Consider the following 57,501-nt stretch of genomic DNA (forward strand, 5'->3'; position numbering starts at 1 on the left):
ATTCCGCTCACCAGCCGCCTACGCCATGCACACCGGCACCGCACCCATCCCCGTCTGGTCCAGCAACAAACCCCACTACCGCCTCAACCGCGGCGGCAACCGACAACTCAACACCTGCATCCACCGCGTCGCCATCACCCAACTCGCCCACCACCCACCAGCCCGCCACTACCGCGACACCTGGACCAACAACCACCCCCACGCCACCACCAAAGCCGCACTCCGAGCACTCAAACGACACCTCGCCAACACCATCTACCAAGCACTCAAAACAGACTTGACATAGAAGCTTCTTTCGAGACATCTGACGTCCCGAAAGTGGCTTTCGCGACACCGGGCCCGCCGTCCTCGGTCAGGCGACCCGACGCATACGAGCCTCAGCCGCGCGATGCGCGGCCACGAGTTCAGCGACCACTCGCTTCGGTTCCGTTCGCAGTCGACTGGGCAGGGTTTGGAGAACCGCGATTCCCGCGGCCGCGTATCTGGCGTTTCTAGCCACTGTCGCGGCGTACTGCTGCTTGCCGAAATGGAAGTCGTACGAATCGATCTCCCAGGCCAGTCCCACCGCCACGAAGTAGCCATCGGGGGTCGCGATGTATTCGCCGTTCTCGTCCCGTAGCTCGTGATTCCACTGCGGCTCCGGCAAACCGCTCATTCGCCATACCTTCATGGCATCGACCTCCGCCGCCGACCGAGCCCCGTCGGCGATCCGATGCAGCGCTTCGCGGGGGATCGCCGTGCCCCGACTGCTCCCGGCGTCGAGTTCGGCGAACAGTTCCGGAATGCTCAGGCCGCGCTGTACCGCCTCGGACAGCAGAGCCGAAACCTCCTGTCGTGAGCCAAGCCGACGGCATTCGTCGAGAACCGACCGGACCAGAGGTGCCAGCGGCACTCCGTCAAGCACGATCGCCTGCGGCAGCCGGGTCGTGCGTTCGATGATCGTGTGCCCGGAACTGCCGATCTTGTGTTCAAGAGGAACGAGGATGTGGACGCGGAAAGGATGCTCCGGGACCATCCGTAACCCCTGCCTGCGGCACGCGGCCGCCCCGGTCACCACCGCGTCCGGCCCGGCGTACAGGAGAGCGGCGTCGACCAGCTGCCGACGCGTCGGCTCGCCGGAATTGAGCAGCAAGACTCCCGGCAGCAGCCTTCGCCACTGCTTTCCCGGACGGCACCGGCGATAGCACGTCCTCGAAGGAACACCGAGTTCCGCCAATCGGGCGACGGTGATCACGCCACCACGACTGTGCTGGTAGAGCCGCTCGGGATCACGGGCCCAATCTCCAGGTTTCACCCCGTGATGGTCGGTCCTCCCGCACTCGGCCACCAGCACCTTCCTCCCGGCCTGTGGACAACTCGCCACATCAGCCCCACTGTGGACAACTCCGGGGACGTCGCGAAAGCCACTTTCGGGACATCAGACGTCCCGAAAGTGGCTTTCGCGACACCGGGGCCGCCTACCGCGACCAGGCCGGATGAGGGGTCACGACTAGGCTGAGCGGTGATGAGACGCAAGCTCCGCCCGCCGCTCCCGCCCCGTCACGGGCTCGATCCCGCGAGGCTCAAGATGCCCGCCGAGGGGCCGTGGACGACGTTGCGGGAACACCTCGTCGAGCGTCTCCCCCGGGTCGCGCCCGAGCGGATCGAGGAGATGCTCCGCGAGGAGCGCATCGTCGGACTGGACGGGCCGCTCGACGTCGATTCACCGTTCGTGCCGGACTCGTTCATCTGGTTCCATCGCGATCTGCCCGACGAGGTCGAAGTCCCGTTCGAGGTCTCCGTCGTGCACCGCGACGAGCATTTCCTGGTCGCCGACAAACCGCATTTCCTCGCGACGATCCCGCGCGGGCGGCACATTCTGCAGACCGCGCTGGTCCGCCTCCGCCGCGAACTCGACCTCCCGATGCTCAGCCCCGCGCACCGGCTCGACCGGGTCACCGCGGGACTCATCCTGTTCGTGATCACCCCCGAGGTTCGCGGCAAGTACCAGACGATGTTCCGGGATCGCTTGGTACACAAGGAATACGAGGCCATCGCCCGCTACGATCCGTCGGTCTCGATGCCTCGCGAGATCAGCAGCCGCATCGTCAAGGAACGCGGGGTCATCGCGGCGCAGGAAGTCGACGGGCCACCCAACGCCGAAACCCGCGTCGAACTCATCGAGCACCGCGACGGTCTCGGCCGCTACCGCCTGCTCCCCGCGACCGGCCGCACCCACCAGCTCAGGCTCCACATGAGCGGGCTCGGATTGCCGATTCTCGGCGACGACTTCTACCCGGACCTGACCGAAACCCCGCTCGACGACTTCACCGAACCCTTGCAACTGCTGGCGAAGGTCCTCGAGTTCACAGATCCGCTCACCCGCGAACGCCGCCGGTTCGAGAGCAGGCAGACCCTCGAAGCGTGGACGGACCTCGACGGGTGGCGCCGCGGTCCGTGAGCGGCGCGAAACGCGTCGGTACAGGTGGGTTCTGGTGGACCCGTATTGGCCTACCTACGTGTGACCAGGGTGAAGGTGCGGTAGTCGAATCGCTCCGGTCTCGGAGCTCGATGACACCGGAACCTCACCGCGGCAGGTTCGAGCGTGGAAGATTCGGGACGCTCAACGTCATAAATCCTCCACACTCGGTTCACACGACCACCTGGCCTGCACGAGGGTGGCGGCTCAGCGTGTGCCGGTGTTGACGATGAAGGAATCGGGACGTTGAGTGTCCCGATTCCTTCATCGTCGAGGCGGGTGTTCCGTTCTCGGAGCTTGATCAACGGAGGATCGGGGACACTCAACGTCCCAAATCCTCCCCACTCACCCACATCGCCGTCCAGAACAAGTGGGTAGGCAAATCCGGGTCCACCAGAACCCGAAACGCCACTCACGACCAACCCACCGAAGCCCCACCGGACGGCGCTACGCCTCACTTACGCCAGAACTTGATCCCGCTCCAGGTCACTTTCACCGGACCGGCGCCACTGGCCGTCCGGTAGGCGCCGAACTTGTCGTAGTAGCTGCCGCTGCTGCTGCTCACGGTCTGCTTCAGCGAGCCGTTGATGTACACCTTGTGCGTGCTCCCGACCTGGTGCACGGTGTTGACCCGCACCGACGTCCCGACGGTCGCCCCGCTGCCCAGCGTCTCCCCGCCGTGGACCGCGTAGAGCCGCCCGCCGCGTTCGACCGCGAGCATGAAGTACGGTCCGGCCGTCGGCGCGTCACGGAAGGTCTGTTTCAGGCTGATCCGGGTGCCCGCCATGCTGGTGATCCGGAACGAGCCCTCGAACTGCCGGGTCCCGCCGGTGTAGGTCACGTAGCGCCGTTCGGCCCGCTGGTCACCGCTCCCGGTCGAGCAGGTCAGTTCGAAGTTGAGCCCGTCCACGTTGCCGCAGCCGCGTTCCTGGACGTTGAACGAGGGGTTCTCCGCCGTCCACGGTCCGGTTCCGACCTGGGCGTTCGCCGGCATCGCCGACGCCACCAGGCCGAGAGCGGCCACCGCGACCACCCCGGCGGTCCGAAGTCGTCTCCGCATCCTGCCTCCTGCACATTCAGGGCGGCGGTGGTCCAGACCAGGACCAGGCTGCGACTGTACGAGCACGAACCGTCATCGGACAAGATGTTGACGCTCAGCCGTCCCGCTGATTGGGTAACGACGGTGATCCTCTCCATGACGGTCCTCGAAGGACTCGCGGCCGGGACGATCGACCTGGCGTTCCGGCGCTGGTCGAAACAGAACGTCCACCCCGGTGACGTCATGCGCTTCGAAGCCGGGGTGATCGAGGTCGACTCGGTCGAGATCGTCGATCCGGCCACCATCACCGACGCCGACGCCCGCCGTTCTGGGGCGGACTCGGCGAACGCGGTCCGCGGGACCCTGCGCGGCCCCGCGGACGCCCCGGTCTACCGCATCCGCTTGCGCTATCTCGGCCCCGATCCGCGGCGCGCGCTCAGCGCGGAGACCGAACTGTCCGAAAAGGACGCCGAGGCCATCGGCAAACGACTGGCCAAGATGGACAGGCGCCGCTCATGGACCCGCGAAACCCTGCGGCTCATCAACGACAACCCCGGGCGCCGGGCCCAGGAACTCGCCGACCTCCTCGGCCGTGAGAAGGAAGCGTTGAAGGTCGACATCCGCAAACTCAAGGACCTCGGCCTGACGCTCAGCCTCGAAGTCGGCTACCGGATCTCCCCTCGCGGCGCGGCCTACCTGCGGTTCACCGAGGATCGCGGTAGAACGCGCTGAGTTCCGGGACGAGCCGCTCCGGCGGGACACTGTGGAACTCGCCGTCCAGTTCCACCTGCCTCGCTCCGGGGATCGCTTTCGTGACGGCGAGAGCGGCGGCCTTCAGCCAGTCCGTGCTGCCGTTGCTGTTCACCACGAGGACCGGTGCCGTGACCGACTCCAGCCCGCCCGGCACCTTCGAATCGCCCATCACCCGGGCGTCGTGGACCAGCGTCGGCGCGAACGACCGGAGCTCGGCCCACATCGGTGTCGCCTTGGCCTCGGCGACGGCCTCCGCCGGCGAGCCCACCGCGGAGGTCATGAACAGCGCGACGGCGTCGTCCCACCGGTCCGCCGCGACCAGGTCGCGCATCTCGTCGGCGTATCCCTCGGGGACTTCTTCCGCTTCGCCGCGATACGGCGGCTCGAAGACCGAAAGCCGTGCCATCCGCACTCCCGCCGCGGCGGCGAGGAAGGCTAGCGCGCCCCCGGAAGAGATGCCGTGCACGATCACCGGCTCACCGAGCGAAGCGACCACCGCGGCGAGGTCTTCGATCTCGCGCTCGACCGCGTACGGTTCGTTGTTCCCGCTGTCGCCCCGGCCCCGCCGGTCGTAGGTCACCACGGAGTACTCGGCCGTCAGCTCCGCGACCAGTGGCTCGTCGCCGTGACGATCGTTGGCCGCGCCTGCCACGACGACGACCGGCGGACCCGCCCCGCGCCGTTCGAGCGCGATCGGCGTTCCATCCGCGGACGTGACTGTGTCGATCATGGGGACCATCGTGCCCCGCCTTCCCGGCGGGCGCAGGTCAGTTTTTCCCGGCCGGGTCCTTTTGTGCCGCGACGCTCCGGGCCTGCCCTTCGTGGATGTCGCTCACCCACTCCCAGCCGGGCTCGGCAGAGGAGCCGATACGCGGGTCATCGGGTGTCCGGGCTTCTCGCAGGGCGTGCACGTACGCCCGGTCCAGCTCGATCCGCGCGCGTACCTGGTCACCCCTGCCGACGGATCCGTGACCGGGGACGACGACATCGACGTCGTCCGCCACACCTTCGAGCGATCGCAGCCCGACGAGGTACTCCTCGATCGGATCATTGCCGCTCTTGAAGTTGTCGAGCATCGGGACGAAGACATCGGAGAGCATGTCGCCGGCGGCGAGAACCCTGTGCTCCCCGATCAGCAGCGCCGCGTGACCCGGGGAATGCGCCGGATGCTCGACGATCCGGATTTCCGGGCCGTCCCAGGGAATCAGCGCGGTTCCGGCGGGCAGGCCGGTGATGAGACCGAACAGGTCCAGCGGTGTTTCCCCGGCGATTTCCGGCGGCAACCCTTCGGCGGCGCGAGACTTCCAGTCCGCGTCCGACCGCAGATCGCGCATGTCAGCTGCGCAGCGAGCCGTACCGTAACGAGGCACATCTCCGAGTTCGGCATGCCAGAGCACGTGGTCCCAATCGGGATGCGTCGAGAAACCCGCCACGACGGGCTGGCCCGACTCACGAAGATCATTCGCCAGACAGTGCATTTCATCGCCGGTTATCCCGGCATCGACGAGCAATACGCCACGCTCGCCCTGCACGACAATGGTGTTGTTCCGGAGCAGCTCGCTCTGGTGGACCAGCACGCCGTCCGCGACCCGCTCAAGCATGGACTCCCCCGTTCGTGATCGGAGGCCGGAGCCTAGCGTATTCACACGGCTGTCAACCGGCGAAAGACGGTGGCGTGCCGTGAATCCTCGTTGCAAACTGTCGCGGCGAGGTGAGCCATGACCGGAAACGACGAATTCGCCGAGGCTCTGCGGATCGGGCCCTTTTGCCGCGCGTTGTCGATGGCGGCGCAGGCCCGAGGCCTCAGCCTCCGGCAGCTGACCTACCGCCTCCGAGCCCGAGGCTCCTCGGTGAGCGCGATGACGCTGAGCCATTGGCAGAGCGGCCGGAGCGTGCCGGAACGGGAGGAATCGCTTCGAGCGGTGGAAATCCTGGAAGAAGTGCTCGTGTTGCCAGCGGGCTCCTTGCGCGGGCTGGTCGGTTCCCGCCGACCACGAGGTCGCGGTGTGCGATCCGCGGTACCGCTCCATCGACGGCATCGGGCATGGGGACATCCGGCCTTTCTGCCGCCCTTGCTCGAAGAATTCCGGGACAGCCTGATGAAGCCGGTCCGCAAGATCGAATTGCACGAGACGTTCCATGTGCGGCCGGATCGCTGCACCGGCCGCCTCGTGGTGCGGGAGCTCGTCGAGGCCAGACAGGATCGGACACGCACGATGATCTTCGCGGCCAGAAGCATGCCGGGCGTTGCGCCGCCTCTGGTGGTCGAGGGCAGCGGTTGCCGTCCCGGTACGGTCCTCACGCTCGACGAAGAGGGCTTCTCGCTGACGGAATTGGTGCTGGACAGGACTTTGCGGCGCGGTGAGCGGCTGGCCATCGGCTTCGTCCAGGAGTATCCGCAGCCGATCGTCGCCGAGAACCACCACCGCAGGATCGCGGAATCCGTGGGTACTACCACGGTGAAGTCGTCTTCGCCCCTGGAGCGGAGCCGGTCGCATGCCGGACTTGGCGGACCCGCACGCCCGAAAACCGGACCACCGGGTGGACCACCGTGCGGCCAGACGCCAGTCGCACCGTCCACGTGTCACGGCGGAACGCGGCACCCGGAATCCACGGTCTCCACTGGACCTGGGAATAGCGTTTCTCTGTTTACGGATTCTTTCGCCGAGGGTTTCCCATATAGAGCCATCTCGTTATGTTCGAGACGCACAGTTCTTGTGCCACAGGAAAACCGCGACGAAAGAAGGTCCACAGTGAACAGCAGAGCCACCCGTATCCTGGCTGTCGCCGCCCTCACCGGCGCGGCGTTCGGCATCGCGGCTCCGAACGCTTCCGCGAGCGCGGTACCGAGCTACCGGACCTGGCTGTCCGACGTGCACACGGCGATGCAGGGCGGCACGACCTACCTCGACCAGCGGATCGCCAAGGGTGGCTCGAAACTGGCCGTCGTCACCGACATCGACAACACCGCGCTCGAGACCTACTACAACCCCGGCGAGCCGACCGCGGACGTGCTCGCTTTCATCAAGCACGCCAAGGAAAAGGGTGTCTCGGTACTGGTGGCCAGCTACCGCTCCAGCGCGAGCGGCGCGAAGGAGGCGCTCACCGACGCCGGATACCCGGTGGACCGCGTCTGCGTGCGCAAGAGCTCGGAGTCCCACGCGACCGACACGAAACAGCGCTGCCGCAAGGAGTACGCCGCCGCCGGGTACACCATCATCGCCAACGTCGGGAACCGTCCCGGCGACTTCACCGGCGGCAACTACGAAAAGGGCTTCAAGCTGCCTGACTACAACGAGCAGCTTTCCTAGCTCGGTCGACGATCGGCGTGAGGGCCCTCACGCCGATCGAACAGGCGTTCGACAAATACCGGAAGCCGGGGTAGGTTCGGTTGCCATGACCCCCGCGCTTCAAGCCTCGCTCTTCGACGAGTGCGCCGCCCTCGGACTCGGCTCGCTCGACGGTCTCCGGCGCACCGAACTGACCCGGGGTGCCTGGATCGACGTGCTCCCGGGCTGGCTCACCGGCGCGGACGAACTGTTCACCCGGCTCGCCGAAGACGTGCCGTGGCACGCCGAACGACGGCAGATGTACGACCGTGTCGTCGCCGTTCCCCGGCTGCTGAGCCACTACCGCGAGGGCATGCCGCTCCCCCACCCGATCCTCACCGAAGCGCGAGAGACGCTCTCGGCGCACTACGCGGACGAGCTCGGCGAGCCGTTCGTGACCTCCGGTCTGTGCTTCTACCGGGACGGGCGTGACAGCGTCGCCTGGCACGGCGACGACACCGGCCGCTCCCGCACCGAGGACACCATGATCGCGATCGTCTCGGTCGGCGCCGCCCGGCAGCTGGCGCTGCGCCCGCGTGGCGGGGGCGAGACCGTCCGGCACGCCCTCGGCCACGGCGATCTGATCGTCATGGGCGGCAGTTGCCAGCGGACCTGGGAACACGCCGTCCCCAAGACCGCCAGACCGGTCGGGCCGAGGATCAGCGTCCAGTTCCGCCCGAGAGGGGTCGCCTGAGACTCAATCCAGCAGCACGGGCAGCGCGTCGACGCCGTAGACGATCGAGACCTTCCGGAAGCCCACCTCGTCCGGTTCGATCGCCAGCCGCATCTCCGGGAACCGGCGGATCAGCGCGGGATACGCGGTGCGCAGTTCCATCCTGGCCAGTTCGGCACCGATGCACCGGTGGATGCCCCAACCGAAGGCGAGGTGCGTCGTCGGCTCGCGGGTCGCGTCGAACTTCTCCATGTCCTCGCCGAGGACACCGTCACGGTTCGCGACGCTGAGCGACACCAGCACGATGTCGCCCTTCGCGATCCGGACGCCCGCGATCTCCATGTCCTCCTTGGCGAACCGCGGGAAGGCCATCTGCACGACGGTCAGGTACCGCAGCAGTTCCTCGACGAACTTGTGGACGGCCTCGTCGTCGCCGCGCACGGTCTCGAAGAGCGATCGGTCCTTCAGCAGCACGAGCGCGCCGAGCGCGAGCATGCTCGCCGTGGTCTCCAGGCCGCCGGTGAGCACACCGTCGGCGAGGCCCGCGAGTTCGCGGTCGTCGATCTCGTCGCCGTGCTCCTTGATGAGCATGCCGAGCAAGCCGTCGCCCGGGTTCTCGCGCTGCTTCTTGACGATGTCGTCCAGATAGGACAGCGACTCGGTCATCGCGCCGAGTGACGCGCCCGCCCCGCCGAAGAGGTCGAACCGCGCGGTGCTCAGCCGCTGGAACTCGTCGCGGTCCTCGTACGGGACGCCCAGCAGCTCGCAGATCGTCAGCGACGGGATCGGCAGCGCGAAGGCCTCCCACAGGTCGACAGGACCGTCCGCCTTCTCCATCGCGTCGAGCTGGTCGGCGACGATCTCGTCGATCCGCGGCGTCAGCCGCGAAAGCCGCCGCATGGTGAACTCCGGCGTGAGCAGACGCCTCAGCCTGGTGTGCACCGGCGGATCGGCGAACCCGAGCCCGCCGGGGTTCTGGTCCTCGGTCACCCCCGCGCTGCCGACCAGGTTCGTGAAGTCACTGCTGAACTCGGTCACCTTGCCGAGGACGGCCTTCGCCTCGTCGTAACCGGTGACCAGCCAGCCGCTCATCCCGAACGGCAGGTCCAGCCTGCTGATCGGTTCCTCCGCGCGGGTCCGGCCCAACTCGGCCACCGGGTCGAGACCGTCACGTTTCAGCGGCGTCAGGAGGTTGTCCGGGATGATCGACATCTTGGACAGGTCGAAACCGTTCTTCTGCTGGCGCGCGAGGTAGCGACGGCCGATCCATGCCAGCACGCGCGAGCGAATGCTCCCCATACTCCGCACCCTACTCCAGCCGCCGACCACCTGACCTGGCACAACAGGCCGCCTCCGGCCGGCGGGACAGGAATTCCGACGGCCGTTCACCCGTCGTCCCACTCGATTCGTCACGTCCAGAAGGTCGGATTCGGGCCGGGCACGGTTCCCAGCGGGTGGGAGACCTCGGTCACCGTCGGTCACGACGAACACGGGGTAACGCCTGACAAGCGGCCGGCGTCGTGAAATTGTCGGACCTTACTGGGAGGATTCGGACATGCCAGCCTCGCTCATCGGACGCGACCATCCCGCGGGTGTGCTCCGCGCGGAGATAGCCCGTGCCGCCGAAAGCCACGGCGGCCTGGTGCTGGTCACCGGCGAGGCCGGGATCGGCAAGACCACGCTCGTCACCGGCGCCGCCGAAGAGGCGAAACGACTCGGCGCCCTGGTGCTCAACGGGTCGTGCTGGGACTCGGCCAGCGCGCCGGGCTACTGGCCGTGGACGCAGGTGGTCCGCGGGCTGCGGCGCTCGGTCGAGCCGGGCCGGTGGGCCGCGATGGCGGACAGTGAACTGGACGTCCTGCTCGGCGAGGCCCGCGGCGACGGCGCGGCCGACGGCTTCCGCCTCTACGACGCGGTGACGAGCGCGCTGGTGGCCGCGTCCCAGGAACGCCCGGTCGTGGTGGTGCTCGACGATCTGCACTGGGCCGACCCGGCGTCGCTGCGGCTGCTCGAGTTCGCCGCGCAGCACACCTGGTTCGAACGGCTGCTGCTGATCGGCACGTACCGCGACGTCGAGGTCGAGACGACCGATCACCCGCTCCGCTCGCTCATGCTGCCGTTGCTCGCGAAGGCCACTTCGGTGACGCTCACCGGTCTCGAACCGGACGAGGTCAGCGCGCTCATGGCCAGGACGGCGGGCACGGAACCGGACGACGCGCTGGTTTCCGAGGTCCATCGCCGCACCGGCGGCAACCCGTTCTTCGTCGAGCAGACGGCGCGGCTGTGGCACAGCGGCGGCTCCGCCGAGACGATCGCGCCCGGCGTCGCCGACGCCCTGCAGAGACGGCTTTCCCTGCTCCCCCGGCCGGTTCTCGATCTGCTGACCACCGCGTCCGTACTCGGCAGGGAGTTCCACCGCAAGCTGCTCGCCGGGGTGGCGTCCGCGCCCGTTCCCCAGGTGGACCGGCTGCTCGACCAGGCCGTCGCGGCGCGGCTGGCCGTGGTGCAGGGGCAGGGCCGGTTCGCGTTCGCCCACGACCTCGTCCGCGAGACGCTGTACGCGAACCTGCCCGAAGCGGAGCGCCGGAAGCAGCACGCCGCGGTCGTCGCGGCGGTCCGCGAGATGCCGAGGTCACCGGACCGGATCTTCCCCGCGGACCTGGCCCGGCACGCGCTGCTCGCCGGCCGGGAGCTCGATCCGAACCTGGCCGTCGAACTGTTGCTGGCCGCGGCGATCGACGCCACCGGCCGGATGGCGGCCGAGGAGGCGGCCACGCACTACCGGCGGGCGATGGAGGTCGCCGAGGATCGGCGGCGACAGGCGGTCATCGCACTCGAACTGGGCGCGCATCTGACCCGTCACCACGAAACCGACGAGGGCAGGCATGTTCTCGACGAGGTCTCCGCGCTCATCCACGAACTCGACGACGACGATCTCCTCGCCCGGCTGGCGCTGACCCTGATCCGCGCCGACCACAAGGGACTGCGGGTCGACGAGACCATCCTGGTGCTCACCGAAGCGCACAAGCGACTCTGCGTCCGCGAGCCCGGTCAGGAATTCACCGTCCAGGAAATGACGCAGGATCTGACCGCGCACATCATGATGACCGCCCGCGACGATCAGGACGATTCCGCGCTGCTGTTCGGTTTGTGGGCCCGCCACGACGCGATCTGGGGGCCGGGAAGCGCCGCGGAACGGGAACGGCTCACCGACGAACTGGTCGTGGTCGGCCGCCGGACGTCGAACCCGGAACTGGAGCACTACGCGGCGTCGTTCAAATGGGTGGCGCTGCTCGAACGCGGCGATCCCCGGTATTTCGAGCAGTACCAGGAGTTCGTCGCCTTGGCGAGCACCGGCCGGGCACCGAGTTCGCAGTTGGCCTCCCGGATCGACCAGAGCATCATCGCCACGCTCCAAGGCCGGTTCGCCGAAGCCGAGGCGTTGATCCAGCAGGTGATCTCCTGTCACGAAGGAGACGAGCATCCCCATTTCGGCGATCTGAACCAGTTGCAGCGGTGGACGCGATGGTGTCTCGAGGGCCGCTTCGACGATCTCGCCGGATTGCACCGCGAGATCCACGACAACGGATACGCCTACGGCCGGCTGCTGGAGGCGATCACCGCCGCCCACCGGGGTGACGCCGCGGAAGCCGTGCGGCTCACCGATCTCGCCGCCGACACGAAACCGTACCCCCGCGATCTGGAAGCGCTGTGGTTGCGCTGCCAGGCGCAAACGGCGGCGGTCTCACGCGACCCCGAACGGTGTGAAGCGGCGCGCGTGCTTCTCGAGCCCTACAGCGGGGAATGGCTGGTTTCCCTGTACGGCTGCGAAATCTCCGGCCCGGTCGACCTCTGGCTCGGCAGGCTGGACCTGGCGCAGGAACGCTGGGCCGACGCGGTGGCCAGGCTGCGCGACGCCACGCTCTCCGCGGACCGGCTGAGGACCACGGTCTGGGCGATCGAGGCCAAGTCCTGGCTGGCGATGGCCTTGCTCGGCCGCAATCACGAAGGGGACGCGATCACCGCGGCCACCCTGCTGTCCGAAGTGGACAGAGAGGCCACCGCGATCGGCATGCGGCAGGTCGTGGCCAGGGCCGCCGAACTGCGGGACAGCACGCGGGTCCCGGCCGCCCCGCTCGCCGAGTTCCGTCGCGACGAAGCCGTGTGGACCTTGCACTTCGACGGCGTCACCGCGCATCTTCCGGATTCGAAAGGCTTGCGGGACCTGCATTTCCTGCTCGGCAGGCCGGGTTCGGAAGTGGCGGCCGTCCGGCTGCTCGATCCCGAGGGCGGCGAGGTGGTCGTCGCCGCCAAGAGCCTCGGCGGGGACGCCGTCCTGGATGACGAGGCCAAGGCCCGGTATCGCGCCCGGCTGGACGAACTCGACGACCTGATCGACACCGCGACCGGACTGGGGCAAGACGCCCGCGCCGCCGCTTGGGACCGCGAGCGGGACGCGCTGCTGGCGGAGCTGCGGTCCGCCGCGGGGCTCGGCGGCCGCACCCGGCGGCTCGGCGACGAGGCCGAACGCGCCCGCAAGACGGTGACCGCCCGGATCCGGGACACCCTGCGCAAACTCGACGAACAGCATCCGGCACTGGCCGCGCACCTGCGCGCGTCGGTCACCACGGGGTCTTCTTGCCGCTACGCACCGGACGGCAAGGTCCCCTGGCGGCTGTGAGCCGCCAGGGGACCTTGTCACCCCCAGTTCACTTACGGTTGTAGAGGCGCATCGTCAGCGTTCCGAAGATCGCGAGGATGACTCCGCCCGCGATCAGCACCCAGGTGATCTCGCCGCCGTCCCAGTTGCCGTCCATCATCGAGCGGACCGCCGCGACCACGTGGGTCACCGGGTTGACGTTGACGAAGGCCTGCAGCCAGCCCGGCATCGTCTCCGGGTTGACGTAGATGTTGCTGAGGAAGGTCAGCGGGAACAGCACCATCATGCTGACCCCCATCACCGACTTCTCACTGCGCAGCAGCAGGCCGAACATCGTCCAGATCCACGAGAACGCGAACGAGAACGCCAGCAGCAGGAGGATCGCGGCGGCCACGCCACCGACCCCGCCGCCGGGACGGAAGCCCATGATCAGTCCGACGCCGAGGATCACCACCGACGCGATGAGATAGCGCAGCATGTCGCCGAGGAGGTATCCGACCATCGCCGCCGGCCGCCAGATCGGCAGCGTGCGGAACCGGTCGAACACGCCCTTCTCGATGTCGGTGTTCACCGAGATGCCGGTGTACATGGTGATCATCAGGATGCTGCTCGCCATGATGCCCGGCAGCACGAACTGCAGGTACTCCGTCGGCGAGCCGGACAGCGCGCCGCCGAACAGATACGTGAACATCAGCGTCATCATGATCGGGAATGCGGTGACGTCGAACAGCTGCTCCGGCACGTGCTTGATCTTCAACATCGCACGCCACCCGAAGGTGACCGAAGCCGACAGTGCGGTGGGGCGCTGCGGGCGGTTCTTCGCGATCAGGACGGCGGCGAGATCCTCCGCCTTCGGTGCCGCGAGAACGGGTTCGTTTTCTTTGACTGCTGTGGTGCTCAAGCTGCACTCTCCTCAGGCGTGGCGGTGCGGTCGGTGAGGGCCAGGAAGACCTCGTCGAGGCTCGGCTGGCCGAGGGAGAAGGTGTCGACGACGATCCCCGCGCGGGCGAGTTCGGCCAGTGCGCGGGCGGCGTGTTCGGCGGCGCCCTGTTCGGTGCTGTCACCCGAAAGGCGGGCCGTCAGCGCGAGCGGGTCCGATTCGAGCTGGACCTGCGCCTCCAGGATGCGGACGAGCAGCGCTTCGGCCTCCGGGCGCTGATCGGCTTCGCGCAGCCGGACGTGGACAGCGCCCGCGCCGACCGATGCCTTCAGCTGGCCCTTGGTGCCTTCGGCGATGACCTTGCCGCGGTCGATGACCGCGATCCGGGAGGCCAGCTGATCGGCCTCGTCGAGGTACTGCGTGGTCAGCAGGACGGTGGTGCCGTGCTGCACGATCGCGCGCACGATGTCCCAGACCTGGTTGCGGCTGCGGGGATCGAGCCCGGTCGTCGGCTCGTCGAGGAAGAGCACGTCCGGGGTGTTGAGGATGCTCGCGGCGATGTCGATCCGCCGTCGCATCCCGCCGGAGTAGTTCTTCACCTGCCGCCCCGCCGCCTCGGACAGGCCGAACGCGGCCAGCAGCTCCTCCGCGCGGGCACGAGCCGCCGGTTTGCGATGCCCGGTCAGCCTGCCGATCAGCACCAGGTTCTCGGTCCCGGTCAGATCCTCGTCGACCGAGGCGTACTGCCCGGTCAGGCTCACCATGGACCGGACAGCGTCCGCCTCGCGGACGACGTCCTTGCCGAAGATGCGAGCCTCGCCGCCGTTGGGGCGGAGCAGGGTCGCGAGCATCTTCACCGCGGTGGTCTTGCCGGCGCCGTTGGGCCCGAGAACGCCGTACACGGTGCCCGCGGGGACCTTCAGGTCGATCCCGTCGACCGCCCGGTTCTCCCCGAACACCTTGACCAGCCCCGAGGCTTCGATGGCCAGTTCACTCATTTTCCTTGTTCCTTTCAGAAGCTTTCAGCAGACGTAGGGACGGGCGGTGCGTGCTTCGCGCAGGGCGAGGCCCCACCAGACGAGCTCGTCGAGCAAGGTGGTCACGGCCTGCCCTTGCCCGTCGTCGTCGATGGGGGTGCCATCGCGGGCGAAGGTGCCGTCGAGGAGGTTGAAGGCGACCGTGTCCCGCATGGTCACGGTGTGCAGCTCGGTGAAGATCGAGCGAAGCTGCTCCACCGCGTAAAGGCCCTGCGAGCGGTAGCCGTACGAAACGAAGCCGACCGGCTTCGCGCGCCACTCGTCGTAAGCACAGTCGATCGCCTGCTTGAGCGACGCCGGGAAGCTGCGGTTGTACTCCGGGGTGACGACGACGAACGCCTCCGCGTCGTCGATCCGCGCGATGAACCGCTTCATCTCCGGGGTCGCCTGCTCCGGCAGCCCGGCGGGCAGGCCGAAGTCGATCAGGTCGAGGACGTCGAGAACGAGGTCGTCCCGATCTTCCGCGCGACCGGTGAACCATTTGGCGACGGCATCCCCCACCCGTCCTTCCCGGGTACTGCCGATGATCACCGCGACCCGCAGCGGGCTGCAGTTCATGACCGACCTCCTCTCGCCTCACCCCCTGGGCGCGAGAAAGCCGCCGGGCTTTCGCTAGATCGGATCTAGCGAAAGCCCGGCGGCTTCGGTCGGTGATCTCGCTACGCGTCCAGCGCGATCGCGATCGCGCCCAGCAGGGACGCGTCCTGGTCGAACTTGGCCGACACCAGCTCCGGCGGGAACGGCACCGCCTGCGCCAGCCGTTCGCGCAGCGCGGGCAGCAGGACGTCGGCCGAACGCACCAGTCCCCCGCCGACGGCGATGCGCTGAGGGTCGAGCGCGATGGCGAGGTTCGCGACGTGCATCGACAGTTCGTCGAGCGCCGCGCGGACCAGTTCCTTGGCCTGCGCGTTCTCCTTGGCGAGGCCGAACAGCTCGCCCGCGGTTACCGGGCGGCCGAGCGATTCACTCGCCCGGCCGCCCAGCCCACGCCCACCGACGACCTCCTCCAGCGGCGCCGCTCCGCTGGCGAACCCGTCGGTGTCCTGCGGCGAGCGGAGGTTGTAGCCGATCTCGCCCGCAGCTCCGTTGGCGCCGGCCAGCAGCCGGCCGCCGACCAGGACCGCCGCCGCGATCCCGGTCCCCAGTGACAGGAACACCGCCGGATCGGTGTCCGCCAGCTCCCCCCACCGCCATTCCGCGAGCGCCGCCGCCTTGGCGTCGGTGCCCACGGAGATCGGGACGCCGCCGAACTCGTCGGCGACGAGGTCCCGCAACCGCAGTTCCTCCCAGCCCGGCACGTTGGGGGCCAGCAGGATGCGGTCCTCCAGCACGATGCCGGGGCTGACGACGCCGATCGCGACGAGCTCGTCGGCGGCGCCTTCGTCCGCGAGCAGCTTCCGCGAGGCGGCGAGCGCGCGGCTCACCACCTGTTCGGCGCCCGCTTGCGCGTCGGTGTCGAGCCTCCGGGTGACCAGCAGGCTCCCGGTTCTGTCCGCCAGGCCGATCGCGACCTTCGTCCCGCCGAAGTCGATCCCCAGGATCAGTTCTTCCCCCGTCACTTCCCGTTCCCCTCTGCCGCCCCCGCGAACGATTCCTGAACACCCTTGGGCCCGAACGGCCAGACACGCTCCGCCTTCGCGTAGGCGAGGAACGCCGCCACCCCGAGCGCGATCCATCCCACCGAAAGCCCGATCGAGAGCCAGGTGGCCGAGAAGTAGATGTAGACCCAGCCGAGCAACGCGATGATCGTCGGGATCGGGTAGAGCCACTGCCGGTACGGCCGGTCCAGTTCCGGACGACGTCGCCGCAGCACCACGATCGCCGCGACCTGCGCGAGCGACTGGACGATCACCAGCACCGTCACCGCCGCGTTGATCACCGCGGTCAGCGTGAACAGCGACCCGATCGCGGTGATGAGGCCCATCGTCAGCACACCGGCGGTCGGCAGGTTCAGTTTCGGGTGCAGTTTGGCGAACACCGGCAGGAACACCTTGTCGCGCGCGGCCTCGAACGGGACCCGCGAGCCGCCGAGCAGGCCGGCGAACACCGAGCCGATCGCGGCGATCACGATGAACACGGTGATGATCTTGGCCGCGCCCGTGCCCCACGCCTGTTCCAGCACGGTGGAGGCGACCGACGTGGCGCTCTTCAGCTCCTCCAGCGGGATCGAGCCCAGCACGCCGAGCTGCAGCAGGAAGTACAGGCTCATGATGCCGAGGATCGAGAAGATGATCGACCGCGGCAGCGTCCGGCCCGGGTCCCGTACCTCGCCGCCGAGGTACGCGCTGGTGTTGTAGCCGAGGTAGTCGTAGATCGCGATGATCAGGCCCGCGCCGAGCCCGGCCCAGAACGCGCCGCCGCCGAACGAGAACGCGCCCGGCGTGAACGCGAACGCTTGCGCGCCGTCGAAATGCGTGAAGGCCGCGACGATCACCGAAAGCGCGGCGAACAGCATGATCGCGAACAGGACGGTGGTCAGCTTCCCGATCTCGCCGATCCGCCGGAACAGCGCCAGCACGACGAGCACGATGACGCCGAGCCCGATGACCTTGCCGAGCCCGGTGGTCCCCGCCTCGTCCGCCACCCCCGGGATCAGGTACCCGAGGTACTGGACGAGGCCGATGATGCCGGTGGACATGATCAGCGGGATGAACAGGACCGCGCTCCAGGCGAACAGGAACGGCATGAGCCTGCCGGTACGGACGCCGAACGCCTCGCGCAGGTAGACGTAGGTGCCGCCGGCGCCGGGGAGGGCCGCGCCGAGTTCGGCCCAGATCAGGCCGTCGGCCAGCGCGATGACCGCGCCGATGAGCCAGCCGAACATGGCCTGCGGACCGCCCAGGGTCGCCACCATCGCGGGGATGGTGACGAACGGGCCGATCCCGCACATCTGGGTCATGTTGATGGCGGTCGCCTGCAGCGGCCCGATCTTCCGCTCGAGCCCCGGCTGCGGGGGTGAACTCAAAACGCGCCTCCCTGTTAGTTAGTAAAGTTTCTTAACATATTTTCGGGCGTGTCGGAAGGCCGGGCGGCGAAGTTGTCGCGCACTGGTCCACCCGGAATTGCCCGAAAGGGCGGATTCAGCGAAATACCCCCGAACGGACCAATCCGGGACGTATCAGGGAGCCGTCATTCCGCGTCCTTACCCAGAAGGACGTCTTCCAAGGACGGTGAGGTCCATGAAACGGCTGTTCAGCGCGGCGATGGCGATCGCCGCCCTCGGGTTCGCGGCGGGCTGCGGCGGAGCGTCCGCTCCCCGCGACACCGCTCCGGCAGACCAGACCACTGGCGGCGTGACGACGGAGATCGCCCCGACCGCGTCGGCGGGCTCGACGTCGTCCGCGTCGTCCGGCGGGGGCGGCGGTCACACCGAGGATTCGAAGCCGCCGGGAGTGCCCGGCAGCCCGATCATCTACGACCACACCCGCCTCGGCGCCGCTCCCGCGATCGCCCAATCGGACATCCAGGGCGACATCAGGAAGGCCTGCGGCCCGGGTCTGTGCGGCGTGAAGGTCGTCGTCGTCGGTGAGGGCGAATGCACCGCGAGCATCACCCACTCCCCGGTCAAACCCGGCGGGACGGTGACGATCAAGGCCAAGGTGTGCCCGCCCGAGGTCACCGAGGAGACCACGACCTCGGAAAGCCCGGCGTCCACCAGCGAGCAACCCACCGAGACCACGTCGGGATGACCGCGCGGCGCGGCCCACGGCCGCCGAGCCCGACCCCGGGCCGCCACAGGCGCTCAAGCTGGTCGGTGCGGTACTGGCCAACACCACGCTGCTCACCGCGCTGCTGTACTTCTTCGGACTCGTCGAGACGCAGGTGCTTTTCGCGTACTTCCGCGTGCACTACACGCTTCTCGCCCAGACCCCGGACGAGATCTTCGCGCGCGGCGTCGACGGGCTGTACCTGCCGTTGGCGGGCGCCGCGGGGGCGGTGCTCGGTTTCGTGATCGCCGTCCGGATCCTGCGGTTGCGGCTGACCGAGCGTGCGTGGGCCCGGCTGCTCCGGATCTGCGCCCCGGTCGCGGCCGGACTCGGTGCCCTGCTGGTCTGCGCGACCGTGTTCGTCACGCTGAACCCGGAGCCGTTCCGCGACCGCCCGGGCCTGCCGGGACTCGGCTTCGCACTCGGCGTGCTGATGCTGCTGTTCGCTTGGCGGCACTGGGCTTCGGCGCTGCGATCGAGCCTGCTGGAACTCGTCCTCGGGTACGCGCTGGTCAGCATCGGGCTGTTCTGGGCCGTCAGCGACTACTCGGCCGCCATCGGCGTCCGGCGCGGATTCGAGGTCGCGGCGCAGCTCCCCGCACGCCCCGCCGCGACGCTCTACAGCGCCGAAAGCCTCAACCTCACCTCCGGCGGTGTCCTCCAGGTGAAATGCGCGGATCCCGACGCCGCCTACAAATACCGGTACACCGGGCTGAAACTGCTGCTCCAGTCCGGTGGCCAGTACGTGTTCGTGCCGTCGGACTGGCGGGCGAACAGCGGTGTCGCGTTCGTGCTCCCCAAGACCGACAAACTCCGGCTGGAATTCGGCCCCGCCCGGTCGGGGCCGCCCGCTGGTTGCTAGCGCAGGTGGCGGACCAGCCATTCGGTGACCGCGTCGTCGACCACCTTGGCGATCGGCAGCTGCGGCGCCGGTTCGATCCCCGGGTCTTCGGCCAGCGGGTGCGCGAGACCGGGCACCTCGGCCAGGCGGACGTCGTCCGGCTCGGCGTACTGCCCGCGCAATCCCTCGACGAGTTCGCCGGCGTCCTCGCGGAACGCGGGGAAATCTTCTTCGCCGCTGACCACCAGCAACGGAACCTGCGTGTCCCTGGCCGAAATTTCACCCGATCGTGCGACGAAGTCGAGACGGTCCGCCGCCTGGTCCGCCTCGTCGTTCCACGGATAAGGCTGCTCCAGCATGCCTTCCACCACGCCGATCACCGAACGCGCCCGCACGGCGGGGTTGATCAGGGCCGCCGCGCGGACCGGGATCTCCCGCGTGGTCAGGATCGTCAGCGCCACGGCGCCGCCGAGCGAACCGCCGACGACGGCCATCCGGGACGTGTCGAAACCGAAGCGTTCGCGCAGTTCGGCCAGGGCGGCGGGGAACTCCAGCGCCGCCTGCGCGGCGATGGGATCGATGTAGGCGAGCATCGCGTCACGGACGGCCCGCTCCACGAGCGCGTCCATACTGCCGTCGACCATTCTCGCGCCGCACAAGGGCATTCCGAGGTACACGCGCCACGCGGGCACCCCCGCCAGCGGCAACGCGGCCGCGAACGCGGCGTCGGAGCGGGGCGCGTCGATCATGTGCCAGGCGACGACCACCGGCGCGGGGCCGCTGACCTCGGCCGATGGCGGCAAGACCGTGAACGGCACCCCCGCGGCCGTGCCGGTAATCGGTTCTTCCACGGCTGTCCTTCCTCGTACGCTGTCGATCTCCACGATATCCAGGACGCGCCGGAGGCGGACCTCGTTCCGCCACAGGCGAAACAGTATGCCCGCGAGGTCACCCCGACGCGCCGCGGAGGTGGTTGCGGGCGACCGGCGGCGGCCGAATAGTGTTGCGGCCCGGCCCTTTGGAGGTGAACCGCCCGTGCCAGCTGTCGATTACTACGAAGTGCTCGGCGTGGGCAAGGCCGCCTCGGTCAACGAGATCAAAACCGCGTACCGGCGGCTGGCGAAGTCGCATCACCCGGACGCCGGCGGTTCCGCGCTCACGTTCCAGCTGGTCCGCGAGGCCTACGACACGCTCAGCGATCCGCTGCGGCGCGCGGGCTACGACGCGGGCGGGCGCTCCGTGCGCGCGCCGATCCGGCCGCGGCCGAGACGTCGCTTCGGCGACGAACCGGGCTACGAACCCGAGCAGGTCGTGATCGATCCGGACGACCTCGAATGGTGGGAATTCGCCGCGCAGGACGAGCGCGTGCGCCACGGACGGCGGCGCGGCCCCGGCCACACCCCGGTCGTGGCTGCGGTCGGCGGGATGGTGCTGGTCCTGCTGCCGGTACTGACCGGCGTCGGCTTCTCCGCGCCCACGCTGATCATCTGGCTGATCCTGACCGCCGGAACGGCCCTGCTGGTGCAGCGGCTCGCTCGCGGTTACCTCGCCGCCTCCCGCGCCAAGAACCGGTTCGCCGCCGAGTTCGGCGGGAAGCGCGTGTTCGGCACTCCCGGCACCGAGACCGACGAACTCGCCGAACGGCTCACCGCCGACCTGCTCGAGCGCTATCTGACCCGGCTGCCCGGCGCCCGCATCTTCCACGGCCTCTCGTGGCCGGACTCGGTGTTCGCCGACGTCGACCACGCGGTGCTGTGCGGAAAGCGGCTCGTGCTCATCGAATCGAAGCTGTGGCTGCCGGGGCACTACGAAACCGGGGACGACGACCGCCTGCTGCGCAACGGCCGTGCCTTCCGCGGCGGCGGGAGCAGGCTGACCGAAAGCCTCGCCGAGTACCGGCGGATCCTGCCGGGGGTCACCTTGCGCGGGGCGATGATCGTGTACCCGAGCCGGACCGGCGAGATCACCACCGAGCACGACGATCCCTCCCCCGCACCGCCGATGACGCCGGAGCAGTTCCTGCACGAGATCGGCGGCTGGCTGGCGGCGGAGCCGTCCACTGTGGACTCACCGACGATGCGGGTGGTACGGGACCGGGTGGTCGGCACCGTCTGAGGGCCGGGAGCCGAAGGGGCCCTTCACCTCGTCTTACGCGACGAAGGGCCCTTTCCCCGCATCGTATGCGGGGAAAGGGCCCTTCAGCCCATTACCAGGACGGATTACCGGCCTGAGCGCTCCTTCTTGGCGCGCGCGGAACGGGTGCAGACCTCACCGACGTCGACCGTCTGGCCGCGGTCGATGTAGACGTCCGCCAGCCCGACGAGCTTGCCCTTCGGCGACGTACAGGTCAGCTGGTACGCCTCCTTGGGGCCGTAGGTCGGCGGGATCGGCGACTGGAACGACACGCCGCCGGTCCAGTCGTCCACAGTGGACGGGTTGGCCTGGGCGAAGTTGACCAGCACGGCCCGGTAGTCCCCGGCGGGCGGGTCGAACAGGGTCGCGTGCTCTTCCGTGGTCCCGCCGTTCGCCGACGACGACACCATGTTGCCCGCGGCGTCGAAGACGTACAGGTCCCAGTCGGTGTCCGGGCTGGCCCACTTGACGTCGACGCTGAACTTCCCGTTGTCCACCTTGGGGAGCCCGTCCACGTGGAACGTGAAGCTCTCCGAGGCCGGATCGGCCGGGTAGTTGGTGTTGATCGCCGGCACGCCCGCCGGGTTCGCCACCGCGATGTTCGCCTGCGCCGGGCCCTGCGGCTCGCGGCCGTAGCGGCCCGCGACGTAGGGCCGGGTCGACGGGTTGATCGACCACGCGAACCGGCCGCCGGTCGAGGACAGCGACGAGTTCAGGTTGTCGGTCACGTAGATCGGCGGCTTCGTCGAGCCGTCCGGCTGCACGACCGGCGACGTCGGCGTCTGGAACGTCTTGTGCAGCTTCAGCTGGTACCCCTTCGGCGCCGTACCGATCAGCGTCGAGTGGGCCGCCGGGTCGGCGGTGTTGGCCAGCATGTCGATGAAGGCACCGCGGTTGCCGCCCTTGCCCGCGCCCGCGGCGGGGGCGACGCCGGTGTACTCGGCGACGACACCGGCCTGGAACGGCGGGTGGAACTCGGTGTTGCCGATCTCGAAGGTGAAGCCCCAGCCACCGGTGGCCCAGTACGACCAGTCCTCGGTCGAGCCGGTCGTGTCGTAGAGCGCCCACGACGGCTGGCTGGTGTACCCGTTGCGCGAGGCCATCTTGTCGCCGAGAGCCTTGTACGCCGGCTCGTCGAGCGGCGGGCGGACGGCGGCGACACCCGGGACACGCAGCACCAGGTTGGAGAAGGTGTGCAGCGTGATCAGGTTGGTCACCTGGCGGTTGGACACGATCGAGCGGATGTTCTGCGTCTCCGGCTCGGAGAACGGCCCTGCCCCGCGGAAGGTGTCGTTGCGCCACACGGTCGACGCGCCGGCGCCGCCCCAGAAGCCCGCGTAGTTGCGGTTCGGGTCGGTGCCGCGTTCACGGCCGCCGGGGTTCGCCTTGCAGACGCCGGTCGCGAACTCCTTGGGCGAGTCGTTGACGTTGCAGTTCTTGCGCTTCATCTCGTAGTCGAAGCGCGAGAAGTCGCCCTTGGGCTCGGCTTCACGGGAGATTTCGAAGCCGTCGGCGTTGACGATCGGCACGACGATGTTGCGCGTCCGGCCGACCAGGCCGCGGATTTCGGCGTTGTTGCCGGTGTAACCCTTGACCAGTTCGTGCGCCCATTCCATGGCGTGCTCGCCCGCGGGCCACTCCCGGGCGTGGTGCACGCCCATGGTGAAGTTGACGGGCTTGCCGTCGGCGATGTTCTTGACGTCGGTGGCGATCTCCAGGCCGATGACGTCACGGCCTTCCCAGGTCGGCTGCGGCAGCGTGAACGCCGTGACGAGCTTGGGGTTCTTGCGGGCCAGTTCCTTGACCTCGAACTGGTAGTCGTAGAGGTGCCGGTAGCTCGTGCGCCCGGACGGCAGCGTGGAGCCCGGCGTCTTCGCGGCGTACTCGCGGTCGGTCTTGGCGTTCTGGATCGACCGGGCCGAGAGGTCTGCGTCGACGACCTTGGACTTGAAGCCGTTGTCGGCCAGCGTCTTCCGGTCGGCGTCGTTGGCGAGGACGACCTCGACGCCGGTGGCGTCGGCCTTCTCGGTGACGTCCAGGCCGAGCCGGAGCAGCTTGTCCTTGTCCTGCTTGGCCGGGGTCTCGACCCGGACCAGTTCGGCGCGCTGCGGCGGGGGCACGGCGCCGGTCGGTGTTCCCTGCGGCGTGAGCGCGAGGAAGTCGACCCCCAGGACCGCGTCGCGTGTCTGCCCGTCGTACCGGCAGGTCTGCACGACCAGTTTCTGGTCCTTCTTCACGAAGCCTTCGGCGAGCTCGTGGCTGCGCAACGCGGCGGACGCGGCGACCACGGCGCCGGTGGCCTTGTCGAAGACGGCGAGGTCCCAGTCACCCTCGTTGCCGCCACGCGGCGCGAGGCGTGCCTGGAGCAGACCGTCTACAGTGGACGTGAACTCCCGGCGATCGGTGCCGGACGTGCCCGGCTTCTGCAACGCGGCGAAACAGGACCGCGCCACGGCCTGGTTGGCTCGCACGACGTTGTCCGCGGCCCCTGCCGTCGTGGCCGACGGAAGTGCCACGAAGGTGCCGGCGAGCACCAGTGTCGCCGCCGTCCATCCCGCTCTTCGCCGGTTTGGTGAATACCCCACAGACTGACCTCCTTGGACAGTCCGGTGACCGGGTGAGGTCACCGGTAGCGAGACCCTAGACCCGGGACCCCACCTGAGGGACCCGCCACAAGTCGCCTGCACCCCTTTCGGCCCAACGATCTCACCGACCGTGCCGGAACGATCACCACCACGTGCGCCGTAGAATGGGACTTTCCTGTCGATTCCGACAGGTCGGCCTAAGAAAACCTTCAGGTTGGGTGGTTACCTTTCAACCATGACGACGTCCCAGGTCACCGCCAGATCCCCGCTGGCCCTGTTCGCCGCCGTGGTCTCGGTCGCCGGTGGCGCGCTGCTGATCCTGCTGTTGCAGGTCCTCCCCGCCACCAGCGGCATCAGCCCGGTCCGCCGCACCATCAGCGAATACGCGCTGAGCGAGAACAAGTGGATCTTCGACGTCGCGGTCCTGCTGGTCGCGTTCGGTTCGGCGGTCGGCTTCGGCGCGCTGATCCGCCGCAGGCACCTTCCGGCGCTGTCCGCGGCGTCGGTCTTCTGCGCGCTCTGGACGTTGAGCCTGGTGGTGATCGTGGCGTTCCCCAAGAACAACTGGGCGATCGGGCCGAGCGCAGGCGGGACCGTGCACCGGATCGCGAGCGTGGTGGCCTTCGTCTGCCTGCCGCTGGCCGTGTGGTTCGCCGCGAAGGCCGTCTTCCCGTCCTCCCCCGCGCGCCGCGCGGTGACGCGGGTGCTCGCGGTGGCGGCGCTGGCCTGGTTCGGCGTGATCCTCGGCGCGATCGTGGTGTCGATGAACGGCGGCAGGCCGTGGTGGCAGGCGATCCCGCTGGGGCTGGTCGAACGCGCGATGGCGCTGACCGGGCTGATCGCGCTGGCGTCGCTCCTGATCCCGGCCCGGGTGGTCGCCACCGAGCCCGACACCGAGACCTTGCAGGTCGCGTCCTGACCACCGGAGGCCTCGCCAGGGGATGGGACGAAGCCGCCGAGGGGTACGAGGCCTACTACGTCCCCCGGTTCGCGCCCTGGGTCGCCGCGGCGGTACGGGCCCTCCCTCAGGCATTGCCCGACGGTCCCGTTCTCGTCCCCTGCTGCGGGACCTTCCCGGAACTGGACCTGCTAACCGAACGGCTGCCGGGCCGCGAAATCATCGGTATCGACCTGTCGGAGGGCATGACCGCGCTGGCCCGGCGCCGGGCGGCGGGCAACCCGCTCGTGCGCGTCGTCGAAGGCGACGCCTCGACTCTCGACGTCGCGGCCGCGGCCGTCGTATCGGTCTTCGGCCTGCAGCAACTTCCCGAACCCGACGCAGCGCTCCGATCCTGGGCCGGCGCGCTGAGGCCGGGCGGATGGCTTTCGGTCGTCTACTGGCCGCACAGCACCGAGCCGGGCGGGCCGTTCACCGTGCTGTCCGACGTCCTGCGGGAGCACGTCCCCGCCGGGGACCGCTCCTGGGAAGACCGGCTCCTACCCGCGCTGGAGGGCGCCGTGCTCGAACGGGACGAGCCGTTGTCGTTCCCGATGGTCCATCCGGACGCGGACACGTTCTTCACCGCGCACACCCGCTCCGGCCCGATGCGGCCGTTGGCGAACGCGCGCGGTGAAGCGTTCATCGCCGCGCTGCGCGAGGAATTCCTGCGACGTGCCCCGGCAGGGGAATGGCGGCACCGGCCGCTTGCCCGGCATATCGTCGCGCGGGCGGCAGACCGGGCGTGAGCTCGAAACCGTCCTCGTCCGCGTCCTTGCGCAACCGCGCCGTGCAGACCGAAAGGTGCACCACGTTGGCCCGCTTGTGATGGCGGTACACATGGACGTCGGTGGCGAAGCACGCCGCGGCGAGGAGTGCCCGCCGCTGCTCGATGCGCTCGTAGCCGACCCCCGCCGGGCAGAACAGGGTGACCTCGACTTCGTCGCCCCTGGGTTTGGTCCACAGGATCACCGGCAGCTTGCCGTCGAGCGTGCACACCCGCGCCCGGGCGAACCCGGTCCGCAACCGGTGCTGCACGACGACCGACCGGAGCCGGTCACGAACGAAGCGTCGCGCCGATTTCCAGTAGAACAGCCAGTTGACGACGCCGAACAGCACGACTGCGGCCCAGATCGGGCCGACGGCCTGGAACAGGGAGAACAGCGCGTACGGGACGACGATCAGCGCGCCGATCTCGTACCGCCAGTGATAGAGGGCGGTGAACGGGTTGGGCCTCCTGACCACCGTGACCTCCCTGGCCAGTTCGGCGATCGCCTGTGGTTCCTGCCAACGGTTCATGACCTTCCTCCTGTCCGTCCGGCGGTGTGCTCGGCGGCCACCGCCGCCGCGGGAATGGAGCGGACGACACCGACGCCGGCGCAGTCCGGGCAAACGGCGTCCTCGTAGGGCCACCACCCCGTGCCCCCGCACGGTTCGCACGCGTGCACGGTGTCCCAGCGAGGGTCGCGATAGACGCGTCGCCTGCTTTTCGGTACGCGGGTCACCTGCCAGCCGCGCTCGGCGGCTCTGGCGTCTTCGCCGGTCGCGAAAAGCCATTCGTGGAAACGATCGGCGAGTCGATCGAACCAAGTTCGGGATGCTGACGTGTGGTTCTCGTGGTGGGTCATGGGGTTCACCCCCGATGCTGCGAAGCGCGGACTCGGGTCGGCACACACGACGCCTACTACGGCATTCGTGTGGCCCGCAGACGGCTCGAGCCGGTTCGGATGCGCAGCGTCACATTCAGATGGCTGACAGCATCCGCTTTCCGGTCGCGCCCGGGTCATACCGGCCCTGGTCGCCGGGTGGGTCACGAACGCCGGGACCTGGTAGAACAGGTCCCGGTGCGGTATTTCGCACGTTGTGACACGACGTTGACCAAGGCGCCATCACGGTCCGATTCGCTTGCTGTACTCTCGCCGTTGTGTGCACGTTCAGTCACCGCCCTACATTGCCTACCAGAGGTAGGTAAGCCCGTGTCTAGTGCCTACATGAAGCCTACATCGGCTGGGGACCAGCCGGTAAGCCCTGATGCGGAAACCGTTACCGCGTCGGGTGTCGGCCGTGAGCTGCGAAGGTTGCGCAAGGCCACAGGCGAAACGCAGGCGGAGACCGCCAGGATCATCGGGGTCACCCGGGCGAACCTGACCCAGTGGGAGACCGGCAAGTACCTGCCGTCCGCGCACAACGCACGCCAGCTCGACGACCACTTCCGTGCCGCGAACGCGCTGGTCACGCTGGTGGAAAAGGCCCGATCACCCCAGGATCACACCCCGCCCGCGATCGGCGAAGCCGGCGCCGTGGACACCTCCCGTTCGCTGCTGCAGGTCTTCCACACCGTCGGCGCCAAACTCGCCGCGCACCTGATCCGCGACGCCGAGGGCAAACCGCTCGGCTGGCGGCACAACCTGCAGAAGAACACCGGCCCGAAAGCGCTGAGCACCGCGTACGGAATCAACGCGATGCTCGTGGTAGGCGATCCCTACATCGACCTACATACGCTCGCCGAAGATCTCTACGCACTGCAGTCGGAGCACGGCTGGCGGGGCCGCTCGGGCGGCAAGCGGCCGGAGACCACCGCGTCGGTGGTGGACGCGCTGTTCCGCACCAGCACCATGTCCGCCGACGAAGGGCTGGGCCTGCTCGAAGGGTCGCTGGACCCGTACAGCAGGACCCGTCCGTACCTGTTGTCCGCCGTGTTGCACACGGCGGTCCGGCTGCGGCCGGACGCCCCGCTGACCGACCGGCTGATCGACGCCCTCCTGGCGGCCCGGCTCGACTTCGACGGCTCACAGCTGTGGCCGGAGAAGAACGAAGCAGGCCTCGTCGCCCCGGAGGCTTCGGTGGTCCACACCGCGCGATCGGTCGTCGCCCTTAGGGACGTTCTACGCAGCCGTGAAGATCGCAACGACGTCCGGGACGCCGCCGACGAAGCCACACAATGGCTCATCGAGCGGTCGCACTCGGACGACGGCGTGGCCGAAGATCTCGAGAGGCCCCGCCCCGACGGTGAAGGAACCACCCGGATCATCATCCGGCACTTCACCGCCGCCTGGGTCGTCCAAGCGCTCGCCACCGCCCCGCTCCTGCCACTCCCCCGGCTCAACCGGGCGCTCGGAACCCTCTGGGAGCGCTATGACGCCGAACAAGGGCTGTGGGCCTGGGGAAGCGGGGACCTACCCATCTGGCAGACGCTCGACGCCGTCACCTCCCTTCGCGCGGCCGCACTCGCCGTCGCCGCGCCCCCGCTCAGTCCTCCAGGAACCCCAGGTACGACTTCATGATCGACACTCCGCCATCGACGACCACCGCCGCTTTCCTCCGTGGTGTCACCGCCACGCACCCCGGCGACGGCGACGCGGACCTGAGCTGGCTGCGCTCGGTGGCGCACCGGATCCAGGACGCTCCCGGTACTTTCCTTTCGTGGCTCGAAGAAATCCTCGATGACGAAGAAGCCGTCCGAGCCGCGGCGAAGCGTTCCTACTGGCACCCCAACGGGTTCGCCAAAATGGTGCTCCACGCCTCCGCCGAGTTCCGGATCCGGCTCCACGTCTGGCCGGAATCCGCGGAACCGTCCCGTGGCGAATCCAATCCGCACAGCCACCGGTGGGAATTCGCCTCGACGATCATCGCCGGTGAAGGCCTGCACATGGCCGAGTTCCGCGAAACCACCGAGGGCGGGAAGGCGCACGACCGGTACCGCTACGGCGCCGATCCGGCGAACCCGGCCGCCTTGCTCGCGGACGGCGAAGCCCGCCTAGAGGTGGAGAACACTCCGAGCGTCCGGCGCGGCGACGTCTACTCGTGCGACACCGCGATCGTGCACACCGTCCGGCCGATCGACGCGGGATTGACCGCGACGGTGGTGATCCAGGGTCCGCATCGCACCAGCACCACCGTCGTCTACTGCGAACCCGGCCAGACCGACGACCAGCCCAACGGCGAACTGACCGAAACCGATTTCCGGTTGCTCGTCGGTTCCGTCGCGAAAGCGGTGGCGTCATGCCGTTGACCTGGCCCGTCCAGCGCCGCGGGGTGCTGACCGACAAGGCGATCAAACGCGCGCACCGGACCGGGGAACTCACCGTCACCCCGTTCGAACCGGACCTCGTCCGGCCCGCCGCGATCAGCCTGCGGCTCGGCGGCGAGGCGTTCGCGCTGGAATCCACCGGCACCGTCGACATCGCCGACCGGAGCACCTATCCGGAACTCCGGAAGAAGGAACTCGACGCCGACGGCAGGCTGCGCATCGAACCCGGCGAGGTCGTTCTCGCGCCGACACTGGAGAAAATCGGGCTGTCGGAGAAACTCGCCGGGCTCGTCGACGGTACGAGCGACTACGCGCGGCTCGGCATCAGCGTCGTCCTGTGCGGTCAGGTCAGTCCCGGTTTCGGCCGCGAGAAGGGCGCCGTGCTGACCCTGGAGATCGTGAACCACCTGCGGCATCCGGTACTCCTGCACCCCGGCACGCGGATCTGCAACCTCATGCTGTTCGCCACCACCGGCAGCGACCAGCCCTACGGCACGCTGCCGCACAACTACTCCAGCGACCACTCCGTGGCCCCGTCCCGATTGGCGGATCATGTCGGGCGTAACTGACCTCTCGCCCGTCGGCGACCACGTCCGCCTCGGCGACCTCGGCGAGCACGCGATCCTGGAGCACCTCCTGCGGCCGCGCTACGGCGGTGTCCGCGGATTCGGTGACGACTGTGCCGTCCTCGACGCTTCAGAAGGGCTTCGCGGCGAACTGGTCGCCACCACGGACAGCTGCCCCACCCCGCTGGTCACCATCCTGGGTGAAACGGATCCGTACCACGCGGGCTGGCTGCTCGCGACGATCAACCTGTCCGATCTCGCGGCGGCCGGCGCCACCCCGCTCGGGCTGGTCGTCAACTACACGCTGCCGAAGACCACCACGGCGGGCGAGTTCCGTCGGCTCCTCGACGGCGTGGACGACTGCACCGCGCTTCACGGGACCAAAGTCGTCGGCGGCGATCTCCGGGACGGCCCGGTCCGGCAGCTCACCGCGACCGCGATCGGCCGGTGCGTCCCCGGGAGCAGGCTCGGGCGCGCGGGCGCGGAAGTCGGGGATCGGCTGCTGCTGGTCGGTTCGCCCGGCTATCTCTGGTCGTACGCGTTGCTCGTCGAAGAGCAGGCGCGGCTTCCCGAGTCCGTCGTCGCCGAAATCCGGAAACGTGCCTGCCGCCCGATGGCGCAGGTGACCGCCGGGAGGACGCTCGCCACGGCAGGGCTGGCACGCGCGGCGATGGACGTGTCCGACGGGCTTTTCCCGACCGTGCGGTCCCTTTGCGGCGCCAACGGCCTCGGCGCGCGCGTCACGACGGACATCCATCTGGACGAGGCGCTCGTCGATGTCTGCAAACAGTCGGGACTCGGCCGGTTCGAGCTCGCTCAGGCTTGGGGCGACTGGACGCTCGTGGTCGCCGTGCGGCCGCAGGACGTCGAGCTGGCCAAGAAAACCCTTGCGGGGGAAGGCGTCGCGGCGCAGGAGATCGGCACTCTCGTGCCCCGCGAGGAGGGCGTCTCGCTGGACGACGGCGAGACGACCGAGCTTTGGGAGGGGATCGCGCAGGAGCGGTTCTCGCCCAGTTCGTGGCACGGCGGCGACCTGCCGAAGCTGATCACCGAGGTCCTGGGCAGGCGCGCAGGCTGAACACCCTCGTGAGTGGTAAGGACGGTTAGAACCGTCCTTACCACTCACGAGCTGCTGTCGCCTACCGCAGGCGGTAGGCGTTGATGATCGTCTGCGTCACCGAACCGCCGCCCGAATCCGTCGCGGACAACCGCAACGAGACGAAGGGCGACGAACTGAACAGCGGCGCCACGACGAAGGCCTGCCGGTGCTCGCCGCTCCCGACGACGGGCTGCCGATGCCAGGTCTCGCCGCCGTCGAAGGAGGCCTCGGCGGTGACCTGCCGGACGGTGCCCGTCACCCCGGCGGGGCGCTGGACCTCGATCGGCACGGCGAGCGGCAGCAGACGCCAGGCGTCGTTGGCCGAGCCGAGCGACGGAGTGGCCCTCAGCGCCATCAGCGGAAGCGGCTTCTCGCCCACCGCCCGTTGCGAGCGGAACTTCCACGACGTGACCACGTTGGCGGACAGTTCGGCGTTGGCGCCTTCCGGCCGTTTCGCGTCGATGGTCAGCGTGTACTCGCCCGCTTCCGGCGGCACGGTGAAGGTCACCGGGCCGTTGTTCGGCCAGAGGTGGCCTGGCACCCTGGGCACGGAACCGATTTCCTTCCCGTCCCGCATGAGCCGGGTGGTGCCCTCCACCGCCGACAGACTGACGTGGTCACCACTGGCCGCGAGCAGCGGGAACAGGAGACTGAAGGTGTCCCCGTCGCGCACCGTTTTGGTCAGCTTCGCCAGCGTCGGGCCGACGACCGCGCGGTTCCAGTCCTCCCGGGAGCGCTGACCCGCCCGGTACTCGACGCCTGCCGCCGTTTCCTCGGTGTCGCTCCAAGTTCCGTTGGTACCGAGCCGGTCCACGAAGAGCCGCTTCAGCCACCGGACCTTCCCGGTGCTGTAGAACTCTTCCCGCGTCGAGGGCAGCTGGGCCTGGGCGGTGAGGAACCAGGCGTTGCCGAGGGCGACTTCGTTGTCGTAGGGCGACGGCAGCACGTGCAGGTTGCCCCATTGCTTGCCGGTACTGGCGTAGCCGGCGTTCACCTTGGCCAGTTCGTGGTCACGCACCCGGTAGGCGGAGACGTCGGGAACCCTGCCGTTGCTGGGGAATTGCAGGTTGTAGAGGTAGGGGCTGTTCTCCGACCTGCCTTCGCCGGTCTGCTTGCTCAGCATGGTCGTGACGAGGAAGTCGAAGTCGGGCACGTTAGTACGGGTGGGGGCGACGTAGGAGTACTGGACGTCGTGGAAGAGCCTCGGCTGGTACCACGAATGGCTCGTGACCCCCCGGCCCGCGATCTGTTCGGTGAAGGCGACGATCTGACCGTTCGAACTGGCGTCCCGGCGATCGGTCCGCACCGTCACGGGTTTCGCCAGCCGCCCGTCCAGCACGACTTCCCGGTCCCGATCGAGCACGAAACCCGGTTCCGCGACCAAACTCGACCCCGGCGACTCGGAGATCTCCGAGACGAACAGGTACCGGCCCTGCGGCAACCGGATCGGACCTCCGCCTTCCTGCGCGACGAAGATCTTCATGTCGCCACTGTCCAAATTGGTCACGATCAGCAAGCCGCTCGGCCCCTGCGGACCGGGGCCGTTGCCCTTGCGGTCGAAAAGCTTGACGTCGGCCGAAAAGACCTCACGCTGCAGGTCCGCGCCGATCAGGCTGCGTACCTCGACACCGTCGGCGGAGGTGGCGAGCAGGGTGCCGCCGTAGGCAGCGCGGGGCTTCTGCCCGGGGTTCACCGTGATCGCCGCCGTCGCGGTCCCGCCCGCCGGCACCGTGACCTTCGGCCGGTCCACCGTGAACAGGCCGTCGGCCGCCGCTTTCCCGTTTTCGTCGCGGACGTCCAGCCGCAGGTCGAGTTCGACGGACCGGTCACCGCTGTTGCGGTAGGTGATCTCGCGGGTCAGCGGTTTCGGGTCGGCCGCCGGGACGGTGCCGAAGGCCACCGTGGTGACGTCGGCGTTCACCCGCTGCTCGACCGCCTTGGCGACGTCGGTCCGGCCCGCTCCCTGCTGGAAGACTGTCAGCCCCTCGGCCGGCTTCGCGGTACCCGTGAGCCCGGCCTTGATCTGCTCGGGACGCCAGTCGGGGTGCTGCTGGACGAGCAGTGCCGTCGCTCCGGCGACATGCGGCGTCGCCATCGAGGTGCCCGACATCGGCTGATAGTCGCCGCCCGCCTTCGCCGCGACGATCCCCACGCCCGGCGCGGTGATCTCCGGCTTGACCGCGTTGTCCCCTCGGCGCGGTCCCATGCCGGAGAACGACGCCAGCGCGTCGGCCCGGTCGACCGCGCCGACGGTGAGGGCCGCGTCGGCGCTGCCCGGTGAGCCCACCGTGCCCGCCCCGCTGTCCCCGTCGTTGCCCGCGGCGATCACGAACAGCACGCCGTTGTCCTTGGTGAGACGGTTCACCGCCGCCTCGAGCGGATCGACATCCTCGGTGTCATCGCCGCCGAGGCTAAGGTTGATCACCTTCGCGCCCTCCGCGACGGCCCACTCCATGCCGCTGATGATCTCCGACCAGCCGCCGCTGCCGTCGTCCCCGAGCACCTTGGCCGCGAGCAGCCCGGCGTCGGGAGCGACACCCTTGAGCCGCCCGGCGGAAGCCGTGCCGGAGCCCAGGATCGTCGAGGCGACGTGGGTGCCGTGACCGTGCCGGTCGGTGGGGTCCTCGCCACCCGAGAAGTCCTTGGCCGCGACCACCTTGCCCGCCAGATCCGGATGCTTGCCGTCGACACCGGTGTCCAGCACCGCGACCTTGACGTTCTTGCCGGTGAACCCGCTCCGCCACGCCTCCGGCGCACCGATCTGGGGCACGCTGCGGTCGAGATTCGCCTTGACCTTCCGGTCCAGCCACACCTTCCGCACCGAAGCCGCGCTCGGACCGGTCAACGTGGACCAAAACTCCCCCGCGCGGTCCTTGGGCTGGGCGAACGCGGTCGCGCCGACGCTGTCCAGCCGCCGCACCGCGGTCGCGCCCGCGCCGGCCACCGCGCCGTCCTGCTGCACGATCAGCGGCAGGGTCGGCCGCGCGCCGTCGTCGTAGCCGTCGGCGAGCAACCGGTCGATCCGGAACAGCCGCTCGTCCAACACGCCCTTCGCCACCAGCGGGAGGGCGTCGGCGGGGAAGACCGACCAGCCGTTCTTGTCCTGACTGCGCTGGAATCCCATCCGTTCCCGGCCGGGTCCCGGCTGCACCGAGAGCGCCGGCACCTCCCCCTGACGCTCCTGCACGGTGATCCGGTCGCCGGTGATCAGCGTGAGGGTGCGAGGCCCCGGCATCGCCGCGTTCTCCGGCGGTGCCGGGTCGGAAGCGGCCTGCGCGGTCTGTGCGCTGGTCACCCCGAGCATGGTCACCAGGAGCAGACTGGCCAGGACATGGGCTCTTCGGCGCATGTGGCACCTCCGTTTGCGCTCGTATCGGTGCGCCGAGGCTTTCGGAAGTGCAGGTCGGAGCGCTATACGTCGGGGACGATCAGGTCGCCCGGAATAGCCGTTCGGGCACGCGGTGATTACGGTCACATGCGGGCTAATCCCCCGCATGTCTACAGACCGACCGCTTAGTACGGCAGACTCCCTTTCACTTCAACTCGACGACGAGGAGCAGACCCGTGACCGAACACCCCTCCCGCGTAGCGATCGTCACCGGAGCAGGCCGAGGCATCGGCGCGGCCGTGGCCAAGCGCCTCGCTTCCGACGGGTTCGCCGTCGGCCTGCTGGACCTCGACGAAGCGGGCGTCAAGCAGGGAGCCGAGGAGATCGTCGCCGAGGGCGGCAAGGCCGTCGGTGTCGCACTGGACGTCAACGACGCCGCGCAGGTCGAGGCGGCGGTGACCCGGGTGGCCGAGGAACTCGGCGCGCCGACCGTGCTGATCAACAACGCCGGCATCACCCGCGACAACCTGCTGTTCAAGATGACCGAGCAGGACTGGGACTCGGTGCTGGGCGTTCACCTGAAGGGGTCGTTCCTGATGACCCGTGAGGTGCAGAAGTACCAGACGCAGGAGAAGTGGGGCCGCATCGTCAACCTGTCCAGCACTTCGGCGCTGGGCAACCGCGGGCAGGTCAACTACTCCGCGGCGAAGGCGGGCATGCAGGGCTTCACCAAGACCCTCGCGATCGAGCTGGGCAAGTTCAACGTCACCGCGAACGCCATCGCCCCCGGCTTCATCGCCACCGACATGACCGCGGCGACCGCCGAGCGGATCGGCATGTCGTTCGAGGACTTCAAGGCCGCGGCCGCGTCGCAGATCCCGGTCCAGCGCGTCGGCACGCCCGACGACATCGCCAACCTCGCGTCGTTCCTGGTGAGCGACGGCGCCGGATTCATCTCCGGCCAGGTCATCTACGTCGCCGGCGGACCGAAGGACTGAGTCATGCGCGAATTCGCCTCCCTGCAGGAGTTCGAGAACGCCGTCGGCGAGCACTTCGGCTACAGCGAATGGCTGACGCTCACCCAGGAACGGGTGAACCTGTTCGCCGACGCCACCGACGACCACCAGTGGATCCACGTCGACGTCGAGAAGGCGGCCGCGGGCCCGTTCGGGGCGCCGATCGCCCACGGTTTCCTGACGCTGTCGCTCATTTCGGGCTTCGTCGGGAAGCTCTACCGGGTCCACGGGCTCAAGATGGGCATCAACTACGGCCTCAACAAGGTCCGCTTCCCCCAGCCGGTGAAGGTGGGATCGAAGATCAGGGCGGGCGCCGAACTGGTCGAGGTCACCGACGTCACCGGTGGCAAGCAGGCCATCGTCCGGTGGACGATCGAGATCGACGGCGAGCCCAAACCGGCGTGTGTCGCGGAGATGGTCGTCCGGCTGATCGCCTGAGGAAGTGACCTCCGGCACCTCGCCGGACCTCCACTACCCGACATACCGACTGGTCGGTACTGTAACCGGAAAGCGAGACGCTGGAGGCACGATGAACCAGTCCGACCTGCCGGGCCTCGACCTGGCCAGGCTCAAGTCCCATCTGGACGAGCACCGGCCGGGCCTCGTCCAGGGCGACCTGAGCGGCCAGGTCGTGGAAGGGGGCCGGTCCAACCTCACCTACATCGTGGGCGACGGCCGGTCCCGCTGGGTGGTCCGCCGCCCGCCGCTGGGCCACGTCCTGCCGACCGCGCACGACATGGGCCGCGAGTTCCGGGTGATCTCCGGCCTGCACGGCACGGCCGTCCCGGTGCCGGAAACCGTGCTGCTGTGCGAGGACACCGACGTCATCGGCTCGCGGTTCTACGTGATGGAGTTCGTCGAGGGCACGCCCTTCCGCTCGGACACCGAGCTGGCGGCGCTGGGACCGGCCAGGACGAAGGCCATCGCGGACGAACTGGTCGACACGCTGGTCGAGCTGCACGCTGTCGATCCGGAATCGGTGGGGCTGGGCGATTTCGGCCGTCCGGAGGGCTTCCTCGAACGCCAGTTGCGGCGCTGGAAGAAGCAGCTCGACGGCAACCGCAGCCGCGACCTCCCCGGCGTCGACGAACTGCACGACCGGCTCGCCTCGACCGTGCCGGTTTCGGGCAGGCCGTCGATCGTCCACGGTGACTACCGGCTCGACAACGTGCTGGTGAACGCCGACGACCGGATCACCGCCGTGCTGGACTGGGAGATGTCCACCCTCGGCGATCCGCTGACCGACCTCGCGCTGCTCGTGGCCTACGCCGAGCGGGACAAGGTGTCCTTGCAGTTCGTGTCCAACGCCAGTTCCGCGCCGGGGTATCCGCGCAACGACGAGGTCATCGCGCGGTACGCCGAGCGTTCGGGCCGCGACGTCTCCCGGCTCAACTGGTACGTGGGCTTCGCCTTCTTCAAACTCGCGGTGATCGTGGAAGGCATCCACCTCCGCTACAGCAAGGGGCAGACCGTCGGCGCCGGGTTCGACGGCATCGGCGCGGGCGTCGTCCCGTTGATCGCGCACGGCAACGAGACTCTCAAGGAAGAGGGATAGAGATGGACTTCGCCTTCGACGCGAAAACCGAGGAACTGCGGGGGAAACTCCTGGAGTTCATGGATTCGCACATCTACCCGGCCGAGGCCGTCTTCGAGGCTCAGCTGGCCGAGCGTGACAGTGAATGGTCACAGCCGCCGATCGTCGAGGAACTCAAGGCCGAGGCCCGGAAACGCGGGCTGTGGAACTTCTTCCTGCCCGGTGACCACGGCGCCGGGTTGACGAACCTGCAATACGCGCCACTGGCCGAGATCACCGGCCGCAGCCTCCGGCTCGCCCCGACCGCGCTGAACTGCGCCGCACCCGACACCGGGAACATGGAAGTCCTCACCATGTTCGGCACCGACCAGCAGAAGAAGCAATGGCTCCAGCCCTTGCTCGACGGCGAGATCCGGTCCGCGTTCGCGATGACCGAGCCCGACGTCGCCTCCTCCGACGCCCGCAACATCGCCACCAGCATCCGCCGCGACGGCGACCAGTACGTCATCAACGGCCGCAAGTGGTACATCTCCGGCGCGATGAACCCGAACTGCACAATCTTCATCGTGATGGGCAAAACCGACCCCGACGCACCCCCGCACAAGCAGCAGAGCATGATCCTGGTCCCCCGCGACACCCCCGGCATGACCGTCAAACGCGGCATGCACGTGTTCGGCTACACCGACGGCGACCACGGCGGCCACGCCGAAGTCGTCTTCGACGACGCCCGCGTGCCCGCGGAGAACCTCATCGCCGGTGAAGGCGACGGGTTCGCCGTCGCCCAAGCCCGCCTCGGACCGGGACGGATCCACCACTGCATGCGCGCCATCGGCATGGCCGAACGCGCACTGGAACTCATGTGCCGCCGGGCCCTCTCCCGCGAAACCTTCGGCAAACCCATCGCCGAACAAGGCGTGGTGCAGGACTGGATCGCCGAAGCACGGGTCAAGATCGAACAGCAGCGGCTGCTGGTACTGAAGACCGCGTGGCTGATGGACACCGTCGGCAACCAGGGTGCGCACACCGAGATCCAGGCCATCAAGATCTCGACGCCGATCACCGTCGAGTGGATCCTGGACAAGGCCGTGCAGCTGTTCGGCGCGGGCGGCGTCAGCCAGGACTTCCCGGTCGCCGAGATGTGGGCGCAGGTGCGGACGCTGCGGCTGGCCGACGGTCCGGACGAGGTGCACAAGCGTTCGCTCGCACACCGTGAACTGAAGAAGTACCGCACGGAGGCCAAGAAGTGACTACCCCACAGGACCTCAAGCAGCGCGTGGCCGATCTGCTGGCCGCGTACCCGCCGGAAAGCACGCCACGGCAGGACTTCCTCGACGCGCGGTTCGACGCCGGGCTGGCGTGGATCCACTTCCCCGAGGGCCTGGGCGGCCTGAACGCGCCGCGTTCGTTGCAGTCCGTCGTGGAGAAGGAGCTCGCGGCGGCGGGCGCCCCGGACAACGACAAACGGCGGATCGGGATCGGCCTCGGCATGGCCGCGCCGACCATTCTCGCCTTCGGCACCCCCGAGCAGCATCAGCGCTTCCTGCGTCCACTGTGGACCGAACGGGAGGTGTGGTGCCAGCTGTTCAGTGAGCCGGGCGCCGGATCCGACCTCGCCGCGCTGGGCACCCGCGCGGTGCGCGACGGCGACGACTGGGTGGTCACCGGGCAGAAGGTGTGGACGTCGGGCGCGCACAAGTCGCAGTGGGCCATCCTGGTCACCCGCACCGATCCCGATGTGCCGAAGCACCGCGGCATGACGTACTTCGTCTGCGACATGACCGCGCCGGGCGTGGAGGTCCGGCCGCTGCGCCAGATCACTGGTGAGGCCGAGTTCAACGAGGTCTTCCTCAGCGAGGTCCGGATTCCCGACGCGCACCGCCTCGGCGCGGTCGGCGAGGGCTGGAAGGTCGCGCAGACCACGTTGATGAACGAGCGCGTCGCCATCGGCGGGGCCGAGTTCCCGCGTGACGGCGGCATGGTCGGCGTCGTCGCGGAAACCTGGCGTGAGCGCCCGGACCTGCGGACGTCCGAACTGCACGACCGCCTGCTGAAACTGTGGGTGGAGGGCGAAAGCCTGCGCCTGGTGAGTTCGCGGCTGCGGCAGCAACTCGCCGCCGGAGCGCCCGGCCCGGAGGGTTCGGCGGTCAAGGTCGCGTTCTCCGAGCTGAACCAGGCCGCGTCCGGGCTGGAGATCGAACTGCTCGGCGACGACGGCCTGCGCTACGACGACTGGACGATGCGGCGTCCCGACGGCGTGAACTTCCTCGGCCGCGAAGCCGGCTACCGCTACCTGCGCGCGAAGGGGAACTCGATCGAGGGCGGCACCTCGGAGGTCCTGCGCAACATCATCGCCGAACGCGTGCTGGGACTGCCGTCCGAGCCGCGGATCGACAAGGACGTCGCCTGGAAGGACCTGCCCCGATGAGCGACCTGTTGTATTCCGAGGTCGAAGAGGACCTTCGCGCCAGCGTCCGCGATCTGTTCAAAGACCGCGCCGAACCGGCGGCCCTGATCGCCAGGACCGAGACGGCGGAACCGTACGACCTGACGTTGTGGCGCACGCTCGCCGCCGACCTCGGCGCGGCGGGCCTCGCCGTGCCGGAGGCGCTGGGCGGGCACGGCGCTTCGGCGCGTGAAGTCGCCGTCGTGATGGAGGAACTCGGGCGCAGCGTCGCCCCCGTCCCCTATCTCGGCAGTGCCGTGCTGGCGACGTCGGCCCTGCTGGCCACCGACACTGCGCAGGCGGAAGTGGTGGAAAAGCTCGGGAAGCTGGCCGCGGGTGCGCTCGTCGGCGCGCTGGCCGTACCGCTGTCGACCGCGCCCGGCGCCGAGTTCCCCTCGACGGTCACCGCCGCCGCGGACGGCACGCTCAGCGGCCAGGTCCGCAGCGTCGTCGACGCTTCGGTGGCCGAACTGATCGTCGTCCCGGCGGTCGGGCCCGACGGTCCTGGCCTCTACACGGTCGACGCGGCTTCGGCGGGGGTGACGGTCACCGAGGCGATCTCGCTGGACCTGACGCGGCGCATCGCCGACGTCACCTTGGAGAACGTGGCCGCGAAGCAGGTCGCAAGCTCCTCGACGGCGGAGTCCGCGCTGAACACGGCACTCCTCACCGCGGCGGGACTGCTCGCTTCGGAACAACTCGGGATCGCCGAATGGGCGCTGACCGAAACGGTGCGGTACCTCAAGGAGCGCTACCAGTTCGGGCGTCAGGTCGGGTCCTTCCAGTCGCTGAAGCACCGGCTGGCGAACCTGTACACGGATCTGGTGAACGCCAGGGCGACCGCGCGCTACGCCGCCGACTGCCTGGCTTCCGGCGACGACATCGCGATCGCCGTCGCGGTGGCTCAGGCGCGCAACTCCCCCATCGCCGTCCACGCCGCCGAAGAGGCGATCCAGTTGCACGGCGGGATCGGCATGACCTGGGAGCACCCCGCGCACCTGTACCTGAAGCGCGCGAAGAGCGACGAGATCGCCTTGGGCACTCCTGGGCGGCATCGCGCGGCCCTCGCACCGCTGATCGACCTGCCCGCCTGATTCCTCCGGCGAGGTATGACTATCCCTCGCCGGAGAATCGCTCCCAAGCCGACTGACGGGTCATGCCGAGGGCGTCACCGATCCGGGCCCAGCTGGCGCCCAGTTCCCGGGCACGCCGAACCCAGCCGGCGAGGTTCTCTTCCACTTGAACCGACGTCCTGGCGACTCGCGGCAGAGTCGCCAGGACGTCCTCGAGTTCGTGCACGTGCTCCCACGGGGCGAGCTGGGGAACCGATCCCGATTTGGCCTCGACGACCTGCTGGCACAGCACCACGCAGTCCGCGCAGATGAACACCCCCGGGCCCGCGACCAGGGTGCTGACCTCGGTGTTGGGCTTGAGACAGAACGAGCACGCCGCGATGACCGACTGCTCCGCGGTGGAGGACATGGGCATGCCTTTCCTCGGCTTGTCAGGACCCCCCTGACAAGCCGTCAGGCTATCCCTGACAAGACGGCCCGCGCAACGGTCACCCCGGTCCGTCCCGAAAAGTGTCGGACCCCGCCGGTATACCTGTTCGAACATCTGATCGAACAGGGAGTCATCATGAAACTGCTCGTGGCCACCTCGAAGACCCAGGGTGCGCGAGAAAACGACTTCAACCACTGCGTCGAGGGCGAACTGATCTGGATCGCCCCGTGCTGCGACGACGGCGAAGACTCACCCGATTCCGAATGCGGGTGCAGCCGGTCCTTCGCCGGGCTGAACTCGCACCACGGGACGACGACGGCACTCGTCGCGGAGCTGCCCGACTTCACCTACTCCGACTACGCCGAAGCGTTGCGGTCGAGCCTGGCCGCCCAGGGCTGGCCCGCCGACGCCGACGAAGTGGCGACAGGACTGCTCGCCTTCACCGCCGGGTGGGACGTGGGAACGGTGCTCGAACGCCGCAGCGAATGGTTCGCGGAACGGCTCGTGCCCGCGCCACCCTCAGGCTGAACCCTCTTCGGGTCGCAGCGCGGCCAGCAGGAGATCGGCGAAGTGGTCACCGATCTGGCGGGCCGAGAGCGCGCCACCGCGCCGGTACCAGGAACCGAGGTGGTGCACCGAGCCGAAGAAGAAGTCGACGATCACGTCGGCCGGTTTGTCCGCGCGGTACTCGCCGGACTCCTGGCCTTCTTCGATCAGCGTGCGGAACCGCTCGTGGTACTTGCGCCGTTCCGCGCGGACGGCCTTCTGCTTCTCCACGCTGAGCTGGTGCATGGACTGCATGAAGATCGTGTTGTCGTCGAGGTTGTCGATCGTGCTGACGACCACGTCGGAAGCGGCGGAGCGCAACCGCTCCCGCAGCGGCGCCTCACTCGAGGCCACCTTTTCCAGTTGCTCGGTCTGCGCGCGCAGCACCCGGGCGTAGATCTCGTAAAGGAGGTCGTCCTTGGAGCCGAAGTAGTGGTACATCGCCCCCTTGGTGACCCCGGCCGCCTCGACGATCTCCTGCACGGAGGTGCGGTCGAAACCCTTCTTGGCGAAGAGCTTCGTGGCGTGCGACAGCAGACGGCGCGGCACGGCGGCCTGGTCTTCGCCGCTCGCCTCCGCCGTCCCCGCCTTGCGGGTGGTCGCTCGTGTCATGGCCGGCTCCTTCTCGTGCGGACGCTCAGCATACCGGCCGGTTTGTCGTCGCCCCGGGAACCGCCGGTACCGGGCGGGAATCACCGGCCACTGGGAACTTGACACGGCCCCGACTGCCCGGTTCATACGGTTGGGTGACGGTCAGCCGGGCTCCGTCCTGGTGAACTGGGCGCATGAGCACCAGGCACACGGGCACCGGAACGGGTCTGCGGACGGACGTCCGCGTCGAGGAGGTGGGGATCCTGCGGGACGACGCCGGTCTCGGCACGACCCCGCTCACGGTGCTCGCGGGCGAACCCGGCTGCGGTCGCGGCACGGTGCTCGACAGGCTCGCCGAGGAGCTCACCCCGTCGGCCAAGGTGCTGGTGCTGCGGCTCGCCGAACTCGACCGGACGCTCCCCTACGGCGCGATCTTCCGGCTTCTCGTCCTCCTCGGCGCGGACCGGGCCGAGGAGGAGCCCGCACGGCGGTCCGTGCTGGCCATGCTCGCCAGGGCGGGCGAAACCACGCCGACCCCGGAGACCGTCGCGAAGATCGCGACAGCCGTGTTCGCGCTCCTGCGGACCCAGACCCCGCTGGTGGTCCTGGTCGACGACGTCCAGTGGGTCGACGAGCACACCGCACGGCTGGTGAGCCCGCTGCTGCACCGGTGTTCGGCGGAGACGCCGATCAGCGTGGTGGCGACGCTGCGGATCGGCGCGGGGGACGACATGTCCGGGAGCCCCGCGCTGCGCGGCGCCTTCGCGCGGCTGCGGGCGAGCGGGCGCGCGAGGCTGCGGTTTCTCCGGCCGCTTTCGCGAGCCCAGTCGCGTTCCCTGCTGACCGGGCTGGTCTCGGCCCTACCGAACGACGGGCTGGTGACCGAACTGCACGCCGCCGCCCGGGGCAACCCCGCCGCGCTGACGGCGCTCGTGCACGGTTACCGGTCCGCCGGGGCCCTGCGGATCGTCGACCGCACCGCGTACCGCGTCGAAAGGGTCGACGAACCGGTGGCCACCGTGGACCATCCGCTTCTGCGGGCGGTGACCGAGGCGGGTGGCGGAGTGCGGGAAGCGGCCGAGACGATGGCGATGCTCGGCCCGCTCGGTGCCTCCGCCACCGGGCTGGCCGCGACCGCGCTGGGGTGGCGGGAGGACGACCTGCGCGGAGTGCTCGACAGGCTTGTCGCCGAACGCGTCCTGGTGCGGGACCGGGACGGCGGATACCGGTTCCGGGTCCCCGCCGTCCGGGACGCCCTGCTGACCGGGATCGGGCCGTATGCCTCGCGAAGCCTGTCCGCACAAGCGGTCCAAGCCGTGTGGTCGGGTTCCGCGACCGTCTCCGACCCGGATCTGGTGCTCGACTGGATCACCCAGGCCGGGTCGCTCGTCGACACGCGCCGCGCATCGGCCGAGCTCCTCGAGAACGGCAAACGTGTCCTGTTCACCGACGGAGCCAAGGCGGAACGCTGGCTCCACGCGACGTTGTCCTGGGTGACCGAACCGCCGGCGCGAACCGTGGTGCTGATGCTGCTGAGCGCGGCCAAGGCGTTGCACTACCGGGCCGCCGAGGCCGGGGAATGCGCGCGGCAGGTGCTCTGCAAGCATCTCGGCCATCTGGAACCGGCGCAGGCGCAAGAACTGTCGACCGTGTTCATCACCGGGCTCGCGGCCCGCGGCGACCTCGGGGAGCTCGCCGAAATCGCCGCGGGCGCGTCCCCGGTGCTGCCGGACGACCCCGCTCTGATGGTGATCAACCGGGCGTACGCCCTGCTGCTGAGCCGTCGCTGGATCGAGGCCAGGGACCTGCTCGAACGGGAACGCGCGGTGTGGACCGGGAGCAACCACATCACCGCGGACTTCGGCACGATGTTCCTCGCGGCCTGCGGCGTCGTGCTCGGCGACACGTCCCAGCTGCACACCTTGGTGGCCCATCCGGAACTGTGGCGGTCGGGCCATCTGCCGCAATACGGCATCGAACAGCGCCGGTTCGAAGTGGAAATGCTGCTGCAGCTGGGAGAACTCCAGCAGGCGCGACGGCGGATCGCCGAGACCGGGATGACCCTCGACCAACTCCCCGGGCCGAACCGGTTCGCGCTGAACTATCTGGGCGGGGACTGGCCGGAAGCGATGGAACTGGCCCGCCGCACGATGTTGGGCGGCACCGACCCCGCCCGGCCGCTGCACAGCCTGCTGACCCAGTGCGCGATCCGGATCCTCGGCGCGCAGGGCTGGCTCGCCAGGGCGCGGGCGCTGGCCGCCGACAGCCGTCAGTCCGGGATGCAGCACACGGTCGACCACGCCGAGTTCACCGTGCTCAGCCTGCTCGGCGACACCGAGGGCGCCGACGCGCTGCTGTACTCGGCCGCGCGCAGCGCCGACGCGGGTGGCTATCTGCTGGGCACCGAAGACCTCTGGGCCGACCTGGCCCGCTCGGCGCTGGTGCGGAACAAGCAGCGCGAAGGGGAACACTGGGTGCGGCGCGCGGCGCGCACCGCGACCCAGCTCGACACCGCCCGCGCCCACCAGAACCACTACCTGGCGCGCGCCGCCGTCCATCGCGAGCCCGCCGCGGCCCGGCGTGCCGCGGCCATCGCGCGCGAGCGCCTGGAGGTCCCGTACGAGTCGGCGATGACGCTCCTGCGAGCGGGTCTCGCCGGGCACCGGCCGGAGCAGTCGTGGACCGAGGCGTACGAACTGTTCGGCGTGGTGGGAGCCTGGTTCTGGCGCGGCCGAGTGCGGAAACTGTTGCGCGACAACGGCTTTGCCAGTCCCGGCCGGACGGAGACCACCGCCGAGAACGAGCGGCTGCTGGCGATCCTCGTCGCCGAGGGCCTCACCAACCGGCAACTGGCGGTCGTCCTCGAAACCAGTGAGAAGAGTGTCGAGGGCAGGCTCAGCAGGCTGTTCTCCCGGACCGGATACACGTCGCGCGTGGAACTCGCGGCGGCGATCCTGACCGGCGAATACCTGACCTGACCTTTTGCATTCAGAGGACTGAATGCGCGGGTGCAGGTGGTCATGAGTGGCGATTCGGGTTCTGGTGGACCCGTATTTGCTTACCCACTCGAACCTGACACGGTGAGATTCCGGCGTCATCAAGCTCCGACCGGAGCGACTTCTCGACTACCGCACTACACCTTCACCCTGGTCACACGCAGGTAGGCAAACACCGGTCCACTCCAACCCGATCGCCACTCACGACCACGTCCACCGGGGCGCCGCGCGCGTTTAGCAGGTGAGAACGTCCACAGTCAACACATCGGGCGGTAACTGGCATCGTTCTCGGGTGCCACTGGCACCGAGCCAGTATCCGCGCCACACCGTTGTCGGGGGGTGGGGTGCGGGGCCACGGTGGAGATCGTCTTCGGAAGCTCCAAGCAAGGTGGTGACCCCGTGCGTTTCGACCTACTCGGCCCCTTCAACGTCGTGCACGACGGACGTCCGGTAGTGCTGCGCGGCGCGACCCAGCGAGCCGTACTCGCCTATCTCCTGTTGCGCCACAACGAGGTCATCGCCACCAGCACCTTGTTGCAGGCGATCTGGGCGGACGAGATCCCCGCCACCGCGCGCAAGATGGTGCAGAACGCCGTTTCGGGGCTGCGCTCCACGCTGGCCCAGCGGACCGGCGCCACCGAGCAGGCGATGCTGCTCACCCACGCACCCGGTTACCTGCTGCGCGTCGACAGCGACCAGGTCGACGCCGCCCGGTTCCGGCGGTTCGCGGCCGACGGCCGGGCGGCACAGGCGGGCGGTGACGTCGAGCGGGCCGTTTCGGCCTATCGGGAGGCGCTCGCGCTGTGGCGGGGGCCGGTGCTCGCCGACCTCACCGAAACCGGCGTGGTGTGGCCCGAGCTGGTCGCGCTGGAGGACCAGCGGATCGCCGTCCACGAGGACCTTTTCGGCCTGGAACTGGACCGCGGCCATCACCACGAAGTGCTCGCCGACCTGCGCGGGCTCGCCGAGGCCAATCCGAACCGCGAGCGGCTCAACGCCCAGCTGATGACCGCGCTCTACCGCTGCGGCCGTCACGTCGACGCGCTCGAGGTCTACCGGGCGACGCGGGCCAGTCTCGCCGAGGGTCTCGGCCTGGAGCCGGGCAAGGAGCTGCGCGAGCTGGAACGCGCGATCCTCCAGCACGACGAAACCCTGCTCACCCGGCGGCCGGATCCGGCGCCGCGCCCCGGACCCGAGCCGGCGGAAGAGCCTGCCCCGGTGGTCGCGCCGCTGCCGTTCACCCCGGCCCCGGTGATCGCCCTGCCCCGTACGGAGCCCGCCGAAAGCGAGCGGAAGCCGGTCGTCGCGATCGGTGTCGCCCTCGCCGCCACCCCGGACGACGATCCCGAGGAGGCCGTGGAGATCCAGGCACGGCTGCGGGACGTCGTCGAGGAGGAGGCCCTCGCCGCGGGCGCGCATCTGCCCGGCGATTCGGGCCCGGTCGTGCTCGCCTTGTTCGGCCTGCCCCGGACAGGTGACGACGACGCCGTCCACGCGACCCGGACCGCGCTGCGGATCCTCGACCGGCTGGCCACGGCCGGGATCGCCGGTCAGATCGGCGTCGACAGCGGCGACGTCCTCGTCGAGTTCACCGCCGCCGGTCCCGGACAGGTGGCGGGCCCCGTGCTGGACCGCTGTGTCCGCTCGGCGCTGCGGGCGCCCGAAGGCCGGATCCGGGTGTCGGACGCGGTACGCGAGGCTTCGGAGCCCGCCGTGGTGCACGAGGCTTCGGAGGACTCACCCGGCTGGTGGCACGCCGTCTCGGCCCGTCAGCATCCGGTGGCCGAGCCCGCCGACCCCGGCGGTTTCGTCGGCCGTGACCACGACCGCGATCTGCTGAACCATCTTCTCGGCTTCGTCGAGCGCGGCGGACGCCCGCATCGGGTGACGGTGCTCGGCGAGCCCGGGATCGGCAAGAGCCGCCTCCTCGCCGAGTTCGCCGAGACCTTGTCCGAGCAACCCCGCGTCCGGGTGCTGGACGCCGGGGCCGATGTCACCGAAGCCTTCGCCGTCGTTCCGGGACTGCTCCCCCAGACCGCCTCGCGGCTGCGCACCGAAGGCGGGGATTCGGCACTTCGAGCCGCCGCCACCGAGCTGACCGCCTACGGGCCCCTGGTCGTGCTGGCCGACGACCTGCACCGCGCCGACCACGAGACCCGCGACGCTGTCGCCCGGCTCGGGGAAGCCTGCGCGGGACTGCCGGTGCTGATCGTCGCGTCCGCCAGGCCCGGGCTGCTGGATGCCGAACACGGCGAGCGATGCGGGACGACGGTGACCCTCGCCCCGCTTTCCGACGACGCCGTCGGCAAACTGCTCGACAAGCTGCTGCCCGGCACCGCCCGGCTCATCCGCGGCAGGCAGGAACTGATCGCCAGGATCGGCGGGAACCCCCGGTTCGCGCACGCGTACGCCCAGGGGGTGCACGGCCGCACCACCCCGTTTCCGGGACTGGGCCAGGCGATGACACCCCCGCTGGTCCGCCGGACGCTCGCCGCGCAGCTCGACAACCTGCCCGCGGCCGAGAAGTCCCTGCTGAAGGCGGCCAGCCTCACCGGGGACGCGTTCACCGCCGAGGACGTCGCCGCCGTCTGTGGTCGGGACACCGCCGAGATCGAAGGAACGCTGTCCCGGCTCGCGAGTCTCGCGGTGCTGCGGCGCGAAGACGACGACGCCGGTTACACGTTCCGGCGGGCGACTCTGCGGGAGCTGGTCTACCAGCGGATCCCGCGCGCGACCCGCACCGCGCTGCTGCGCCGCCCGGCCGTGCGCCGCATCGAAGCCCTCGCCTGAGGCCCGGCAGCGTCGCGAAAGCCACTTTCGGGACATCTGATGTCCCGAAAGTGGCTTTCGCGACACCCGGAGTCGGCGCCACTCACGACTCTGTACCGACGAGAAAGCCCCCGGTCGCCAAGCGACCAGGGGCTTTTCCGCGCCACCGCTCAACCGGTGGGGCGCTGCATCACGTCCGACGTGTACTTCACCGAAGACGCCTCGTGCCGCGAAGTGAACGGGCACTTCCAGTCATCCTCGGTCATCCGGCCGGCGAAGTGACGTGACGGCATCTGGTACTCGTACGTGGTGAAACTCGGGTTGACCGAGCCGTTGTTGGTCGTCTCGCGTTTGCGGATCGCGTCCTGCATCGAGAAGAACTTGTCGCCGAGCAACATGAACTGCATCAGCGAGTTGAACGCGATCGCCGGCCGGGGGAACCGGCGGCTCGCCCTCGACGCGCCCGGGTGCATGCCGACGACGAAGAACGAGTGCCCGGCGACGTGGAAGCCGAAGTTCGGCTCGTCGGGGTCGGACGTCGCGCCGTCGTCGAGGCCGTAGGTGCGGCTGTCGATGTCGTGCATGAGCTGGAGATGGCGCCACAGCAGGCGTTCGTGCTCTTCCTCGTCGAGGATCCCGCCGGGCTCCTCGAAGGTGGACACGAAGGTGCGGAAGCTCTTGTCCGACAACGTGGGCCGGATGTCGCGGGCGTAGCCGAGCATGTCGCGGTAGTGGGCGCGCGCCGACTCCGGGTCACCCAGCGCCGGATAGTGGCCGTGGACGATCGAGCCCTTCTTCAGCGCCGCGCGAGCGCCGAGACAGCTGAACTCCGTGGTCTGGATGAACGCTTCGAGCTCCGCTTTCGGGTCGCTCATTTCACTCCGCCTTTCCGGTGCTCCGCGGCCGGTCGCGGCCCGCCGGGGAGCCAGTCGAAGGCGCGCACGGTGACCGGGCGCGCCGGGACCGCCAGCGCGGCCGCGTTGCCCGCTCCGGCGTCCAGTTCCGTGATCGTCCACTCAGGACGGTCGTCGAGTGCGACGTCGCCGCCGGTGAGGGTGAAGGAGGGGCCCGGCAGTCCGGCGAGGCCGGTGCCTTCGGCCTTGAGGTAGGCCTCCTTGCAGGTCCAGTACCGGAAGAACGTCAGGGGTTCGCGGACGGCCGCGGCCTCTTCCGGGCGCAGCGTCCGCGCGGCCAGGCCGTCGTGGTCGACCTCCCGGACCTCCTCGACGTCCACGCCGACCCGGACCCCGGCCGCGACCGCGACCAGCGCCAGGTCACCGGAACGGGACAGGCTGAACTCGATCCCCGTCGCACCGGCCAGCGCCGGGCGGTCACCGTCGCGGGTGAACCGCGGCGCGGCCGGAACGGTGCCCGTGTAGGAGGCGAGGATGTCGCGCAGGGCGACGTGCGAGGCCAGGAACCGGGCCCGTTCCTCGTCCACGGTGATGGCGGCCGCCCGGCGCAGCTCGTCCTCCGAGAGCGCGCCGAGCAGGGCGTACAGCTCGGACGAGCCGGGGGCGAGCACTCTGCCGAGGGGGACCCGCCACACGTGCGCGTCCCGGCAGGGCCGGAGCCGTTCGCCCAGCGCGCCCGAAGGCTGCTTCCAGGCCGGGAACCACTGCGTCGTCATCGGCCCAGCTTCCGGTGGATCACACCCAGGAGCTCCGGTACGCGCTGTTCGAGGTAGAAGTGCCCGCCCGGGTAGGTGACCATCGTCGCGTCGGTGGCGAGTTCGAGCCACGCCGCCAGTTCGTCCAGATCGGCCCGCGGATCGCGATCGCCGCCGAACACGGTCAGCGGTACCGGCAGCGGCTTCCCCGGCGTGTGCCGGTAGGTCTCGTTGACCGCGAGGTCGGCCCGCATCAGGGGCAGGAACATCGCCAGCAGCTCCCGTTCCCGCCGCAGGACCTCCGGCAGCCCGCCGAGGGCGTGCAGTTCGGTGGCGAGCCGCTCGTCGGGCAGTGCTCGCAGCTGGAGCCTGGTGTCGGGCAGCTGCGGCGCGGCCCTTCCCGACACGAACAGGTGTTTCGGCAACGTGGCCCCGCGCTCGACGAGCCGCCGGGTGAGCAGGTACGCGGTCAGGGCTCCGACGCTGTGACCGAAGAACGCGAAGTCACCGGTCAGCGCGTCGCCGAGGCCGTCGATCGCCGCCTCGACAAGACTTTCGACGTCTTCGTGCGGCGTCTCGCGGCCGCGTTCGGCCCGGCCGGGCAGCTGGACCGGCAGGACGACCAGCTCGTCGCCCGCCGCCGGGATCCAGTCGCGGTAAACCGCCGCGCTCGCGCCGGCGTGCGGGAAACAGAACAGCTTGGTCACCGCGCCCGGGGGGATCCCGCCGGGCAGCCAGGGCCGCGCCGTGATCGGTGCGGTCATCGCAGCTCCATCGTCAGATAGGACGGCGGCGGCTGGATCGTGCTCAGGTCGGACTCGAGGACGAGCCGGTCACCGTCGCGCGAGATCTCGGTGAAACCAGCGAACGCGTAGGTCACGTACATGACCCGGTTGCGCCCGGTCTCGACGAAGTCCGCGCGCAGCTTCGCACCGTCTTCCTTGGCCAGCCCCATGATGTGGTTGAGCAGGACCGTGCCGACCCCGCGCGACATCACGCGGCACGACATCAGCATCATCCGCAGATGCCAGGCTTCCTCGCCGCGTTCGGCCAGCGCCAGGCCGATTTTGCCGTAACCGCCGTACTTGTCCGAAAGGGACGCGACGAGCAGCACGTGGTCGGGCGAGGTCCGCAACTCGTCCAGTTCCTCGTACGAGTAGGTCCGGCCGGTCGAGTTGAGCTGGTTGGTGCGGACGGTGAGTTCCTCGGCCCGCTGCAGGTCTTCCCGCTGGGCGCAGGCGATCGTGAACTTCATGTCCAAAGTGGACAGGAACTCCTCGCTGGTGCCCTCGTGGTCCTGTTCGACCTGCTCCCGCACGGCGGCCGCGCGGTAGAGGTCGCGCCGCACCCGCGACTCGTCGGTGACGAACTTGGGCCGGAACTCCTCCGACGCCAGGGTCTCCCCCAGTTCCGCCACGTCGACGGTCTTGACCGACGGCAGCGCGTGCGCGACCTCGGCCAGTTCGAACGGCTGGTCGTCGACGAAAGCGATCGCGTCGAGGCCGATGTTGAGCGCCTTCGCGATCCGTTCCACCGAGCCGGATTTGGGGTTCCAGGTGATCTGCGGGTACAGGAAGTATTCGTCGAGCCCGGCCGTCTTCAGCCGCGCCATCGCCGCGTCGTGGTCGTTGCGGCTGGCCACCGAATGCAGCACGCCCAGCTCGTCGAGGCGCCGGATCTCGGCGACCACGTCGGGGCGCACGGTCACCTCGCCGTCTTCGAGCAGGGTGCCGTCCCACACCGTGTTGTCCAGGTCCCACACCACGCATTTGATGCGGCCGCGCTTCGGTTTCTCCAAGACCTCGCTCATCCCGCCACCTCCCGGTACGCCTCGTCCGCGATGGTCAGCTCCTGGATCTGGGTGCTGCCCTCGATGATTTCCATGACTTTCGCGTCGCGGTAGAGCCGGGCCACCGGATAGTCCGGGCCGCAGCCGTTCGCGCCGTGGATCTGGACCGCGTCCGAAGCCGCCTTGGCCGCGGCGGTGGACGCGAAGTACTTGGCGACCCAGGTCGCCATGATGGTCGCCGGGTCGCCCGCGTCCTTGAGCCTGCCCGCCTTTTCGCACAGCAGCCGCGCGGCGTCGCGCGCGGTGACCATTTCGCTGATCTTGGCGCGGATCTGCGGCAGATCCCGCAACAGCCCGCCACCCGCCGAACGCGCCGACGTGTAGGCGGCCGACGCGGCCAGCGCGGCCCGGATGATGCCGACCGAGCCGCACGCCACGCTGTAGCGCCCGAGGTCGAGCGCGCCGGTCATCACCGTTCCCGCGGCCCAGCCCGGCGGGCCGACCAGCGCGGACGGATCGAGCCGGACGTCGTCGAACTCGATGGTCGCCAGCATGCTCGCGGTGGTGCCGAGCATGTGCCGGACCGGGGTCACCGTGACCCCGGGATGGTCGGCGGGGACGAGGAACGCGCTCATCCCGGTCGCCGTGCCGGCGAACACCAGCAGCAGCCCGGCGACCTGGCCGCCGGTGATCCAGGTCTTGCGGCCCTTCAGCGTCCAGACCCCGTTCTCGGCGACGGCCACGGTTCCCGCGGCCGTCGAGTCGCTTCCGCTGAAGTCGGGTTCGGTCAGGCAGAACGCGCCGAGGGTGGCGCCTTCGGACAGCACGGGCAGCCAGCGATCGCGCTGTTCGTCGTCACCCCAGCGCTGCACCGTCGCGGTCACCATCGTGTGCACGGTGAGCAGGCTCCGCAGCGACGAACAGCCGCGGCCGACCTCCTCGTGCAGCCGTCCGAGGGTGACCATGTCCAGTCCGGCGCCGCCCGCCTCCGAGGGGAGGAACGGGGCCCACAGTCCCAGCTCCCCCACCCGCCGCAGCACGTCACCGGGGATGCTCTCGGCCCGGTCCCACGCGTCCGCGTGCGGGCCGACCTCCTCGTCGACGAAACGCCCGACCACCTCGGCTTCGGGGGTTTCGGGCCGTGTCCTCGCCCTCACGTTTGCTCCTCGTTCAGTGCGCGGCCGCGGCGGTGCGCCGCTCGACCAGCTCGGTCATCCGCGTGACGGTGCGGAAGTTGTCCAGCTTCAGGTCCTCGTTGGGGATCCGCGTGGCGAACGCCTTCTCGATGAACATGACCAGCTCCATCGCGAACAGGGAGTTCACGAAACCCAAGGCGAAGATGTCCTGCTCGTCGGTGAACGACAGACTGGGGAACTTCGCCCCGATGAAGGCGCGGATCTCGCCTCGGACGTCCTGCGACATGGTGGATGCCTTTCTCGTGGTACGGAAAGTGGGATGCGGCGGGCCTTCAGCCGCTGTAGTTGTAGAAACCCTTGCCGCTCTTGCGACCGTGCAGCCCGGCGGCGGTCATCTGCTTGAGCAGCGGGCAGGGGCGGTACTTGCTGTCGTTGAACTCGTCGTAGAGCACTTCGACGCTGTAGAGGATCGTGTCGACGCCGATCAGGTCGGCGGTCTCGAGCGGGCCCATCGGATGCCCGAAGCAGCCGCGGAACACCTCGTCGACGGTCTCCGCGTCCGCGACTCCTTCGTGCACGAGGAAAGCGGCCTCGTTGACGGTGAGCATCAGCACGCGGTTGGAGACGAACCCGGAGGCGTCGTTGACCGGGATCGGCTTCTTCCCCATCGACAGCAGCAGTTCGCGCACGATGTCCTTGGTGGACTCGCTGGTGTGGTAGCCGGGGATGAACTCGCACGACGGCTTCATCGGCACGGGGTTCATGAAGTGCACGCCCATCACCTTGTCCGGCCGCCGGGTGAGCGCGGCGACCTTGGTGATCGGGATGGCGGAGGTGTTGACGACGAACACCGTGTCGGCTTTGCAGGCTTCGTCGAGTTTCGGGTACAGGCGGGACTTCAGGTCCCAGTTCTCGGTGATGTTCTCGATCACGACTTCGGCTTCGGCCAGCAGGTCGAGTTCGGTGCCGAAGGTGATCCGGCCGAGCACGGCGGCGGCGTCGATCTCCGGCCCGCCGAGCATGCGGCTCATCCGGCATTCGAGTTCGATCCGGTCGCGCGCGTCGGCGAGCTTGCCCGGGTCGACGTCGATGAGCACGGCCTCGTGCCCGCTGGTGGCGAGATTCTGCGCGACCCCGGTGCCCATCACACCGGCGCCGACGACTCCGACGAGGGTCATCGTTCCTCCTTGGCTGCGTTGCTCGTGGTCAGGTCCAGCACGCCGTCCAGCCGGCCGTGGGCGGCACGCACGGCCTCGGCACCGCCGGGGTGTTCCTCGGCGAACACGACGGTCGCGCCCAGCTCGGCGCCCAGCCGGGCGGCCAGATCCCGGGCGGTGAGGTCGAGTTCGCCTTCGATCAGGTAGACCGGCCGCGCGGACCGGGCGCCGAGTGCGACGTCGGCGGCGGCCTGGGTCGGCTCGATCCAGTAGCGGTCGCGCTGGAACGGATAACCGGGCAACGTGGTCTTCCGCGGGTCACGGCCGTCGTGATAGGCCCGCCAGTCGATGTCCGCCCCGGAAAGCCAGGCCCGGCCGAGCGCTTCGGTGAGCACGGCCGTGTCCTGGCGGGGGTCGGCCTCGCCGGGCAGGGTGGGTACCAGCAGCGGCCACGAGGTCTGCGGGAAATCGGGGTGACCGCGGAACATCGAGCCGAGCGACTGCCCTGCTCCCAGTTCCAGCAACACGGTATCCGGGGAAGCACTGGCAATTTGCTCGATCATCGCGGCGAACCGCACCGGGCGGCACATGTGCTCGGCCCAGTAGCCGGGATCCTTCAGCTGCTTCGCGGTGATCGGCGCGCCGGTGACGTTCGACAGGTACGGGACTTCCGGCTCGCGCGGGGTGAGGTTCTTCCGCGCCCACGCGGTCAGCTCGGCCGCGGCGGGGCGCAGGGCACGCGAGTGGAAGGCGTGCGTCGTGCGCAGCGGCCTGGCCGGGACGCCGTGTTCGGCGAGCGCGGCGGCCAGCTTCTCGACGCCGTCGCCCGCGCCGGACACCACGATCATCCGCGGCCCGTTCACCGCGGCGACGTCGACGCCGAACGCGGTCACGTCACCCACCAGCTTGGCGAGTTCGTCCGCGCCCAGCGGCACCGCCGCCATCGCGCCGGTCGGCAGCTTTTCGATCAGCCGCGCGCGGGTGGCGACCAGCGCGGTGGCTTCTTCCAGTGTCAGGGCGCCCGCGAGCGCGGCGGCGGCGAACTCGCCGACGCTGTACCCGGCGAGCAGGGAGGGCTGGACGCCCCAGGCGCGCAGCAGACGGCCGAGCGCGTAGCCGAGGGTGAACACGGCGGGCTGGGTGACGGACGGCGCCGCGTCCTCGCTGTCGGCCGCGCGGCCCAGCAGCCGGGCCAGGTCACCGCCGTCCGCACCGCGGGCACCGTGCAGGCTCTCCGTCGGGTCGTCGCCGAGATGGGACTTGAACAGCGCGGCGCATTCGTCGACGGCGGCCTTGAAGTCGGGCTCGCTGTCGTACAGGCCCCCGACCATTCCCCGGTACTGCTCGCCGACCCCGGCGAGCAGGAACGTCGCCTTCCGCGGTTTCGTGTCCGCTTCGGCGATCACGCGGGTCTCGGACGCGAACGCGTCGGCGGCATCGTCCACAGTGGACACGACGGTCATCCGGCGGTGGCCGAAGGCCTTCCGCCCGTTGTGCAGCGTGTAGGCGACGTCGGCCAGGTCCGTCCACTCCGGACGGTCCGCGGCGAGTCGGCCGGTCATCGCGTCCGCCGCCTCCGGGGTCCGGGCGGACCAGGCGAGCAGCTGATGCGGCCGGGCGGCCGGACGCTCCGGGAAGTCCTCCGGCGCCTCCTCGATGACGACGTGGGCGTCGGTGCCGCCGAAGCCGTACGCGCTGACCCCGGCCAGCCTCGGCCGCTCGCCGCGCGGCCAGTCGGTCAGTTCCTTCTGCACCACCAGCTTGTCACCGCTGTGGGCCAGCTGCGGGTTCGGCTTCTCGAAGTTGACCGGCGGCGGCTGCTTCTCGTGGTGCAGGGCGAGCGCGGCCTTGATCAGCCGGGCGATCCCGCCCGCCTGGTTGATGTGCCCGAGGTTCGCGTCGATCGAGCCGAGCGTGATCCGCTCGACGCCGTCGACGTCGAAGATCTTCTGCAGTGCCGAAATCTCGGCGACGTCACCGAACGGGGTGCCCAAAGTGGACACTTCGATGTGGTCGATCTCGGCGGGCTCGACGTCGGCGGCGGCCATCGCCTCGGCTACGACGGCGGCCTGGCCGGGGACGCCCGGCAGGTTGAAGCCCTGACGCGCGCGGTTGCCCTCGTGGTGGATGGCCCAGCCGCGGATCACCGCGTAGATCCGGTCGCCGTCGGCCTGCGCGTCCTCGAGCCGCCGCAGGACGACGACACCGAGGCCGTTGCCGGGGACCTTGCCGTTGGCGCCCGCGTCGAGGATCCGGTTGATCCCGTCGGGCGCGAACCGGCTGCCCTCGCGGTAGAGGTAGCCCGGTTCCTGGGGCACGACGACGGAAACCGAGCCGGACACCACGAGGTCGGATTCGCCGGTGAGCAGGCTGGAGCAGCCCTGGGCGACCGCGGCGAGCGCGGTCGAGCTGCAGCTCTGCACGCTCACCGACGGGCCGGTCAGGTCGAGCGCGTACGAGAGCCTGGACGCGATCAGGTCCTTTTCGTTCTGCAGGATCAGCTGGTCCGGGCCGACGGTCAGCGCGGTGACGTCGTTGGACAGCAGATTCGACAGCAGGTAGGTGCTCGGGGCGCCGCCCGCGAACACGCCGGCCAGGCCCTCGATCCGGTCCGGGTCGACACCCGCGTCCTCCAGCGCGTGCCACGCGCATTCGAGGAACAGCCGATGCTGCGGGTCGAGCAGTTCGGCGTCGGTCCGGTTGTAGCCGAAGAAGTCGGCGTCGAAGCGGTCGATCCCGGGCAGCAACCCGGCCGCGGGGACGAACGCGGGGTCGTCGGCCACCTCGGCGGGGACGCCCGCGGCGAGCAGCTCGGCGCGGCTCATCCGGGTGATGCCGTCGCGGCCGGCGCACAGATCGGCCCAGAACTTGCCGATGTCGGGCGCGCCGGGGAAGTTCCCGGCCATGCCGACGATCGCGATGTCGTCGCCGGTGTCCCGTTCTCGCGTGGTCATGGGGTGGTTCACCTTCCGGTCCGGCTCGGGCGCTTGCGGAGCTTCGCGGTGCGGGCGCGGCGGCGTTCGCCGCGGGCGGAGACGTCTTCGGCGGGTTCGGCCGTCACCTGCGGTGCGCCGGGTTCGCCGAGGAGCGTGACGAATTCGGCGATGGTCGGTTTCTCGAACAGGCTCGCCGGGGCGAGCTCGACGCCGAATTCCTTGGCGACGCGGCCGATCAGCACCAGGCCGATCAGCGAAGTGCCGCCGAGGTCGAAGAACGGGTCGTGCACGCCGACCTCTTCCAGGCCGAGGCAGTCGCACCAGGCGGCGGCGACGCGTTCCTCCGCCGGGGTGCGCGGGGCGACGTACGCGGTGCGCAGTTCGGGCCGCGGGTACCGCTCCCCGGTGGGGAGCACGGCGTCGGCGCCGACCAGCGCGTCGACCGAACCCATCCGGGCCAGCGCGGCCAGCACGTCGGTCAGCGGGAGCGGCAGCACGGTCACCAGCGGCTCGCCGGAGGCGACGATCCGCGAGAGCAGTTCGGTGCCTTCTTCGGCGCCGATGCCGAACTCCTCACGGAACTTGCGCGACCCTTCCTGCGCTTCGGTGGAGCCGGACAGCCCGGACGACGTCCAGGCGTCCAGCTGCCAGGGACCCCACGCGACCGACACGACCTGCTTGGCCGGTCCTCGTCCGCCCGCGGCGGCGGAGGCGACACCGTCGAGGAAGGCGTTCGCCGCGGAGTAGTCGATCTCGCCGACGCCCACGGTGAGCGTCACCGTCGAGGAGTACAGGACCAGCAGGTCGACCGGTTCGACACGCAACGCGTCGGTCAGGGCGAGGGTGCCGTCGATCTTCGGCGCCAGCACCGCGGCCGCCTGCTCACGGGTCTTGTTCTGCAGCAGGCCGCCACCGGCGATCCCGGCGGCGTGCACGACGCCGTCGAGGTAACCGAAGTAGCCCCGGACCTCGGCCAGCAGCGCGGCGGCCTCGCCGGGAGCGCTGACGTCGGCTCGCAGCGTCAGGACGTCGGCACCGAGGGCACGCAGATCGCGCACCGCCAGCAGGACTTCGCTCGTGCGGTCGTCGACACCGTGGTCGGAGATCCAGGCGTCCCAGGTCTCCTCCGGCGGCAGTTCGGAGCGGCCTGCCAGCGCGAGGTTCACGCCCAGCGGCGCCAACCGCTTGGCCAGGGCCAGGCCGAGGACGCCGAGCCCACCGGTGATCAGGTAGGTCCCGCCGGGCTTCCAGGCCAGTGCGTCGTCGGTCTCCGGCAGCTCGACGACATCGAAGCCGCGCAGCCAGCGCCGTCCGCCGCGCCAGGCGGCGACCGCGACCCCGTCGACCGTGTCCACTGTGGACGCCGCGAGCAGGTCGAGCTCGTGGGTGGCCTGGGCGACCTTGTCGCCGGTGCGGTCGAA

49 protein-coding genes (1 of these 49 only partly in view) are annotated in these 57,501 nt (G+C 69.4%); 24 read left to right on the plus strand and 25 right to left on the minus strand.

Annotation, left to right across the window (positions count from 1 at the left end; genetic code table 11):
- Positions 1-286: transposase (locus ACLJPX_RS34925; RefSeq protein WP_410604621.1), on the plus strand; the 286-nt coding region annotated here is incomplete at its 5' end.
- Positions 287-352: 66 nt separating this feature from the next.
- Here ACLJPX_RS34925 and ACLJPX_RS34930 read toward each other — a convergent pair.
- Positions 353-1,294, minus strand: a complete 942-nt coding sequence (locus ACLJPX_RS34930; protein ID WP_410604622.1) for a hypothetical protein — start codon at positions 1,292-1,294, stop codon at positions 353-355.
- A 210-nt stretch (positions 1,295-1,504) separates the two neighbouring features.
- Between ACLJPX_RS34930 and ACLJPX_RS34935 the strand changes: the two genes are divergently transcribed.
- Positions 1,505-2,440 (plus strand): pseudouridine synthase, encoded by a 936-nt coding sequence (locus ACLJPX_RS34935; protein WP_410604623.1) that lies wholly within the window; start codon positions 1,505-1,507, stop codon positions 2,438-2,440.
- A gap of 472 nt (positions 2,441-2,912) precedes the next feature.
- Here ACLJPX_RS34935 and ACLJPX_RS34940 read toward each other — a convergent pair whose 3' ends face one another.
- Complete coding sequence (locus ACLJPX_RS34940) at positions 2,913-3,518, minus strand: hypothetical protein (protein WP_410604624.1); 606 nt, start codon at positions 3,516-3,518, stop codon at positions 2,913-2,915.
- A gap of 135 nt (positions 3,519-3,653) precedes the next feature.
- On the opposite strand from ACLJPX_RS34940, the gene ACLJPX_RS34945 reads away from it, so the two are divergent.
- On the plus strand, positions 3,654-4,229 hold the full coding sequence (locus tag ACLJPX_RS34945) for a hypothetical protein (protein ID WP_410604625.1): 576 nt from the start codon (positions 3,654-3,656) through the stop codon (positions 4,227-4,229).
- Here the strand turns inward: ACLJPX_RS34945 and ACLJPX_RS34950 are convergent.
- Positions 4,201-4,980, minus strand: a complete 780-nt coding sequence (locus ACLJPX_RS34950; protein ID WP_410604626.1) for an alpha/beta fold hydrolase — start codon at positions 4,978-4,980, stop codon at positions 4,201-4,203. The two genes, ACLJPX_RS34945 and ACLJPX_RS34950, sit on opposite strands and share 29 nt — an antisense overlap.
- Before the next feature lie 37 nt (positions 4,981-5,017).
- A complete protein-coding gene (locus tag ACLJPX_RS34955; protein WP_410604627.1) occupies positions 5,018-6,673 on the minus strand; it encodes an MBL fold metallo-hydrolase in 1,656 nt (551 codons plus the stop codon).
- A 330-nt stretch (positions 6,674-7,003) separates the two neighbouring features.
- Here ACLJPX_RS34955 and ACLJPX_RS34960 point away from each other — a divergent pair, with 330 nt between their 5' ends.
- Entirely contained in the window at positions 7,004-7,561 is a 558-nt protein-coding gene (locus ACLJPX_RS34960) for an HAD family acid phosphatase (protein ID WP_410604628.1), read from the plus strand.
- An 85-nt stretch (positions 7,562-7,646) separates the two neighbouring features.
- Positions 7,647-8,273: an alpha-ketoglutarate-dependent dioxygenase AlkB gene (locus tag ACLJPX_RS34965; protein ID WP_410604629.1), complete on the plus strand. Its 627-nt coding sequence runs from the start codon at positions 7,647-7,649 to the stop codon at positions 8,271-8,273.
- Positions 8,274-8,276: 3 nt separating this feature from the next.
- Here the strand turns inward: ACLJPX_RS34965 and ACLJPX_RS34970 are convergent, their stop codons facing one another.
- Positions 8,277-9,551, minus strand: coding sequence for a cytochrome P450 (locus tag ACLJPX_RS34970; RefSeq protein WP_410604630.1), 1,275 nt, complete (start codon positions 9,549-9,551; stop codon positions 8,277-8,279).
- A gap of 256 nt (positions 9,552-9,807) precedes the next feature.
- On the opposite strand from ACLJPX_RS34970, the gene ACLJPX_RS34975 reads away from it, so the two are divergent.
- Positions 9,808-12,933 carry an ATP-binding protein gene (locus ACLJPX_RS34975; RefSeq protein WP_410604631.1) on the plus strand — a complete coding sequence of 1,042 codons (3,126 nt, stop codon included), beginning with the start codon at positions 9,808-9,810 and terminating at the stop codon, positions 12,931-12,933.
- A gap of 28 nt (positions 12,934-12,961) precedes the next feature.
- Here the strand turns inward: ACLJPX_RS34975 and ACLJPX_RS34980 are convergent, their stop codons facing one another.
- The 5 genes from ACLJPX_RS34980 to ACLJPX_RS35000 form a co-directional block, all read right to left on the minus strand.
- A complete protein-coding gene (locus ACLJPX_RS34980; RefSeq protein ID WP_410604632.1) occupies positions 12,962-13,813 on the minus strand; it encodes an ABC transporter permease in 852 nt (283 codons plus the stop codon).
- The gene (locus tag ACLJPX_RS34985; RefSeq protein ID WP_410604633.1) at positions 13,810-14,790 is read right to left on the minus strand and encodes an ATP-binding cassette domain-containing protein; all 981 of its coding nucleotides are present in this window, start codon (positions 14,788-14,790) and stop codon (positions 13,810-13,812) included. The genes ACLJPX_RS34980 and ACLJPX_RS34985 overlap by 4 nt, the downstream gene beginning before the upstream one ends.
- A 24-nt stretch (positions 14,791-14,814) precedes the next feature.
- On the minus strand, positions 14,815-15,387 hold the full coding sequence (locus ACLJPX_RS34990) for an NADPH-dependent FMN reductase (protein WP_101606909.1): 573 nt from the start codon (positions 15,385-15,387) through the stop codon (positions 14,815-14,817).
- A 101-nt stretch (positions 15,388-15,488) separates the two neighbouring features.
- Positions 15,489-16,388 (minus strand): ROK family protein, encoded by a 900-nt coding sequence (locus tag ACLJPX_RS34995; protein WP_410604634.1) that lies wholly within the window; start codon positions 16,386-16,388, stop codon positions 15,489-15,491.
- The gene (locus ACLJPX_RS35000; RefSeq protein WP_410604635.1) at positions 16,385-17,794 is read right to left on the minus strand and encodes an APC family permease; all 1,410 of its coding nucleotides are present in this window, start codon (positions 17,792-17,794) and stop codon (positions 16,385-16,387) included. Before ACLJPX_RS35000 ends, ACLJPX_RS34995 begins: the two co-directional genes overlap by 4 nt.
- Positions 17,795-18,008: 214 nt before the next feature.
- Between ACLJPX_RS35000 and ACLJPX_RS35005 the strand changes: the two genes are divergently transcribed.
- Both ACLJPX_RS35005 and ACLJPX_RS35010 read left to right on the plus strand, forming a co-directional pair.
- Positions 18,009-18,518 carry a hypothetical protein gene (locus ACLJPX_RS35005; protein WP_410604636.1) on the plus strand — a complete coding sequence of 170 codons (510 nt, stop codon included), beginning with the start codon at positions 18,009-18,011 and terminating at the stop codon, positions 18,516-18,518.
- Positions 18,519-18,651: 133 nt separating this feature from the next.
- Positions 18,652-19,398 carry a hypothetical protein gene (locus tag ACLJPX_RS35010; protein WP_410604637.1) on the plus strand — a complete coding sequence of 249 codons (747 nt, stop codon included), beginning with the start codon at positions 18,652-18,654 and terminating at the stop codon, positions 19,396-19,398.
- Here the strand turns inward: ACLJPX_RS35010 and ACLJPX_RS35015 are convergent.
- Positions 19,395-20,261 carry an alpha/beta hydrolase family protein gene (locus tag ACLJPX_RS35015; RefSeq protein WP_410604638.1) on the minus strand — a complete coding sequence of 289 codons (867 nt, stop codon included), beginning with the start codon at positions 20,259-20,261 and terminating at the stop codon, positions 19,395-19,397. The genes ACLJPX_RS35010 and ACLJPX_RS35015 overlap by 4 nt on opposite strands.
- A 151-nt stretch (positions 20,262-20,412) precedes the next feature.
- Here ACLJPX_RS35015 and ACLJPX_RS35020 point away from each other — a divergent pair, with 151 nt between their 5' ends.
- On the plus strand, positions 20,413-21,492 hold the full coding sequence (locus ACLJPX_RS35020; RefSeq protein WP_410604639.1) for a J domain-containing protein: 1,080 nt from the start codon (positions 20,413-20,415) through the stop codon (positions 21,490-21,492).
- A 104-nt stretch (positions 21,493-21,596) separates the two neighbouring features.
- On the opposite strand, the gene ACLJPX_RS35025 is transcribed toward ACLJPX_RS35020, so the two are convergent.
- Entirely contained in the window at positions 21,597-24,095 is a 2,499-nt protein-coding gene (locus ACLJPX_RS35025; RefSeq protein WP_410604640.1) for a M14 family zinc carboxypeptidase, read from the minus strand.
- Positions 24,096-24,330: 235 nt separating this feature from the next.
- On the opposite strand from ACLJPX_RS35025, the gene ACLJPX_RS35030 reads away from it, so the two are divergent.
- Positions 24,331-25,014, plus strand: a complete 684-nt coding sequence (locus ACLJPX_RS35030) for a DUF998 domain-containing protein (RefSeq protein ID WP_410604641.1) — start codon at positions 24,331-24,333, stop codon at positions 25,012-25,014.
- A 113-nt stretch (positions 25,015-25,127) separates the two neighbouring features.
- Positions 25,128-25,781 carry a class I SAM-dependent methyltransferase gene (locus ACLJPX_RS35035; RefSeq protein ID WP_410604642.1) on the plus strand — a complete coding sequence of 218 codons (654 nt, stop codon included), beginning with the start codon at positions 25,128-25,130 and terminating at the stop codon, positions 25,779-25,781.
- Here ACLJPX_RS35035 and ACLJPX_RS35040 read toward each other — a convergent pair.
- Entirely contained in the window at positions 25,675-26,331 is a 657-nt protein-coding gene (locus ACLJPX_RS35040) for a hypothetical protein (RefSeq protein ID WP_410604643.1), read from the minus strand. The two genes, ACLJPX_RS35035 and ACLJPX_RS35040, sit on opposite strands and share 107 nt — an antisense overlap.
- A gap of 692 nt (positions 26,332-27,023) precedes the next feature.
- Here ACLJPX_RS35040 and ACLJPX_RS35045 point away from each other — a divergent pair.
- The 4 genes from ACLJPX_RS35045 to ACLJPX_RS35060 are packed head-to-tail and all read left to right on the plus strand — an operon-like array spanning position 27,024 to position 30,706.
- Positions 27,024-28,316, plus strand: coding sequence for a helix-turn-helix transcriptional regulator (locus ACLJPX_RS35045; RefSeq protein WP_410604644.1), 1,293 nt, complete (start codon positions 27,024-27,026; stop codon positions 28,314-28,316).
- Entirely contained in the window at positions 28,313-29,044 is a 732-nt protein-coding gene (locus ACLJPX_RS35050) for a hypothetical protein (RefSeq protein WP_410604645.1), read from the plus strand. The genes ACLJPX_RS35045 and ACLJPX_RS35050 overlap by 4 nt, the downstream gene beginning before the upstream one ends.
- A complete protein-coding gene (gene dcd / locus ACLJPX_RS35055; protein WP_410604646.1) occupies positions 29,035-29,631 on the plus strand; it encodes a dCTP deaminase in 597 nt (198 codons plus the stop codon). The genes ACLJPX_RS35050 and dcd overlap by 10 nt, the downstream gene beginning before the upstream one ends.
- Complete coding sequence (locus tag ACLJPX_RS35060) at positions 29,615-30,706, plus strand: thiamine-phosphate kinase (RefSeq protein ID WP_410604647.1); 1,092 nt, start codon at positions 29,615-29,617, stop codon at positions 30,704-30,706. Before dcd ends, ACLJPX_RS35060 begins: the two co-directional genes overlap by 17 nt.
- A gap of 61 nt (positions 30,707-30,767) precedes the next feature.
- On the opposite strand, the gene ACLJPX_RS35065 is transcribed toward ACLJPX_RS35060, so the two are convergent.
- Positions 30,768-34,076 (minus strand): S8 family peptidase, encoded by a 3,309-nt coding sequence (locus tag ACLJPX_RS35065; protein ID WP_410604648.1) that lies wholly within the window; start codon positions 34,074-34,076, stop codon positions 30,768-30,770.
- A gap of 215 nt (positions 34,077-34,291) precedes the next feature.
- Between ACLJPX_RS35065 and fabG the strand changes: the two genes are divergently transcribed.
- From fabG to ACLJPX_RS35095, 6 genes are all read left to right on the plus strand, one after another.
- On the plus strand, positions 34,292-35,053 hold the full coding sequence (fabG, locus tag ACLJPX_RS35070; RefSeq protein WP_101606893.1) for a 3-oxoacyl-ACP reductase FabG: 762 nt from the start codon (positions 34,292-34,294) through the stop codon (positions 35,051-35,053).
- 3 nt (positions 35,054-35,056) lie between these two features.
- On the plus strand, positions 35,057-35,509 hold the full coding sequence (locus ACLJPX_RS35075; protein ID WP_101606892.1) for a MaoC family dehydratase: 453 nt from the start codon (positions 35,057-35,059) through the stop codon (positions 35,507-35,509).
- 91 nt (positions 35,510-35,600) lie between these two features.
- Positions 35,601-36,626 carry a phosphotransferase family protein gene (locus ACLJPX_RS35080; protein WP_410604649.1) on the plus strand — a complete coding sequence of 342 codons (1,026 nt, stop codon included), beginning with the start codon at positions 35,601-35,603 and terminating at the stop codon, positions 36,624-36,626.
- 2 nt (positions 36,627-36,628) lie between these two features.
- Entirely contained in the window at positions 36,629-37,852 is a 1,224-nt protein-coding gene (locus ACLJPX_RS35085) for an acyl-CoA dehydrogenase family protein (RefSeq protein WP_410604650.1), read from the plus strand.
- Positions 37,849-39,030: an acyl-CoA dehydrogenase family protein gene (locus ACLJPX_RS35090; RefSeq protein WP_410604651.1), complete on the plus strand. Its 1,182-nt coding sequence runs from the start codon at positions 37,849-37,851 to the stop codon at positions 39,028-39,030. The genes ACLJPX_RS35085 and ACLJPX_RS35090 overlap by 4 nt, the downstream gene beginning before the upstream one ends.
- Positions 39,027-40,142 (plus strand): acyl-CoA dehydrogenase family protein, encoded by a 1,116-nt coding sequence (locus ACLJPX_RS35095; RefSeq protein ID WP_410604652.1) that lies wholly within the window; start codon positions 39,027-39,029, stop codon positions 40,140-40,142. The genes ACLJPX_RS35090 and ACLJPX_RS35095 overlap by 4 nt, the downstream gene beginning before the upstream one ends.
- 19 nt (positions 40,143-40,161) lie before the next feature.
- Here ACLJPX_RS35095 and ACLJPX_RS35100 read toward each other — a convergent pair whose 3' ends face one another.
- Positions 40,162-40,530, minus strand: coding sequence for a ClpX C4-type zinc finger protein (locus ACLJPX_RS35100; RefSeq protein ID WP_410604653.1), 369 nt, complete (start codon positions 40,528-40,530; stop codon positions 40,162-40,164).
- Positions 40,531-40,686: 156 nt separating this feature from the next.
- Between ACLJPX_RS35100 and ACLJPX_RS35105 the strand changes: the two genes are divergently transcribed.
- On the plus strand, positions 40,687-41,079 hold the full coding sequence (locus ACLJPX_RS35105; RefSeq protein ID WP_410604654.1) for a hypothetical protein: 393 nt from the start codon (positions 40,687-40,689) through the stop codon (positions 41,077-41,079).
- Here the strand turns inward: ACLJPX_RS35105 and ACLJPX_RS35110 are convergent.
- Positions 41,071-41,709 carry a TetR/AcrR family transcriptional regulator gene (locus ACLJPX_RS35110; protein ID WP_410604655.1) on the minus strand — a complete coding sequence of 213 codons (639 nt, stop codon included), beginning with the start codon at positions 41,707-41,709 and terminating at the stop codon, positions 41,071-41,073. The two genes, ACLJPX_RS35105 and ACLJPX_RS35110, sit on opposite strands and share 9 nt — an antisense overlap.
- Before the next feature lie 173 nt (positions 41,710-41,882).
- Between ACLJPX_RS35110 and ACLJPX_RS35115 the strand changes: the two genes are divergently transcribed.
- A complete protein-coding gene (locus ACLJPX_RS35115) occupies positions 41,883-44,666 on the plus strand; it encodes an AAA family ATPase (protein ID WP_410604656.1) in 2,784 nt (927 codons plus the stop codon).
- 417 nt (positions 44,667-45,083) lie between these two features.
- A complete protein-coding gene (locus tag ACLJPX_RS35120; protein WP_410604657.1) occupies positions 45,084-47,474 on the plus strand; it encodes a BTAD domain-containing putative transcriptional regulator in 2,391 nt (796 codons plus the stop codon).
- Between the two features lie 149 nt (positions 47,475-47,623).
- Here ACLJPX_RS35120 and gntA read toward each other — a convergent pair whose 3' ends face one another.
- The 9 genes in view from gntA to ACLJPX_RS35165 are tightly spaced (at most 46 nt apart) and all read right to left on the minus strand, a layout consistent with a single transcriptional unit that may run on beyond the window.
- Positions 47,624-48,328 carry a guanitoxin biosynthesis heme-dependent pre-guanitoxin N-hydroxylase GntA gene (gntA, locus tag ACLJPX_RS35125; RefSeq protein WP_101606882.1) on the minus strand — a complete coding sequence of 235 codons (705 nt, stop codon included), beginning with the start codon at positions 48,326-48,328 and terminating at the stop codon, positions 47,624-47,626.
- Complete coding sequence (locus tag ACLJPX_RS35130; RefSeq protein WP_410604658.1) at positions 48,325-49,083, minus strand: 4'-phosphopantetheinyl transferase family protein; 759 nt, start codon at positions 49,081-49,083, stop codon at positions 48,325-48,327. The genes gntA and ACLJPX_RS35130 overlap by 4 nt, the downstream gene beginning before the upstream one ends.
- Positions 49,080-49,826: a thioesterase II family protein gene (locus tag ACLJPX_RS35135; RefSeq protein ID WP_410604659.1), complete on the minus strand. Its 747-nt coding sequence runs from the start codon at positions 49,824-49,826 to the stop codon at positions 49,080-49,082. The genes ACLJPX_RS35130 and ACLJPX_RS35135 overlap by 4 nt, the downstream gene beginning before the upstream one ends.
- Positions 49,823-50,872 (minus strand): HAD-IIIC family phosphatase, encoded by a 1,050-nt coding sequence (locus ACLJPX_RS35140; RefSeq protein WP_410604660.1) that lies wholly within the window; start codon positions 50,870-50,872, stop codon positions 49,823-49,825. The genes ACLJPX_RS35135 and ACLJPX_RS35140 overlap by 4 nt, the downstream gene beginning before the upstream one ends.
- The gene (locus tag ACLJPX_RS35145) at positions 50,869-52,008 is read right to left on the minus strand and encodes an acyl-CoA dehydrogenase family protein (RefSeq protein WP_101606878.1); all 1,140 of its coding nucleotides are present in this window, start codon (positions 52,006-52,008) and stop codon (positions 50,869-50,871) included. Before ACLJPX_RS35145 ends, ACLJPX_RS35140 begins: the two co-directional genes overlap by 4 nt.
- Before the next feature lie 13 nt (positions 52,009-52,021).
- Complete coding sequence (locus tag ACLJPX_RS35150; protein ID WP_101606877.1) at positions 52,022-52,273, minus strand: acyl carrier protein; 252 nt, start codon at positions 52,271-52,273, stop codon at positions 52,022-52,024.
- 46 nt (positions 52,274-52,319) lie between these two features.
- Positions 52,320-53,165 (minus strand): 3-hydroxyacyl-CoA dehydrogenase family protein, encoded by an 846-nt coding sequence (locus tag ACLJPX_RS35155; RefSeq protein WP_101606876.1) that lies wholly within the window; start codon positions 53,163-53,165, stop codon positions 52,320-52,322.
- Positions 53,162-56,098, minus strand: coding sequence for a type I polyketide synthase (locus ACLJPX_RS35160; RefSeq protein ID WP_410604661.1), 2,937 nt, complete (start codon positions 56,096-56,098; stop codon positions 53,162-53,164). Before ACLJPX_RS35160 ends, ACLJPX_RS35155 begins: the two co-directional genes overlap by 4 nt.
- An 8-nt stretch (positions 56,099-56,106) precedes the next feature.
- Positions 56,107-57,501, minus strand: the end of a protein-coding gene (locus ACLJPX_RS35165; RefSeq protein WP_410604662.1) for a type I polyketide synthase. Its footprint extends 7,347 nt past the window's final position; 1,395 of the gene's 8,742 nt are visible here — the last part of the coding sequence; its start codon lies beyond the right edge, outside the window; its stop codon occupies positions 56,107-56,109.

Origin of the sequence: Amycolatopsis sp. lyj-90, from assembly GCF_046549035.1 — a bacterium.
Taxonomy (GTDB): Bacteria; Actinomycetota; Actinomycetes; order Mycobacteriales; family Pseudonocardiaceae; genus Amycolatopsis.

Excerpts from the sequence above, each read along its gene's own strand:
- ACLJPX_RS35045 (WP_410604644.1), top strand. The coding sequence starts at position 27,024 with ATGAAGCCTACATCGGCTGGGGACCAGCCGGTAAGCCCTGATGCGGAA.
- ACLJPX_RS35140 (WP_410604660.1), bottom strand. The coding sequence starts at position 50,872 with ATGAGCGAGGTCTTGGAGAAACCGAAGCGCGGCCGCATCAAATGCGTG.
- ACLJPX_RS34945 (WP_410604625.1), top strand. The coding sequence starts at position 3,654 with ATGACGGTCCTCGAAGGACTCGCGGCCGGGACGATCGACCTGGCGTTC.
- ACLJPX_RS35085 (WP_410604650.1), top strand. The coding sequence starts at position 36,629 with ATGGACTTCGCCTTCGACGCGAAAACCGAGGAACTGCGGGGGAAACTC.
- ACLJPX_RS35110 (WP_410604655.1), bottom strand. The coding sequence starts at position 41,709 with ATGACACGAGCGACCACCCGCAAGGCGGGGACGGCGGAGGCGAGCGGC.
- ACLJPX_RS35080 (WP_410604649.1), top strand. The coding sequence starts at position 35,601 with ATGAACCAGTCCGACCTGCCGGGCCTCGACCTGGCCAGGCTCAAGTCC.
- ACLJPX_RS35030 (WP_410604641.1), top strand. The coding sequence starts at position 24,331 with ATGACGACGTCCCAGGTCACCGCCAGATCCCCGCTGGCCCTGTTCGCC.
- gntA (WP_101606882.1), bottom strand. The coding sequence starts at position 48,328 with ATGAGCGACCCGAAAGCGGAGCTCGAAGCGTTCATCCAGACCACGGAG.
- ACLJPX_RS35050 (WP_410604645.1), top strand. The coding sequence starts at position 28,313 with ATGATCGACACTCCGCCATCGACGACCACCGCCGCTTTCCTCCGTGGT.
- ACLJPX_RS35005 (WP_410604636.1), top strand. The coding sequence starts at position 18,009 with ATGAAACGGCTGTTCAGCGCGGCGATGGCGATCGCCGCCCTCGGGTTC.
- dcd (WP_410604646.1), top strand. The coding sequence starts at position 29,035 with ATGCCGTTGACCTGGCCCGTCCAGCGCCGCGGGGTGCTGACCGACAAG.
- ACLJPX_RS34935 (WP_410604623.1), top strand. The coding sequence starts at position 1,505 with ATGAGACGCAAGCTCCGCCCGCCGCTCCCGCCCCGTCACGGGCTCGAT.
- ACLJPX_RS35150 (WP_101606877.1), bottom strand. The coding sequence starts at position 52,273 with ATGTCGCAGGACGTCCGAGGCGAGATCCGCGCCTTCATCGGGGCGAAG.
- ACLJPX_RS35100 (WP_410604653.1), bottom strand. The coding sequence starts at position 40,530 with ATGTCCTCCACCGCGGAGCAGTCGGTCATCGCGGCGTGCTCGTTCTGT.
- ACLJPX_RS35135 (WP_410604659.1), bottom strand. The coding sequence starts at position 49,826 with ATGACCGCACCGATCACGGCGCGGCCCTGGCTGCCCGGCGGGATCCCC.
- ACLJPX_RS35105 (WP_410604654.1), top strand. The coding sequence starts at position 40,687 with ATGAAACTGCTCGTGGCCACCTCGAAGACCCAGGGTGCGCGAGAAAAC.
- ACLJPX_RS35040 (WP_410604643.1), bottom strand. The coding sequence starts at position 26,331 with ATGAACCGTTGGCAGGAACCACAGGCGATCGCCGAACTGGCCAGGGAG.
- ACLJPX_RS34950 (WP_410604626.1), bottom strand. The coding sequence starts at position 4,980 with ATGATCGACACAGTCACGTCCGCGGATGGAACGCCGATCGCGCTCGAA.
- ACLJPX_RS34965 (WP_410604629.1), top strand. The coding sequence starts at position 7,647 with ATGACCCCCGCGCTTCAAGCCTCGCTCTTCGACGAGTGCGCCGCCCTC.
- ACLJPX_RS34990 (WP_101606909.1), bottom strand. The coding sequence starts at position 15,387 with ATGAACTGCAGCCCGCTGCGGGTCGCGGTGATCATCGGCAGTACCCGG.
- ACLJPX_RS35115 (WP_410604656.1), top strand. The coding sequence starts at position 41,883 with ATGAGCACCAGGCACACGGGCACCGGAACGGGTCTGCGGACGGACGTC.
- ACLJPX_RS35130 (WP_410604658.1), bottom strand. The coding sequence starts at position 49,083 with ATGACGACGCAGTGGTTCCCGGCCTGGAAGCAGCCTTCGGGCGCGCTG.
- ACLJPX_RS34940 (WP_410604624.1), bottom strand. The coding sequence starts at position 3,518 with ATGCGGAGACGACTTCGGACCGCCGGGGTGGTCGCGGTGGCCGCTCTC.
- ACLJPX_RS35075 (WP_101606892.1), top strand. The coding sequence starts at position 35,057 with ATGCGCGAATTCGCCTCCCTGCAGGAGTTCGAGAACGCCGTCGGCGAG.
- ACLJPX_RS35065 (WP_410604648.1), bottom strand. The coding sequence starts at position 34,076 with ATGCGCCGAAGAGCCCATGTCCTGGCCAGTCTGCTCCTGGTGACCATG.
- ACLJPX_RS34970 (WP_410604630.1), bottom strand. The coding sequence starts at position 9,551 with ATGGGGAGCATTCGCTCGCGCGTGCTGGCATGGATCGGCCGTCGCTAC.
- ACLJPX_RS35160 (WP_410604661.1), bottom strand. The coding sequence starts at position 56,098 with ATGACCACGCGAGAACGGGACACCGGCGACGACATCGCGATCGTCGGC.
- ACLJPX_RS35095 (WP_410604652.1), top strand. The coding sequence starts at position 39,027 with ATGAGCGACCTGTTGTATTCCGAGGTCGAAGAGGACCTTCGCGCCAGC.
- ACLJPX_RS34985 (WP_410604633.1), bottom strand. The coding sequence starts at position 14,790 with ATGAGTGAACTGGCCATCGAAGCCTCGGGGCTGGTCAAGGTGTTCGGG.
- ACLJPX_RS35060 (WP_410604647.1), top strand. The coding sequence starts at position 29,615 with ATGTCGGGCGTAACTGACCTCTCGCCCGTCGGCGACCACGTCCGCCTC.
- ACLJPX_RS35155 (WP_101606876.1), bottom strand. The coding sequence starts at position 53,165 with ATGACCCTCGTCGGAGTCGTCGGCGCCGGTGTGATGGGCACCGGGGTC.
- ACLJPX_RS34975 (WP_410604631.1), top strand. The coding sequence starts at position 9,808 with ATGCCAGCCTCGCTCATCGGACGCGACCATCCCGCGGGTGTGCTCCGC.